Below are 53987 nucleotides of genomic sequence, written 5' to 3'. Positions count from 1 at the left end.
CGCCCACTCCGACCCCGTCGCCCAAGCTGTCGCCCCAGCCCGAGTCCAAGGTGGACGCCAAGGTGGCCGCCGCCGAGCTGGACCGGCTGGTGCCCGGGGGCAACGTCAGCGTCGTCGTGTTCGACCGGCAGGCCGGTTCGACGACCGTCTCGGCGCACGCGGATCGCGCGTACACGTCGGCATCGCTCGTGAAGCTGCTGATCGCCTTGGCCGTGCTCGAGCAGGGTGGTCCCGTGGCGCAGGTGCAGCGGATGCTGTCGCGCAGCGACGACGACCTCGCGAGCCGGTTCTGGTCGGCTTACGGCGGGCCGGCGATCGTGACGGGCTGGGCCAAGAAGCTCGGCCTCACCGGCACGCGCGCGCCCGCGGATCCGGGACGCTGGGGCGACACGCGGATCACGGCGAAGGACGTGGTGCGGATCTACCAGTACGTGGTGGCGCACGCGCCCGGCGCGATCGTCGCCGCGCTGCGGGCCGCGACCGAGCGGGGCTCGGACGGGTTCCGCCAGTACTTCGGCATCCCGGACGCCGCCGGCGACCGGCCGTGGGCGGTGAAGCAGGGCTGGTCCTGCTGCGGGCCGACGCGGATGCTGCACACCTCGGGCCTGGTCGGCGAGGACGGCCGGTACATCGTGGCGGTGCTGAGCGAGCACCCCGCTTCGGTCGACTACGCGACCGCCTCGAAGCGGGTGACGGCGGTGGTCTCGGCGCTGCTCGGCTGAGCGGCCCCGGGCAGCGAGGCCGATGGGCGCGGCTCGACCGCGCCGGATCCGCCAGGAAACCGCCGCCAGGCGGTGGAAACGAAGTGCGGCTGACTGCTGCGCCTACTGGTCCATGTCCGCCACCGCGCCGTGTGCGCCCGAGCGGGGCAGCGGCCACGGCAGCACTCCGCCGGTGGTCTCGACCTGTCGGCCGGCGGGGGCCGGGGCCAACGTGTGGGCTCCGATCCACGACAGCACGTCCGGGATCTGCGACTTGAACGTGTTCATGTTGTGCCCCGCGTCCGGGATGCGCCACGACGAGAACTGCAGCGGGGGCCGCGCCGCCGCTCGGATCTGGTCGATCGCGAAACTCTCGTAGCTCTCCTTCTCGCCCGCGATCGCCAGGATCTCCACCGGCGACGGGTGCAGCCGCACGTTCACGCGGACGTTGTTCGCGTCGTTGATGTCCTGGCGGCCGTGGAACAAGTCCTCGGTCTCCGCGTCGACCTGGGCCTTGTCGTAGCCGCTCACGCTGGCCGCCTGGCCGTACCACTGGGGGTGGCGCGTCACCAGGTTCATCGCGCAGTAGCCGCCGGACGACCAGCCCGCCATCGTCCACGCCCGGCGGTTCGGCGAGACGCCGAGCTTCTGCAGGGCCCAGTCGCGCAGGTCGGCCGTCAGGTACGTGTCGTTCGCCGTTCCGTTGACCTCGTCGACGCATTCCGTGTCGTGGCCGACCTTCGGGACGCCCGTCGGGTCCGGGACGATCACCACCGTCGGAGGCAGCGCCTTGCGAGCGATCGCCGTGTCGAGCTGTTGCGGCATTCCGTAGACCGCGAAGACCTCGGGGCCGGAAGGGTAGTTCGGAATCCATTCGATCGCCGGAAACCGCAGTTCCTTGTACGCCGCGTCGAAGTACTGCGGGGGCAGGTAGACCGTCACGTCGTGGGTCAGCTTGGTGCGCCGGCCCGTCACCTTCATGTGGACGACGGTTCCCTTGCCCTCATGCGCGTGCGCGACCCCCGTGTCGCGCAGCTTCTCGAGGTCCTCGCCGTTCTGCGCCGCCTCCGCGTCGGTGCCCTGGCCGGAGTAGACGCCGGTGCCGAGCAGCGACCCGACCGTCGGGAAGAAGCCGCCGATCATGTTGCCCGCCATGCCGGTCGTGACCACCAGGAGCACGACCGCGAGCAGCACCGTGGCGCTGCGCCACAACCGCTTGCGCTTCCAGCGGTCCCAGAACCACGGGACCGCGATGATCGCGAGCAGCGTCAGCACGACCACCACGATCATGTTGACCGGCGAATCCAGCCGGATGCTGCTCACGTTCATGGTTCGGTCCTTCCGGGCGGGCAGAAATGCGCGCCCGGATCGGTCGGGAGTCGCGTATATATCACGTTTGAGCAGGCATGCACGTTGCGGCCCTGTGACTTGCGCCATAGGGCCGCAACGAACGGCGAACTCAGCGTTTTCTCAGTTATTGCTCGGAAGTCACTGCTCCAAAGCCCGCTTCAGCACGGTGACGGCCTGGGTGATCGCGGCCTCGGCGGCGTGGGTCTCGCGAAGCGCGTTGACCATCACGAAGTCGTGGATGATCCCCTGGTACCGCACGGCCGTGACGGGCACGCCGGCCTGACGCAGCTTGGCCGCGTACGCCTCGCCTTCGTCGCGGAGCACGTCCGCCTCGCCGGTGATGACCAGCGCCGGCGGCAGCCCGGCCAGCTCGTCGAGTGACGCGCGCAGCGGGGACGCGGTGATCTCCGCGCGCTGCGCGGGGTCCGTCGTGTACTGGTCCCAGAACCACTTCATGCCTTCGCGGCCGAGGAAGTAGCCCTCGGCGAACTTCTCGTACGACTCGGTGTCGAAGTTCGCGTCGGTCACCGGGTAGAAGAGCACCTGCTGGCGGAAGGTGACGTCGCCGCGCTGCTTCGCGAGCAGGGTCAGGGCCGCCGTCATGTTCCCGCCGACGGAGTCGCCGGCGATCGCGATGCGCGAAGTGTCCAGACCCTTCGAAGCGCCGTGCTCGGCGACCCACTTCGCCACGGCGTAGCTCTGCTCGATGGCGACCGGGTAGCGCGCCTCCGGCGAGCGGTCGTACTCGGGGAACACGACGGCCGCGCCGGCCCCGGCGGCCAGTTCGCGCACCAGGCGCTGGTGGGTGTGGAAGTCGCCGAACACCCAGCCGGCGCCGTGGATGTAGACGATCACCGGCAGCGGCCCGTCGACGCCGGCCGGGCGCACGATCCGCGTCTCGACCTCACCGGTCGGGCCGCCGGGAACCTTCAGCACCTCGATGTCGGCGTCGGCCATGGCGACGTCGCCATCCTGGACGCCGTCGACGGCCTTGCGCCCCTCTTCCGGCGGCAACTGGAACAGGTACGGCGGCTGGTCGGTGGCCTCGGCGAACGCCTGCGCGGCGGGTTCCAGGGCGAGGTTGTGCGGGTTGGCGGTCATGTCGTCCTCCTCGGGGGCGGTCCTGATGTCACTAACGTAGGCCTCAACTGAGTTGTGCACAACTAATTTGAACCCAATGAGATGCAGGGCACTTAAGTTGCCGCGCAGCACGAAGCCGGGGATCATGGAGAGTTACGAGAGAGGAGGACGCCATGGCATCGCTGCGGCTGGACGACCAGCTCTGCTTCGGGCTGTACTCGGCGTCGCGCGCGGTGACGTCGCTGTACCGGGTGGTCCTGGACGACCTCGACCTGACCTATCCCCAGTACCTGGTCATGCTGGCGCTCTGGGAAAAGGACCATCGCCTGGTGAAGGAGCTCGGCGCCGAGCTGAACCTCGATTCGGGCACGCTTTCGCCGCTGCTCAAGCGGCTGCAGACCGCCGGCCTGGTGGTCCGGAACCGGCAGTCCGACGACGAGCGGTCGGTCCGCGTGAGCCTGAGCGAGACCGGGCAGGCGCTGCGCGAGAAGGCGCGAGGCATCCCCGACGTGATCGGCGCGGCGATGAGCCTGGACGAAGCCGGGGTCGCCCGGATGCGTGCCGAGCTGGACCGCCTGACCGAGTCGGTGAACGCCTACCGGGACGCACTGGCACCGGCGTGATCGACCGGCTACGAAGCTTCGCGTAGCCCTTCCAGCACGTCGAGGACCGCGCTCTTGCCGAGGTCGACGGCCTTGCGCAGCACCTCGGGGTCGCGTTCCAGCACCGCCACGTCCGGTGAGCCGGCCGGTGGGCGGATGCTCAGGATCCGCGGGTCGGACGCCAGGATTTCCTCGTCTTCGACGTCACGCCGGAAGGTGTCGCGCCACGCCGGAATCGTGCCCGGGGCCTGGCGGCGCAGGAAGCGCGGCACCACGACGTCGTACGCCCGCGGCGGCGGCAGCGGCAGTTCGTCCGCGCGGCGGGTGCGCAGCACGAGGACGTCGGTCGCGTCCTGCGCCAGGGCCGTGCGGAAAGGGATCGGCTCGGCGACGCCCGCGTCGACGAACCGGCGGCCGGCCATCGGGATCGGCGGACCGGCCAGCACCGGCATGCAGGACGAGGCCGCGAGCGCGAGCTTGATCGCGTCGACGTCGGCGAGGAAGGGGTGGAGGTCGGTCGACTCCCCCGTGTCGGCGTCGGTGGCCAGCGGGTGGAACGTCACCGGGTTGGCCAGGATCGCCGGGAAGTCCATCGGCTCCAGCACCGAATAGACCTGGTGGACGAGGTATTCGAGGTCGATCACCGCGCGGCCGCGCAGGGTGTGCAGCGGGTTGATGATCCGGCGCATGACGACCGGGTTCCACCAGGTCCGCACGCCCGTCGACGAGCACCCGCTGAGCAGCCAGGCGGCGTTCAGCGCGCCGGCCGACGAGCCGTAGACGGCGTCGAACACGGGGACCGCGCCCAGTTCGTCCAGGGCGAGGGCCATACCGCTCGAATACGTGCCGCGGCTGCTGCCGCCTTCGACGGCGAGGGCGAGACGGCGGCCGTCGGTGCGTTCTCCCGGGACGCTGCCCGTCGCCATCCGTTCGGAGATCAGTTCGAGTACCGGGTGCACTCTCTCCATCCTGGTCTTTTCCGGGGTGAAGTCGACCCGATTTATCCCCCTCAGGGGGTGACGTGATGCGCGCCTCGTTGCACTGCAACTCGTTGCATAGCAGGCTCCCAGAATGGCACTGGAGCACGCGATCCTCGTCTCGCTGTCCGAGCGCGCCGGCTCGGGCTACGAGCTCACGCGCCGGTTCGAGAAGTCGATCGGGCTGTTCTGGAGCGCCACCCACCAGCAGATCTACCGCGTGCTGAAGCGGATGGAAGAGGCCGGCTGGGTCGCTGTCGACGTCGTCGCGCAGTCGGGCCGGCCGGACAAGAAGGTCTACACGGTCAGCGACGGCGGACGCGCCGAGCTCGTCCGCTGGCTCGCCGAGCCCGATCCCGGCGCCGGCCCGGTCGAGCTGGCCGTCAAGATCCGCGGCGCGTCCTTCGGTGACCCGGCGAAGGTCGCCGAAGAGATCGTCCGGCACCGGGTAGCGCACGCCGAACGCCTGGACGTCTACCGCCAGATCGAGAAGCGCGACTTCCCCGCGCCCGCCGCCCTCGAAGGCCGGCACCTGCACCAGTACCTGGTCCTGCGCGGCGGCATCCGCGTCGAAGAGGGCCAGGTCGAGTGGTTCGACGAAGTGCTCGCCGCCCTCCACCACGAGAAGGACTCCTGATGAGCCCGTACCCGAACCTGCTGTCGCCCCTGGACCTCGGCTTCACGACGCTGCGCAACCGCGTGGTGATGGGGTCCATGCACATCGGCCTCGAAGACAAGGCCGCCCACTTCCCCGAGCTGGCCGAGTACTACGCGGAACGCGCCCGCGGCGGCGTCGGGCTGATCGTCACCGGCGGGTTCGCGCCGAACCGCACCGGCTGGCTGCTGCCGCTGGCCTCCAAGCTGACGACGTCCGCCGAGGCGCGGCAGCACCGGCAGCTCACCGCGCCCGTCCACGAGGCCGGCGGCAAGATCGCGCTGCAGGTCCTGCACGCGGGCCGGTACGCCTACCACCCGCTGAGCGTGTCGGCGTCGAGCATCAAGGCGCCGATCAACCCGTTCCGGCCGCGCGCCCTCACCAACCACGGAGTGCGCAAGCAGATCGACGCCTTCGCCGACTGCGCCGCTCTCGCGCGTGAAGCGGGCTACGACGGCGTCGAGATCATGGGGTCCGAGGGCTACCTGATCAACCAGTTCCTGGCCGAGCGCACCAACAAGCGCACGGACGCCTGGGGCGGCACGCCGGAGAAGCGGCGCCGGTTCGCTGTCGAGATCGTCAAGCGCACGAGGGAAAAGGTCGGCGACGACTTCCTCATCATCTACCGGCTTTCGATGCTGGACCTCGTCCCGGGCGGCCAGCGCTGGGAGGACGTCGTCGCGCTCGCGAAGGACGTCGAAGCCGCCGGCGCGACGATCATCAACACCGGCATCGGCTGGCACGAGGCCCGCGTGCCGACGATCGTGACGTCGGTGCCGCGCGCCGCGTTCACCTGGGTCACCGGGAAGCTCAAGCCGCACGTCGGGATCCCGGTCGTCACGTCGAACCGGATCACCATGCCGCAGGTCGCCGAGGAAGCCTTGAGCAGCGGCGACGCCGATCTCGTGTCTATGGCGCGGCCGTTCCTCGCCGACCCCGAGTGGATCCGCAAGGCCGAGACCGGCCGCGAGGACGAGATCAACACGTGCATCGCCTGCAACCAGGCCTGCCTCGACCACGCCTTCAAGCGCAAGCTCGTGTCCTGCATGGTGAACCCGCGCGCCGGCCACGAAACGACGTTGACGCTGGCACCCACCCGCCGCTCGAAGCGCGTCGCCGTCGTCGGCGCCGGGCCCGCCGGGCTGTCGGCCGCGACCGCGCTGGCCGAACGCGGGCACAGCGTCGAACTGTTCGAGGCCGACGACGAAATCGGCGGCCAGTTCGGCATCGCACGGAAGATTCCCGGCAAGGAGGAGTTCGCCGAGACGATCCGCTACTACCAGCGGCGCGTCGAGGTGACCGGCGTGAAGCTGCACCTCGGGACGCGCGTCTCCGCGAAGGACCTGACCGGCTTCGACGAGGTCGTGCTGGCCACCGGCGTCGCGCCGCGCGTGCCGTCGCTGCCCGGGATCGACCACCCCAAGGTGCTCTCCTACGTCGACGTCGTGCGGCACGGGAAGCCGGTCGGCGCGCGGGTCGCGGTGATCGGGGCCGGCGGCATCGGCGTCGACGTCAGCGAATTCCTCACCCACACCGGTTCGCCGGCCCTCGACCGCGACGCGTGGATGGCCGAGTGGGGCGTCACCGACCCCGAGCACGCGCCGGGCGGGCTCGCGCAGCCACGGCCCGAGCCGTCGCCGCGGCAGGTGTACCTGCTGCAGCGCAAGAAGTCCGGCATCGGCGCCGGGCTCGGCAAGACGTCCGGCTGGGTGCACCGCGCCGCGCTCAAGGCGAAACGCGTCGAGCAGATCCCCGGCGTCACCTACGAACGGATCGACGACGAGGGCCTGCACATCACCGTCAATGGCACCCCGCGGCTGCTCGAAGTCGACACGATCGTCGTCTGCGCCGGTCAGGAGCCCGTGCGCGACCTCGCCGACGAACTGCGCGCCGCCGACGTCCCGGTGCACCTCATCGGGGGTGCCGACGTCGCCGCCGAACTCGACGCGAAACGCGCGATCGACCAGGGAACGAGGCTCGCCGCGGCGCTGTAGCCCGATAAGCGTCCAGCACTGGCAGGATGGGCCCCGTGCGAGACGTATGCGTGATCGGGCTCGGGCTGATTGGCGGGTCGCTCTTGCGCGCGGCCGCCGCGAGTGGCCGCACGGCGTTCGGCGCCGCGGTCTCCGAAGTGGACGCCGACGCGGCCAGCAGAGCGGGTTACGACGTCACGACCGACGTCGAAGCCGCCTTGCACCGGGCCGCCGCCGACGACGCGATGGTCGTGCTCGCGGTGCCGCTGCCGGCCGTCGAGGACCTGCTGCGCCTGGTCTCCCAGCACGCGTCGCACTGCCTGCTCACCGACGTGACCAGCGTGAAAGCGCCGGTCCTGGACGCCGTCCGCCGGCGCGTGCCGTACACGCGGTACGTCGGCGGGCACCCGATGGCCGGGACGTCGAACTCGGGCTGGCTGGCCGGGGACGCCGCGCTGTTCCAGGGCGCGGCCTGGGTCGTCGCCGTCGAAGACGACACCGATCTCGACGCGTGGGCGGAGATCGCGGGGTTCGTGCTGGACGTCGGGGCGCACGTCGTGCCGCTGCCCGCCGAGTCGCACGACGAAGCCGTCGCCCGGATCTCGCACCTGCCGCACCTGTTCGCGGCGATCCTCGCCACGATCGGCGCCGAGGGCGGACCGCTGGCCATGTCGCTGGCCGCCGGGTCCTACCGCGACGGGACGCGCGTCGCGGGGTCGAACCCGCAGCTCGTGCGCGCCATGACCGAAGGCAACCGGGACGCGCTGCTGCCGATCGTCGACGAAGCCCTCGGCCGGCTCGGCGCCGCGCGCGGTTCGCTCGCGTCGACCGGCGGGCTGGCGGCCACGATCAACGCGGGGTACGAAGGCGCGCAGGCGCTGACCGCCAGCCTGGACGTCGAACGCGCGGGTGTCCGGATCAGCCTGTCGGCCCCGGACGCGCGCCAAGGACTCGTCGCGCTCGGTGAACGCGGCGGCCGGATCACCGGCCTCGCGGACGGGATCGCGACCGGCGAGGTCCAGTAACTACTGGGCCGGGGGCGTGTCCGGCTTGTCGTCGAACTTGTCGAGGAAGCTCTTCGCCTTCTCGATGCCGCTGTCGATCTGCTCGTCGTGACCGGTGAACTTCGACTTCGCGAAGTCACCCGCCTTGTCGAGGCCGTCCTCGATCTTGTCGCCGTGCTCCCGCAGGGCCTCTTCGGCCTTGCCCTTCAACGCATCGAAGTCGATTCCCATGGGGCAATTGAACAGCACGGACGTCAGGTGCGCCGGTGGTAGGGCAGGAACCGCCGGACGAGCCGCAGCGGCGTGCGTTCCACCAGGTCGGGGCCGCGGACGGCGTCGAACGCCGACTCCAGCTGGTCGACCACCCCGGCCAGCTGGGCGCTGTCCGGCAGCGGCACCGACCGCGGTTCGCGCTGCTCGCGGATCGCCGACGCCAGTTCGTCCAGCGCGGTGGTCAGCAGCTCGACGTCACCCGGGTCGGGCGGCGCCACGCCCCGGCCGATCGTCACGCCGACCTCGGTGACGGCGTCCGCGACGCGTTCCTGCGCGGCGATGACCGGCCACCACGCCACCGCCTGCCTGCCGTTCGCCGACGGCTCGACGACGACCTGCTGGAACGCCGTCCGCAGGTCGGCGAGCGCCCGGTACGCGCCGCGGCGGGCCCGCGACCGCGCGAGCCGCGCGTCCCCGGACGACGCTTCCACCAGCGCGCACGAGACGTACTTCGCGACGGCGTCCAGCCCGTCGGCCAGCCGGCCGCCGACCTGCGGGCGGCGGCTGCCCGGCCACAGCAGGTAGCCGAAGACGAGGACGATCACGCACCCCAGCACGGTGTCCACCAGGCGCGCCACCACGACGTCCCAGCTGCCGGTGTTCGCCAGGTCCATCTGCAGGATGATCAACGGCGTCACGAACGCGCTGAGGATGCCGTAGTTGCGCACCTTCCCGACCGCGACGCCGCCGGCGAAGATCGCGATCAGGGCGACCAGCAGCCAGCCGTGCCCGCCGACGCCGAGCACGATCGCCCCCACCCCGACGCCGACGACCGTGCCGATCCCGCGCAGCACCGCGCGGCCGAAGACCGAGCCGAAGTCGGGCTTGAGCACGATCCCGACGGTCAGGGTGATCCAGTAGGACCGCTCGAACGGCACGAGCAGCCCGACGACCTCGGCGATCGCGACGCACAGCGTCAGCCGCAGCGCCGCGATCCACGTCAGCGGACCGGACGCCAGCGAGCCCGCCCACGTCCGGAGGCGCCGGTACCAGGGCGCCGTCTCCCGGCGCTTCCGGTCGTCGCCCTTCCCGATCCGGATCAGGCCCGCGTACAGCGCGGCGAGCAGCGGGTCGCCTTCGTCGGCCGGCATCGGCGGCGGTTCCGGCAGCGGCTGGCTGGCCAGCACCGACGCCGAAAGCGCGACGAAGTGGTCGATGACCTCCTGGGGCGTGCGGCGGCCGGCGTTGACCATCGCCACCGACGCCTCGACCGCGGGCGTCGTCGCCGACAGCAGGTTGAGCAGGTGGCGGTAGGCGGCGTCGCGGCCGGACAGCCACGAGCGCGCGGTGAGCAGCTGGTCGTAGGCGGTGTTCATGGCCGTGGTCAGCCGGTGGCGGGCGACCCGCGAGACGGCTTCGTCGGTCGCCGAGAGCATCGCGGCCAGCTCGACGTAGACGTGCGCGACGGCGGTGCGTTCGGGGCTGGTCGCCCGGAACGTCCAGCTGGCGAGCGCCACCGAGAGGCTCCACGCCGCGCCGAGGCAGAAGAAGCCGAACAGGATCTCGACGCGCACGCCGGTCGCGTGCTGGCCGGTGCCGAGGACGCCGAACACGAACATCTGCAGGCCGGCGACCGAGGCGTTGCTGCCGGCCGCGCTGATCAGCGCGGAAACCGCCGCGACCAGGATCACCGCGGGCACGGACAGCGCGGGCGTGCCGCCGGTGAGCAGCCCGACGAGGTAGCCCGCGGTCGCCGCCAGCGTCGCGCCGCCGAGCCGCCGGGCGCGGTAGCGGTAGGGGCCGGCCGACTCCGACAGCACGGCCGGCAGTGCACCGGTCGAGATCAGCGCGCCGACGGCGATGTCCCCCGCCGCGTAGGCGACCGCGAGCGGCACGGCCAGCGCGAGGACGGCGCGGGCGACCATGTTCCACGGCACCGGGACCGGCTTGCTGCGCAGGAGCTGGGTCAGCCAGTGCGGCGCGGCGATGTCGGGGCGCGGCGTGCTCACGCCCCCATCTTGACCTACGCTGCCGGGAACGCTTAATTATCAGTCTGTCAACAACGTGGGAGGTTCCGGTGGGCCGCAAGTACTCCTTCGAGGTCAACCGCACGAGCACCGCGCCGCCGGCCGCGTTGTTCGCGCTCGAAGCCGACGGGCCGAGCTGGGCGAAGTGGGGAAAGCCACTCATCGTGCAGGCCCGCTGGAAGCGCCAGGGCGCCGACGACCCGGCCGGCGTCGGCGCCGTCCGCGAGGTCGGGCTCTGGCCGGTGCTGATCCGCGAGGAGACGCTCGAATACGAGCCCCGCCACAAGCACGTCTACACGTTCTTCGGCGCCAACCCGATCAAGGACTACCGCGCCGAGGTGCTGTTCACGCCGGCCGACGGCGGCGGCACGCACCTGCGGTGGACCGGATCGTTCACCGAGCCGGTCAAGGGCACCGGCCCGATCCTGGCGGCCGGACTCGAACGGGTGATCCGGCTGTTCTCCGACAAGCTGGTAAAGGCAGCCGAAACAGGACGCTGACCTGGGTGGCCCCGGCCACACAAGATCAGCCGACGCAACTTCCCCCCGCACTCCGACGTCACCCTTTCGGGTAGTTCTGCACTACGCCGAAGGGGGACGTGGATGAAGCGCGTGGCAGCGGTCGCCGTCGCGGCGGCACTGGCGTTGACAGCGTGTTCGGCGAACGAGCCGGAGCAGCGGGAGGCGGTCACGAGCCAGCCGAACCCGGCGCCCGGCGGCGGGCCCGGGGCGACGCCGTCGGCGCCGTACCCGTTCGGCACGGTCCAGCAGAAGGCGCCGGCCGTCGCGAACGGCCAGGTGCCGGTCGTCCGGCGGATCACCACGGACAAGCCGTACGTCTTCCTCACCATGGACGACGGCGCGGTCAAGGACCCGGACGCGCTGAGGCTGATGCAGCAGAACGGGACCCACCCGGTGCTGTTCCTGAACCAGAAGTACGTGAAGGGGCACGAGGCCTACTTCAAGCAGATCCTCGACGCCACCGGCGCGACGCTCGGCGACCACACGGTCGACCACCCGAACCTCAAGGGCAAGCCGTACGAGTTCCAGCGCAAGGAGATCTGCGACGACGCGGACGACTTCCAGCGCGGGCTCGGCGTGCGGCCGTCGCTGTTCCGCCCGCCGTTCGGCAACTACGACCAGAACACGCTGCGCGCGGCGGCCGCGTGCGGGATGCGCGCCGCGGTGCTGTGGACGGCCGCGGTCAACGACGGGCACGTCCAGTTCCAGGCCGGGGACAAGCTCAAGCCGGGCGACGTCGTGCTGATGCACTTCCGCAAGACGTTCAAAGAGGACTACACGGCGTTCGTCGAGCAGGCGAAGAAGGACGGGCTCACGCCCGTCCCCCTGGCCGACTTCCTCGGTTAAAGCACGACCGTCGGCGTCACGACGGTCCGCCGGCACGACACGTCCCCGAGGTGCACGAGGATCTGCGTCGTGCCGCGCGGCACGTTGTCGAGCACGAACCGGCCGCCTTCGTCGGCGGTCGTGGACGACGTCCCGTGCTCGGCGACCCGCACCTCGACGCCGTACTGGCCGGCGGGCACGAGCCACCCGTCGATGCGGTGCAGCTTGCCGATCTTGGTCAGGTTGATCATCACGGTCAGGTCGCTGACGGTGAAGGTGATCGTCCCGGTGCCGCCGCCGCGCACGCCGGCCAGGGTGTCCAGCCGTTCCCACCGCGCGACCTCGACGTCGAGGTCTTCGAGGGCGAGCGCGAATTGGACCCGCTGCACCAGGTCGTCCGGTGGCGGGTCCAGCTCGTCGAGGAAGCGGCCGATGCCGGCCAGGATCATTTCGTCGGAAAAGGCCTCGCCCGGCGCTCCGAGGTCGTTCATCGGGTTCCCCCTTCACTGGCGAGGAGATCGCGCATCTGGTCGAGGCAGCGCCCTCTGGTCGGTCCGACGCTGCCGCGCGGCATGCGCAGTGTCTCGGCGACGAGCTGGTACTCCGCCCGACCCGCGAGCACGGTCAGCCGGAGCAGGTCCTGACAGCGGTGGGGCAACCGGACGAAGGCGCGCCAGACCCGGCGGTCGCGGTCGGCGCGGACGGCTTCGTCTTCGGGTGCCGGTTGGGTGCTCGGCATGGCCTCGGCGACTTCGTCGCTCAGTGGTACGGGCTGCATGCGGCGGCCGAAGGGGTGCGTGGCCTCGCGCCGGGTGGTCGTGATCAGCCAGGCGGCGAGGGCTTTGGGGTCCCGGAGCTTCCCGAGCTGGCTGAAGAGAGCGAGCCACACGGTCTGGACGACGTCCTCGGCGACCGAGCGGTCGAGGCCGTTGGCGCGGGCGACGTGCCAGACGAGCGGGGTCAGCTCGGCGACGAGGCGGTCCATCGCCCGGCGGTCACCCTCCCGGGCGGCCTGCATGCACGCGGCGTGCAGCTCGGCGCCGGTCAAGCCCTCCCACGGTGGGTCTACCTCTGTGGTTTGCACGTCGGTCACCGTATCTGCCCCTCTTCGGAAAAGTCTTCGAGTCGGCTTCGGCAGTATCGCGGGTCCTTCGGGGGGAAGGAGCGTGCAGGTGGATCTCGGATACATCAAGGTCACTTACTTCGTCGGTCGCGCTTGTCGGTCAATGACGTCTGCGGGAGGTACCGGCCGACGCGAGCGGGTGACCCGCGCCGACCGGTACTCCCCTCCCTCAAGGACCCGCTCCCCAACGGGCCCCGCCGGATGTCCCCTCCCCCGAAGGGCACCCGGCCAACGGTGTCCGGAAGCCCCCTCGGCTCCCGGTCACCGCGCATTTCCGAACCCGGCACCCCCTGCCGCATCCGGCGAATTCGTGCTTGGCTGCCCCACAGGACGCAGTGGCCGGGCGGCCAGATACACGAACCGCGAACTTTTTTTGAAGATCGACGCAGGGCAGCTAAGCGATCACCGAACGTGCTTCGGCAAGCGTTTGCGCCCACCGCGCGTAGCCCGCCGGCCCGGGGTGGAAACGATCGGACGCGAACGCGGCCGGGTCGAGCAGCCGCGGGTCCATCGGGAGGTGCGTGACGCCGGGGAGCTTCCCGAGGGTCGCGGCCGCCGCGTCGAGAGCGGTCGAGCGGGCGGCGAGGACGTCTCGCAGCGGCCGTGGCAACGCCGGGAAGCGCGACATCGGCGGCACGCCGGCCAGCAGGACGTCCACCGGGCCGAGGCGCCGTCGCAGCTCGACGACCAGTTCCAGCAGGTCACGGCGGTAGCCCGCGGCCGTCCGGAGCTCGATGGTGTCGTTGACGCCGAGGGCGACCACGACCAGGTCGGCCGGGCGGACCAGCGGGACGAGCTCGGCGCGGACGATGCGGGCGTTGGCCCCGGTCCGGCCGACCGCCTGCCAGCGGACGGCCCGGCCGTCACGGGCGAGCTCGCGGGCGAGGCAGCCGGTGAGCGCTTCCTCGTGGTCCTTCGCGCCGACGCCGTCCACTGTGGACTCGCCGAGGACCGCCAGGCGGAAGGGCTCGCCTTCGCCGTCGACCAGCCCCTCGGCCGGACCGGCCGCGCCGGGGAGCCGCGGGGTCTTCCGCTTGACGTAGAGGGCTTGAGCGAGGAGGACCATGCCGGAATTAGAACAGCGGCGCGAAGCGCCTCGGTCGAGGGTGACGGGCGGAGCTAGGCGTACTTCTTCGCGCGGAGCTTGTGCCAGCGCTCGTACATGCCGTTGAGCTCTTCCAGCATGAAGGACAGGAAGTCCCGCATCTCGGCGAGCCGCTTGCCCGCGGGGGAGTCCTCGCCGAGGGCTTCGATGCCGTCGCCCGCCGCGTCGCGCCACATGATGATCATGCGGTCGCGCTTGAGGAACGTGGCGTACCAGAGGTCGTCGAAGAGGCGGTAGTGGTCGCGGCGCTCGCCGGGCTCGCGTTCCTTGGCGACCAGGCCGACCTGCTCGAGGAAGCGCACCGCGCCGGAGACGGCCGCCGGGCTCACCGACAGCTGCGAGGCCAGGTCGGCCGCGGTCAGCCGGGCGTCGTCGGTGGTCATCAGGGCCGCGAAGACCCGCGCGGACATGCGTTGCATCCCGATCTGCGAGAGCACCAGGGCCAGGCTCTCGACGTAGCGGCGGACGGCGTCTTCATCTCGCTTCGCGTCAGGCGTCGTCATCGGCCCATCCTCTCGTACCCGCCCACCAAGATCATTCAATCCAGACATTTTCTTGACTTCACAACTTAGTGAAATCAGTGTAGCTTCCGAAGCATGGAAAACGCCATCGCGATCTCCGGCCTGCACAAGTCGTTCGGCCGGACCAAGGCCTTGGACGGCCTGGATCTGCAGGTACCTACTGGGGAAGTACACGGATTCCTCGGCCCGAACGGCGCCGGGAAGTCGACCACCGTCCGGGTCCTGCTCGGCCTGCTCCACGCGGACTCGGGGGACGTCCGGCTGCTCGGCGGCGACCCCTGGAAGGACGCCGCGAGCCTGCACCGCCGCCTGGCCTACGTGCCCGGCGACGTCAACCTCTGGCCCAACCTCTCCGGCGGCGAGGTGATCGACCTGCTCGGCCGCCTGCGCGGCGGGCTCGACGAGAAACGCCGCGCCGACCTCGTCGAGCGGTTCGACCTCGACCCGAAGAAGAAGGGGCGGACGTACTCGAAGGGCAACCGGCAGAAGGTCGCCATCGTCGCGGCCCTCGCTTCGCGGGTCGACCTGCTGATCCTCGACGAGCCGACGTCCGGCCTCGACCCGCTGATGGAGGCGACGTTCCAGTACGCCATCCAGGAGGAGCGCGAGCAGGGCCGCACCGTGCTGCTCTCCAGCCACATCCTCGCCGAGGTCGAGGCGCTGTGCGACAAGGTGAGCATCATCCGCAACGGCCGCACGGTCGAGTCCGGCACGCTGGCCGAGCTGCGCCACCTCACCCGGACGTCGATCACCGCGGAACTCGCCGGACCGCCGAACGGGCTCGCGAAGCTGGAGAACATCCACGACCTCAAGGTCGACGGCAACCGCGTCCGCTTCGACGTCGAGACGCGCTCGCTCGACGAGGCCCTGCGCCGGCTGACCGAGGTCGGCGTCCGCAGCCTGGTCAGCCAGCCGCCGACGCTGGAAGAGCTGTTCCTGCGGCACTACACGACCGAAGCGAGCGCGAAATGACCGCGACCCTCTCGCGCGCCGAAGCCGGCGTCGCGCCCGCCCACGAGCTGGCCGGCACCTGGCACCTCACCCGGCTCGCGCTGCGCCGCGACCGCGTCGTCCTGCCGATCTGGATCGTGCTGCTGAGCATCGTCCCGGCCAGCACGGTCAAGACGTTCACGCAGTTCTACCCGACGGCCGCCGACCGGCAGGCCCTGCAAGTCGGCGCGAACACCAACCCGTCGTACGCGCTGCTCTACGGGCCGCCGTTCGACCTGACCACCGCGGGCGGGTTCATCTCCTGGCGCATGTGCGGGTTCCTGGCCCTGCTGACCGGGTTGATGGTGGTCTTCACGGTCACCCGGCACACCCGCGCCGAGGAGGACACGGGCCGGGCGGAACTGCTCGCGTCCGCGGTCGTCGGCCGGTACGCGGCGCTGACGTCGGCCGTCCTGGTGGCCGGCGGGGCGAGCGTGCTGATCGGCCTGATCCAGTACGGCAGCATGGTCGGCGCCGGACTGCCCGCCGCCGGCTCGCTGGCCTTCGGCGCGTCGGAAGCGTTGGCGGGCTTGGTGTTCACGGCCGTCGCGGCGGTCGCCGTCCAGCTCGCCGAGTACTCCCGCACGGCCAACGGGATCGGCACCGCCGTGGTCGGCGCCGCCTTCCTGCTGCGCGGGGCCGGGGACTCCACAGTGGACGCTCGCTGGCTGTCGTGGCTGTCGCCGATCGGCTGGGTGCAGCAGGTCCGCGCGTTCGCCGGGGAACGCTGGTGGGTGCTCCTGCTGCCGGTGGCCTTCGCACTGCTCGTCGGCGCGGCCGGGTACTGGCTGCTGCCGCGGCGCGACGTCGGCGTCGGCATCCTGCCGCCGCGGCCGGGCCCGGCGCGGGCGGCGGCGAGCCTGCGGACGCCGTTCGCGCTCGCCGTGCGGCTGCACCGCGGCCCGCTGCTCGGCTGGACGATCGGGATGGCCGTCGTCGGCGCGGTGTTCGGCTCGATCGCCAGCGGCATCGGCGGCCTGGTCGGTTCGAGCCCGCAGGCTCAGGAGATCATGGCGCGCCTCGGCGGCAGTGAGGCGCTCACGCAGGCGTTCCTCGCCGCCATGGCCGGGATGTTCGCGATGGTCGCGTCGCTGTACGGGATCCAGGCGGTGCTGCGCATGCGCGGCGAGGAGACCGCGATCCGGCTCGAGCCGGTGCTGGCCACGAGCGTCGGCAAGCTGCGCTGGGCGGCGGGTCACCTGGTGTTCGCGTTCTTCGGCACGGCGGTGCTGCTGCTGGCGGGCGGGCTGTTCATGGGGCTGGCCAACGGGTTGCGCACCGGCGACGTCGGCGGCTCGGTCGGCGACTCCCTCGCCGGGATGCTCGTCCAGCTGCCGGCGGCGTGGGTCGTGGTCGCGCTGGCGGTCGCAATCTTCGGGCTGTTGCCGGGCTTTTCGGCCGCGGCGTGGGCGGTCGGCTCGCTGGCGCTGCTGCTGAGCCTGTTCGGCCCGGTCGTCAACCTGCCGCAGGCGGTGCTGGACGTGTCCCCGTTCCAGCACCCGCCGAAGATCCCCGGCCAGGAGCTCGTCGCGACCCCGCTCGTCTGGCTCACGGCGGTCGCGGCCGCCGCCCTGGCCGCCGGCCTGGTGGGCTGGCGCCGCCGCGACGTCGGCTAGCCCGGTTTGATCTCGCGGCCGGGACCGGCCACGAGCTGAGCCTGCGGCCCCGCCTTCCCACAGGCGGGGCCGCCCGGTTCGCTGAAGGCGGGCGTGACGACCGTCGTGTGCGGCTTGCCGTCGTCGAAGCGGACGGTGACCCGGATCGGCTCGGCCTGCAGACCCGGGACGTCGGCGAAGCCCCGCAGTTCGCCGGTCGGGACCATCGAGACGCCGCAGGAGGCGTCCGGGCCGGTCCCGGTGCAGGTCTGGGTGCCCGCGGCGGTCCCGGGGAAGAGCTCGACCGGGCGCGTGACGCATTGGTCGCCCCAGCACGCTTCGAGCGTCGCGCGGGTGATGCCCGCGGGGTCCGGAACGGTCAGGCCGATGCCGATCCGGGTGCCGATCGCCGGGCAGGCGACCTCCGTCCCCGAGCCGGCCTGGCCGCAGCCGGCGGTGATGAGCAGCAGTGCCGCGATCCACGTTCGCATGCCGACCAGACGGAGTCACCCGCGCTGAGGTTGCACGCCTCAGTCGCGCCAGCCGCTCGTCAACGGCAGCGCGGGCGACGTCGAGCTCGGCGTGGTGGAGGTCGGCGAAGAGGTCACGGTGACCTCGACGACGCTGGTGGTGGTGCTCGGCGGCGAGGTTTCGACCGAGGTGACGGTGGACGGCGGCACCGACGCGGTCACGGTGACCGGCAGCGCGGAAACGGTGCTGGCCGGCGGAGAGGTGACGTCGGCGGGCTTGGGAACGGGCCGGCCGGCGACGAGCAGCGCGGCCACCAGCAACCCGGCGGCGAATCCCGCCAGCCCGGTGACCGCGGCAGAGCCCCAAGTAGGTCGGCCACTCATCCGGGCACCCCCTCGCCACGCGCAGCGCAGGTACGAGGACTAACTCGCGTTGATCTTAGCTCTTGTTACAGACGGTGCACCTTGAGTCTTCTTGACTCAACTTTATTGAGCGTGGCACGTTGGGGTCATGGGGGCTTTGGGAAACCGCGACTTCCGCAGGCTTTGGCTGGCCGATCTCGTGAGCCAGCTCGGGAGCCGGATCGACGTGCTGGCGGTGCCGCTGCTCGCGGTCACCGCGCTCGGCGCGTCCGTCTTCGAGGTCTCGCTGCTGCGAACGGCGGAAAGCCTTCCTTACCTGGTGCTGGGCCTGCAGGTCGGCGCGTGGTGCGACCGCGTGCGCCACCGCCCGGTGCTGATCGCCGCCGACGTCGGGCGCGCGGTGCTGATCGGATCGATCCCGGTCGCCGCGCTGTTCGGCGTGCTCGGGCTGGCGCACCTGCTGGCCGTCGTCCTCGGGGTCGGGCTGCTCGGCGTGTTCTTCGACATCGCCCACCAGACCTACGTCCCGCGGCTGGTGACGCGCGAGCAGCTGCCGGAAGCGAACGCCCGGCTCCAGACGAACCTGTCGATGGCGGCCGTCGCCGGCCCGGGCCTGGCCGGGCTGATCATCCAGGCACTGGGCAACGCGGCCGCCCTGGCCGTCGACGCCGTCAGCTACCTGTGGTCGGCGCTGTGGCTGCGCCGGATCGAGACGCCCGACGTGCGCCCCGAACCCCGGCCAAGGCGGCTGCTCCGCGAGATCGGCGACGGACTGAGGGTGGTCCGCGGCGACCGGATCCTGCTGGCCATCAGCGTGCACGGCGCTGTGTCGAGCTTCTTCCAGTCGGTGCACCTGGCCATCATCATCGTGTTCCTCGCCCGTGACGTCGGCCTTTCGCCGTGGGCGATCGGATTGCTCGCCTCGGTGACGCTGACCGGCGCCCTCACGGCCGGGCTCACCGCGCGGCGGATCGGCGAGTGGATCGGCGGCGCGCGAGCGCTCTGGGGCGCGGCGCTGCTGTACGGCCTGGCCTACCAGCTCTTCCCGTTCACCGGGCCCGGCTGGGCACTCGCTTGCTACGTCGTCGCCAACTTCTTCACCAGCTTCGGCGTCATCGTGCTGAACGTGTTCGGCATGAGTTTCCAGCAGTCCGCCGCGCCGCCGGAACTGCTGGGCCGGGTCAACTCGATCACGCACACGCTGGTGTTCGGCGCCATCCCGCTCGGCAGCCTCGCGGGCGGTGCGCTGGCCAGTGCGTTCGGGATGCGGGCGACGCTGCACATCGCGGCGGCGGGAGTGCTCGCCTCGGCCGCGATCCTGGTGTGTTCGCCGCTGCGGAAGCTGCGGGACCTAGTTCCCGGCTGACGCGCGAAGGCCGTCGACGACCACGCGGACCAGGTGTTCGCTGCCCGGTGCGTACCGCTCGACCGCGAGGCACCCCACGATGAGCGCGCGCAGGTCGTCGGCGTCGATGTCCTTCCGGATGGCGCCCGCGGCCTGGGCCCTTCGCAGGAGTTCCCCGTAGGCGGCGCGGAAGCCGTCGCCCGCGCCGGCCTTGAACGCGTGCCCGCTGGTTTCGGCCAGTGCGTCGCAGATGGCGCGGTTGAGCGAGGCCTGCTTGATGACGCGGACGAAGTAGTCGAGGAAGGCTTCGCCGGGGTTGTCGGCCGTGGCGAGGGCGCGGGCCTCTTCGGCGAACTGCTCGATGCGTTCGAGGACGACGGCCTGGAAGAGCGCCTCCTTGCTGGGGAAATGCCGGTAGACGGTGCCGGCGCCGACCCCGGCGAGCCGCGCGATGTCGTCGAGCGGCACGGCCAGCCCGTCGGCGGCGAACGCCTCTTCGGCGGCAGCCAGGACCTTCGCCCGGTTGCGCCGAGCGTCCGCGCGCATCTTCTCCATGGTCTTCTCCTCATTGACAACCGGAACGCACGCTCCGTATCGTCCTAAGCGGGTGCACCGTTCCGATTCAACGTCCAGTCTTCCAGGAGAATTCCGATGCCACACACCGTGTCCCCAGCGCGTTCCGCCTTCGACCGCTTCCTGGCCGCCTCCGTCGAGAACCGCTGGGACGACCTCGCCGACTGCTACGCCGAAAACGTGACGCTCGAAATGCCGTTCACCCTCCCGGGAGTGCCCCGCGTGACGAAGGGCCGCGAGGAACTGCGCCGCCGGTTCCGGCGGGCGGGCGAGGCCCGCCGGATCACGAAGGCGGACAACGTGGTCGTGCACGAGACGACCGACCCGGAGGTGCTCGTCGCGGAGTTCGACCTCCACCAGGACATGGGTGGCGAGAGCTTCGTGGCCACCTACGTGATGGTGCTGACGATCCAGGACGGCCTCATCACGCACACCCGCGACTACACCGACACCGCCGCGCTGCTGGACCGGCTCAAGGCGTTGTCGCCTGCTGGGACGTAGGCGGGACGAACAACCGCTCGAACGTGCTCACCGACCAGTCCCACACACCGGGGACCAGCAGCACGCCGAGCACCACGAACACCGGGAAGATGAGCCGCTTCTCGACCTTCTTGCCGGTCTTGAAGCGCAGGGCCTTCGGCGGCCCCAGCTCGTACCAGGTCTCCCCCGCGATCGGGATCGGGAAGAGGAACGGGCAGCCGGACTCGGTCAAGGCGTCACCCAGGCAGTGGGTCAGGCACCCCGCCGCCACCGCGATGCCCAGCCAGCCCGTGATGGACTCCAGTTCGCCGGCCCGGTCGGGCGGCGCCGTGAAGAACCACCAGGCCACCGCGGCGCCGCTCACCGGCAGGAGCCAGTCGCCCAGGGCGCCTTCCGCCAGCATCAGCCCGAAGACCACCACGCCGACGACCGCCCACGGACCACCCGCCTCGGTCCCCCACGACGTCAACGCACCGAGACCGGCCGCGAACAACACGGTGTGGGAGAGGTGACGGTGCTGGCCCGTCACCTTCTCGTCGCGCGGGCCCTTCGTCAGCGCGTAGAACGCCGCGGACACCCTGCGCAGCAGCCACGACAAAGCACCCGTCAGCCAACCGAGCAGACGGGACGCGCTCGCTCCGGGGTGATCGAGGTCGGGCAGCAGGGCGAACCCCGCCGTCGTGGCGGCGAAAACCACCGCCTGGTGCACCGAACCCGCTCCGACCGCGGGCGCCAGGGCCAAGCCCGCGCACCAGCCGGTCAGGGCATGCGTCCGCCCCATCATCGTGCCGCCCCCAAGGTCCCCGCACCAAGATCAGTCGGCGGAACCGTAGCGGGCGGTCAGGCTTGGGGGTCTTCCGACACGCTCAGGTGTTCGGCCACGCCGGTGAGCTCGATCACGCGGCTCACCGCGGGGCTCGGGACGACCTCGAGTTCGACGTCCTGCTCGCCGGCCTGGCGTTGTGCGCGGAGCACCACGTTCAGCGCGGAGGAATCGAAGAAGGTCACCCCGGTCAAATCGGCCACGACCCGCTGCGCTCGCTTGTCCGCGATCAGCCCGGCCAGGGCTTCCTGCAGCTGCGGACTGGTCAGCAGATCGAGCTCGCCGGTGACCACCACCCGGGGCTCCGTCGCGTCGGTGTCCAGCGTGATGCCGAACCCGGGCGGGGTGGCGTTCTGGTCGGCTGCGGGCATGCAGTTTCTCCTCGTCAGGCGCTGCTCCTGCGCCGGGTACGCGCCTGTTGTCTCAAGCGGCAACCGTGTCACCGTGCCTTTCCAGAAGCTCGCGACGGCACGGTCAAGGCAACTCCGGGGCCAACCCTAACCCAGGAAGCGGCCGAGCCCGCCACGGCCGCCGCCCTTTCGCGCTGACTGCTCACGTGCGATCGAATCCTGCCTGGTCAGTGGGTACTCATGGCCTTCCGCGCCGCCCTGCGCTGCCGGAGGAACAGCTGCCGCCGTTCGATCTCCCCGAGCCCACCCCAGATCCCGTACGGCTCCTGGACGGTCATCGCGTGCTGGCGGCACTGGGCCAGCACCGGGCAGGCCTGGCAGATCGCCTTCGCCCGGGCCTCCCGCCGCTCCCGCGCCGAACCTCGCTCGTTGTCGGTGTGAAAGAACAGGCTGCTGTCCGCACCCCGGCACGAACCGTGCAGCTGCCACTCCCATTCTTCAGCAACCACGTTGGGCAGCCGGCTGACGTCAGCCATGTCGTCCCTGCCTTTCCCAGGATGAGCATCTCGCCCGCTACATGCCCGCCGGTGGAGCGGATCAAACGCGGGTTTGGTTTGCTCACCCCACGGGCATCTCGCGACCGGGCGTGAAGAGGACACCGCCGAACCCCTGGAGCGCGAGCCGGAGAAAGGAACAAACGTGGAGGACAACGCCCCGCTCGTCCCGGAAGGCGCGCAGGTCATCGAGGTGCGGACGGCCGCGATCCCGCACGTCGTGCCGACGCTGCGCACCATCGTGGCGGACATCGCCATGCGCCAGGACTTCGACCTCGACGCCGTCGAGGACCTCCGGATGGCGGTGGACGAGGCGTGCTCGCTGCTGCTCCCCGCCAGCTCGGACGGCCGCCTCACGTGCGTCTTCTCGTGGAGCGGGCCGCGCATCGAGGTCTCCGTGTCGGTGCTTTCGGACACGCCTGACCACGAAGACGACTCCGGCCTGTCGTGGCAGCTGCTGACCGCGCTCGCGACGTCGGCCGAGCGCACCGTGACGCCCGAGGACGGCCGCTACCTGTCCCGGGTCGACCTCGTCCGGGAGAGCCAGGCGGCGGACTCGTGAGCGATCCCGCCGGGAACAGCGGGAGCGACCTCGACGTCGGCGCGCTGTTCACCCAGCTCGCCGCGTCGCCGGCGGGCTCCGCGGAACGGGAGCGCATCCGGGACACCCTGGTGCGCAACCACCTGGAGCTCGCGCGCAACCTCGCCCGGAAGTTCCGCAACCGCGACGAGGCGATGGAGGACCTGGTCCAGATCGCCACGGTCGGGCTCATCCACGCCGTCGACCGGTTCGACCCCGAGCAGGGCACGGACTTCCTGGCTTTCGCCGTCCCCACCATCTCCGGGGAGCTGCGGCACCACTTCCGGGACAACAGCTGGTCGGTGCGGGTGCCGCGGCGGCTGAAAGAGCTGAACGCGAACATCTCCGCCGCGCGCGAAGAGCTCACGGTGCAGCTTTCGCGCGCGCCGAAGCCGAGTGAGATCGCGTCCCGGCTCGGCGTCCCGATCGAGGACGTCTACGAGGGTCTTCGCGCCGGCCAAGGCCGCTACGGGGCGTCGCTGGACCACCTGCTGGAGAACGCCGCGCACACGCGGTTCGGGGCACCGGACGCCGAGCTGGGCCAGGCCGAGCTGCGCGAAGCGCTGCGCCCGATGCTGGACAGCCTGCCGGAACGGGAGCGCAAGATCGTCGCGCTGCGGTTCGGTTCCGGGATGAGCCAGTCGGACATCGCGCGCCGCGTCGGGGTCTCCCAGATGCAGGTGTCGCGGTTGCTGGCCGCGACCTTGAAGAAGCTGCGTTCGGGCCTGGACGAATCCGAGCTCGCCGACGGCACCTGATTAGCCCCTGACGGGCCTGGGTACCTCGCGGACGGTACCGGAACTCACTGGGAGGAGGACCGATGACGACGAACCTGTCGCAGCGCACGGCGGTGCCGGTCGCGCCGCTGACGGTGCTGCTCCCGGACGACGTCACGGCCCCGGCCCGCGCGCGGTACGAGGTGCGCTCGATGCTGCTCGGCGCCGGCCTGGAGGAGGCCCAGCTGGACGACGTCCTGCTGGCCACGTCCGAACTGGTCACGAACGCCTTCGAGCACGGTGAGTGCCCGCAGCGGCTCGAGCTGTCCTACTTCGAAGGCCAGCTGACGCTGCGGGTGCACGACTCCGGCAGCCGGCCGCCGCAGCTGCGGGCACCGTCCCCCGCCCAGGCGCGCAGCCGCGGGCTGGTGCTGGTCGAGGCCCTGTCGGAGGACTGGGGTTTCGAACCCTGCCCCGGCGGCAAGTTCGTCTGGGCCGTCTTCCGCATCCCCGGCGCCTGATCAGGGTTCGAGGAGCTCCCGCGCGGCGCCGGTCTCGCCGATCCGCTGCCGGAAGGGCTTCCGCTCCAGCGCTTCGACGATCGCCTCCAGCACCCCGCGCAGCGGGTACGGCAGTTCCGCCTCCAGCGCCTCCGCCGCCTCGGTCGTCGCCGTCCATTCCGCCTCGATCAGCGGCAGCAGTTCGCGCGTCTTCGCGGTGAGCGACACGATGCGCTGCCGGGCGTCCGCGCCCGGTTCGAGGCTGACGAGCCCGGCGCGGTTCATCTGCGCGATGGTCTGGCTGGCCGCCGAGTGCGTCACGCGCATCTCCGCGGCCAGGTCGCGGATGGCCAGCGGGCCGCGCGCCAGCAGCGCCCGCACGACCGGCGAGTACCGCGGGCGGTAGTCGCCGAGGCCGATGTCGGCGAGGAACTTCGCGACGTCGCCCTCGAGGATCTCGAGGACGTGCCGCATCCGGGTCCCGAGTCCGTCCGGACCCGACGTCATGGCCATGACGGCCGATCATAGGCGCGGCGGTGTGCTTGGATCGCGATATGGAGAACCGCAAGATCACCCGGCTGGGCCGCGAGGTGTCCGTCGTCGGGCTCGGCTGCTGGCAGCTCGGCGCCGACTGGGGCGAGGTCGACGAGCAGGACGCCCTGGCGGTGCTGCACGCGGCGGCCGACGCCGGCGTCACCTTCTTCGACACGGCCGACGTCTACGGCGACGGGCGCAGCGAGCGCCTGGTCGGCCGGTTCCTCGCCGAACGCGGCGACGTCTTCGTGGCGACCAAGATGGGCCGCCGCGTCGAGCAGGTGCCGGAGAACTACGTCCGCGCGAACTTCCGCGAGTGGAACGACCGGTCGCGCCGCAACCTGGGCGTGGACACCCTCGACCTGGTGCAGCTGCACTGCCCGCCGACGCCGGTGTATTCGTCCGACGCGGTGTACGACGCCCTGGACGAGATGGTGTCCGAGGGGCGCATCAAGGCGTACGGCGTGAGTGTCGAGACGTGCGAAGAGGCGCTGACGGCGTTGGCCCGGCCGAACGTCGCTTCCGTCCAGATCATCCTGAACTGCCTGCGCCTCAAGCCCTTGGAGCGCGTGCTGCCCGCGGCGGCGGAGGCGGGCGCGGGGATCATCGCGCGGGTGCCGCTGGCGTCCGGCCTGCTCTCCGGGCGCTACACGGCTTCGACGACGTTCGCCGAGAACGACCACCGGAACTTCAACCGCCACGGCGAAGCGTTCGACGTCGGCGAGACGTTCTCGGGCGTGCCATACGACGCCGGGCTGGAGGCCGTCGAGCGGCTGCGCGGGCTCGTCCCGGAGGGGCAGACGCTGGCGCAGTTCGCCCTGCGGTGGATCATCGACCAGCCGGGCGTGAGCACCGTGATCCCGGGCGCGCGCAACGCTTCGCAGGCTTCCGCGAACACCGCGGCGGCCACGCTCCCGCCGTTGTCGCCCGAGGCGCTGGCGGGCGTTCGCGAAACGTACGACGAGCTGATCCGGCCGCTGGTGCACGATCGCTGGTAGTCCCGGCATGATGGGCCGATGATGACGCCCGAAGAGCTCCTGACGACCACCAGGACCGTCCGCAAGCGGCTGGACTTCGACCGGCCCGTGCCGCTCGAACTGGTGAAACACTGCGTGCAGGTGGCCCTGCAGGCGCCGAGTGGTTCGAACACCCAGCGCTGGCAGTGGCTGGTCGTCACGGACGCGGACCAGCGGGCCGCGCTCGGGCGGATCTACGGCCGGGCGTGCCACGAGTACCTGGAGTCGCCGAACGCGGCGGGCAAGCAGTTCGCGGACGACCCGTCGCGGGCTCCGGTGCAGAAGCGGGTCGGCGACAGCGTCGCGTACCTGGCCGACCGGATGGGCGACGTCCCGGTGCTGGTGGTGCCGTGCCTGGAGACGGCGTCCGCGGAGCTGCCGCCCGGCAACCAGGCGGGGATGTGGGCGTCCCTGCTGCCGGCGGTGTGGAGCTACATGCTGGCGGCGCGGTCGGTGACCTTGGGGACGGCGTGGACGACGCTGCACCTGAAGTACGAGCAGGAGGCGGCGGAGGTGCTGGAGCTGCCGAAGAACGTGCACCAGGCGGCGCTGATCCCGACGGCGTTCTACACGGGCGACACGTTCAAGCCGGCGGCGCGGCAGCCCCTCGAGGACGTGCTGCACCTCGACCGCTGGTGAGCTGGAACGGAGTCCGGGAGCGGCTGGCCGAACTGGCCGCCGCCGACCCGGGCTTCGAGCGCTTCGGCACCGAACGGCACCGGTACGAGCTTTCGGCACCGGTGCCGGAAGCGGACCTCGAGGAGTTCGAGGGGAGCCACGGAGTGACGCTGCCCGGGGACTACCGCGATTTCCTGCTGACCGCGGGCGAGGGCGGTGCCGGGCCGTACTACGGCTTGTACCTGCTCGGCGCGGCCGAGTGCCCGGACGAGGACGACTGGCGGCCCGGCTTCCTCTCGACGCCGTTCCCGCACACCACGGCGTGGAACCGCGCCGAGCACCACCCGGTCGGCAACGAGGTCCCCGACGACCTCTACTTCGACCAGCGCTGGATCACCGGTTCGGTCAAGCTGTGCCACTTCGGCTGCGGCGCGTACTTCCGGCTGGTCGTCACCGGGCCGGAACGCGGTCGCGTCTGGTTCGACGACCGCGCCTCGGACGGAGGTGTCTCCCCCGCGGACGCGACCTTCGGCGAGTGGTACCGGAGCTGGCTCGACCGGTCGTGAAGGCCTCCTTGCCGGGGCATAGGGGACGTCGGCAAGGAGGCCGTCACGGCCTTGCGGCCGTCGAGGGTCAGCGCACCGTCAGGGTGAGCCGCTGGATGCCCCACGCGTCGGCCTGGGTGCCGGGTAGCCAGACGTCGACGATGTCGTCCTTGATCCAGCTGCCGATGTCGGCCGCGTAGCACTCGCCGTAGCCCGGGACCGAGAACCTGGTGCCCCACGGGATGATCCGGGCGTCGACCGCGCAGAAGCCCGGGCCGGCGTTGTACCCCGAAGCGGTCTGGGCGACGTCGTTGTAGGACGTGACGCGGTAGTTCAGCGTCGTGCCGGCCGGGATGCGGTAGGTCGCCAGGTGGTTGCCGCTGTCGAGGCGGTACGCGGGGGAAAGCTGGCCGAGCGAGCCGGGCGAGTTGTCCTCCGCCGTCATCGCGTAGAGCTGGTAGTTCGCGTCCTGGCAGGGGCTCGCGTCGGTGACGGTGAGCGTCGGCTGGCCCCAGTCGCTGATCCACTGCAGGGCCTGGCCGTTGCGGAACGCGCGGTAGGCCTTCGCGCCGGCGACCCGGGCGAAGGTGAAGGTGACCTTGCCGTCGGCACCCAGCCCGCCGGCGACCGAGCCGGGCGCGGGCAGCCGGGTGCTCACGTCCACGGCGCCGACGAGCGTGCCGGGACCGTGGCCGCCGGTGACCGGGCGGTCGGGGATGGTGCCCGGGTAGAAGTGCTGGCACGCGGGCAAAGCGGCCGCGGACGCGGCGGGGGCGACGAGCACGCTTCCGGCGGCGAAGGCCGCCAGCGCGAGGATCCTGGCGAAGCGCATGACGGAGGGACCTCCATGGCGGGGACCGGGGTGGAGGTGACGCGGGTGGGGAGGTGCGGGTTCGCCGCGCAAAAGACGTTAAGTGGCCTGGACCACCCAGTCAATAGGTCTAGACCTTTAAGTTCGCCGATACCCCGAACGGCCCAAGTCAGAGGTAACTGACGAGCAGGTCGGCGATCTGGGCGGGGTGGCTCAGCGGGGCGCAGTGCGGGCCGTCGACCTCGTCGGGCTCGATGCCCAGCCGTTCGCGCGCGACGCGACGCTGGAAGTCCGGCGTGAAGAACCGGTCGTCGCGGCACAGCACCACCCGGGTCGGGACGTCCGGGTGCGCCGGCAGCGGCCACGGCTCGTCCCACTCCTTGCTCACCTGTTCGCGCCCGTGCGCCATGCCCTCCGAAGCGAGCTCAGCCGGAACCCCGTTGAAGTACGTCTCGATGTCGCTCAAGCCCGAAGGCGCGGCGAAGCCGGTGTTTCCCCACCACTGCCCCGGCGGCTCGCCCGGCGCCGGGATCATCCCGGCCAGGTACACCAGCACCCGTGCCCGCACCTTCGAGGCGACCAGCGGCGCCGTGAACCCGCCGTACGAGTGGCCGACGACGGCGACGTCCGAAGCGTCGCCCAGTGCGGCCAGCACCGTGTCGGTGAACTCGGCCAGCCCGGCCGTCTTGTCGGTGATCGGCAGATCGGGCGCGATCGCGTCGTGGCCGCGCGCGGCCAGCTCCGGTACCAGCCGGTGGAAGTCCCACCCACTGCCGCCACCCCCGTGGATCAGCGCGAACGTCGTCATGCCGGCAAGCTCAGCAGCGCCGCAGCATGTCCGTCAAGGCCGTCTTCTCCCCTTCGGTGACGGTCAGCCCGTAGTAGTGCTTCACCACGATCCAGTCGGTCGCGTAGGTGCACCAGAACGCGACCAGCGGCGGCTTCCACTGGTCCGGAGCCTTGTCGCTCTTCTGCTGGTTGAGGTTGTCGGTCACGGCGAACAGCTGCGGCCGGGTCAGGTCGTTGGCGAACTGCTCGCGCTTCTCGGTCGTCCACGTCTTGGCGCCGCTGGCCCAGGCCTGCCCGAGCGGGACCATGTGGTCGATGTCGAGGTCGGTCGCCTTGGTCCACGTCTCGTCGTCGTAGACGCTCTTCCACGTCCCGGACGTCGCCTTGCAGTCCTTGTCGGTCTTCACGTCCGTGCCGGCGCGCTTCAGCACGACTTCGCGGGTGTCACAGCCTGACCCCTGGCTGTCCCAGTGCGGGAACTTCTCCCGCGAGTAGCCGTCCATGGACGTCCGCGCGGCGACCTTCAGCTCGCCCAGCTGCTTCTGCACGTCGGCGGCGGTGGCCGGAACCGGTGCCGGCGAGGACGACGGCGGCGGAGTCGCACCGGAGCTTCTGGTCGTCGCCCAGTACCCGAAGAAGGCGATCGCCAGGATCGCGACTACCAGCAGAGATCGTTGGGTCACGCTGAGCCGAAAGCCGCGGGCCGCCACGATTTTCTCCTCTCGAATTCACCTGAGCGCGGCGTAGTCTCACCCCTGCCGGCCTGCGAAAACCGCGCCGACACGACGACCCGGCGCGAATGTGACCTCGCCCACCCACGGCGGAGGTGTCACACCGAGCCGATCATCTGCGACTACCGGAGCAGGACCCATCCGGAGGGAGCAGCCGATGCCCGGCCGGCTCAAGAAGTTCGACGAGTTCTTCCAGCGCAAAGCCGCCGAGGGCGGCAACGTCGTCGCCATGGCCCGCATGGGGTCGGCGATGCGCGAGCGCGGGGACCTCGCCGAAGCCGAGACGTGGTTCCGCCAGGCCGCCATGGGCGGCGACCGCGTCTCGATGACTTCGCTCGCCCACCTCCTGGCCGAACGCGGTGCGCACGACGAGGCCGAGCGCTGGTACCACGAAGCCGCCCTGGCCGGCGAGCCGCACGGGATGCTGAACCTCGCCCGCTCCTACGAGCGGCGCGGCAAGCGCGAAGAAGCCCAGCACTGGTACGGCGAGGCGGCCCGCACCGGCGACCTCCCGTCGATCGCCGCGCTCGGGCACCTGCTCCGCGAACAGGACCGGACCGAAGAGGCCGAGTCGTGGCTGCGGCAGGCCGCCGACGCCGGGATCACCGGCGCGATGATCGACCTGGGCATCGTGCTCCGCGACCGCGGTCAGGCCGCCGAAGCCGCCCGCTGGTGGCGCTCGGCCGTGCAGGCCGGCGACCTGGCGGCGACCTGCCAGCTGGGCAGGCAGGCCGAACGGCTCGGCCGGCCCGCCGACGCCGAGTCGTGGTACCGCCGCGGCGCGACCGGCGGGCACGCCGAGGCGATCGTCCGGCTCGGGCTGCTGCTGCACCGCCGCGGCGACCTCGAAGAGGCCGAGAACTGGTACCTCGACGCCGCCGAGCGCGGCGACCCGGCGGCGATGACCAACCTCGGCGTGCTCGCCCGCAACCGCGGCGACGAGGGCGAAGCCGCCGCCTGGTACCGCAAGGCCGCCGAGCACGGCAGCGTCCCCGCGCTCACCAACCTCGGGCACCTGGCCGAGCACCGGGACGACCTCGCGGAGGCCGAGCGGTGGTTCCGCCGCGCCGCCGAGACGGGCGACGTCCAGGGCATGCTCAGCCTGGCCCGGATGCTGCGGTCACGCGGGTCCGGCCAGGAGGCCGAACAGTGGCTCGCCCGGGCAGAGCACGTGCAGGACGACCGCGAGCACCACGTCTGAGGGACCGATCAGACCCGGTTGGCGTAGCCGGGACCCCTTCGATCTCTTGTGTGATCCATCTCACACCTCTAGCCTGGGGTTGGCTCCCACCACCGAGCAGCAGCCTCCGAGGAAGTGCCGCGATGCCGTGGTCACCGAATCACCCGGACTCCGTCGACGCCCTCTTCGAGCGCCGCAAGGCGCCCGTGCTCGCCCTGGCCGATGACGCCAGGACCGTGGCCGAGGCGTGCCACGACATGGCCCGCCGCTTCCACCTCGGCGGCAAGCTCGTGGTGTTCGGCAACGGCGGCCCGAGCACCGACGCCCAGCACGTCGCGGTGGAGTTCGTCCACCCGGTGATCGTCGGCAAGCGCGCGCTGCCGGCGCTCTCGCTGACCGCCGACGTCGCGACGGTCACCGGCGTCGCCAACCGCGTGGGCCTCGAAGACGTCTTCGCCCACCAGCTGCGGATCATCGGCGAACCGGCCGACATCGCGCTGGGCATCTCCACCGACGGCGAGTGCGTGAACGTCCGGCGTGCCCTCGAAACGGCTCGTGACGCCGGCATGCTCACCGTCGCGCTGACCGGCGGGGACGGCGGCGCGATCGCCGCGACCACCAGGCTGGACCACGTCTTCGTCGCCCGCTCGGCCGACCCGCGGATCGTCAAGGAGGTCCACGTGACCACCTACCACGTGCTGTGGGAGCTGGTGCACGTCTTCCTCGAACAACCCGGCTTGCTGAGCCCGGAGATGGCGTCGTGAGCGCCCGTGACGCCGACAGAGACGTCGGCCCCGTCTGCCAAGACGGGGTGTGCATCACCTGCTCCGACACCGCGGTCGAAGTGACCGTAGTCGAACTCCTGGACCTCGGGTTCGCAGTCGTGGACACCGGCTCGGGCCGGGAAGAGGTGAGCATCGCGCTGGTCTCGGCCGGCGTGGGCGACCGAATCCTGGTGCACGCCGGGGAAGCCATCGCTCGTCTGGAGAATCCCTAGCCAAGGGAGTTGACGCGCCATGACGCGGGACCACACCCCCGTGGGCGCGGACGGTCTCGAAGCGCTGTACCCGTTCCTCTACGCGGGTTCCAGCGACCTCGACGCCGTCCTCCGTCAGGTTGAACAGTCCACTGTGGACAAAGTGCGGGAGATCGTCGCCCTCCGCGGCGACGTGCTCGCGGCCGACCGCGACCGCCTGTTCGCGTGCGCCCAGGACCTCGCCCGCGCGTTCCGCGGCGGCGGCCGGCTGCTCGCGTTCGGCAACGGCGGGAGCTCGACCGACGCGCAGGACCTCGCCAGCCTGTTCCTCAGCCCGGCGGGCGACGCGAGGCCGTTGCCCGCCTTCGGGCTGACGAACGACATCGCCGTGGTGACCGCGCTGTCGAACGACATCGGGTTCGACGTCGTGTTCGCCCGGCAGATCGGGGCGTTCGGGCGTCCCGGCGACATCGCGGTGGGCCTGTCCACCAGCGGGAACTCCGCGAACCTGGTGCGCGCCTTCGACGAAGCCGCCCGGCGCGGCATGGTGACCGTCGGCGTCGCCGGCTACGACGGCGGGAAGATGGCCGAGCTGGACAGCATCGACCACCTCTTCGTCGTCCCGTCCCCTTCCGTGCACCGCATCCAGGAAGCCCAGACGACCCTTTACCACGCGCTGTGGGAGCTGACCCTCGGCGCGCTCGACGACCTCGCCAAGGGTGATCAGCCGTGACGCATGCCGCAGAGCAAACCGAAGAGCAGCCCATCCACATCCTCTGGATCAACGCCGGCCTGTCGTGCGACGGCGACTCCGTCGCGCTGACCGCCGCCACGCAGCCGAGCATCGAGGAAATCGTCCTCGGCGCCTTGCCCGGCCTGCCCAAGATCGCGGTCCACTGGCCGTTGATCGACTTCGAATGCGGCCCCGACAAGGGGGCCGACACGTTCATCGAGTGGTTCTACAAGGCGGATCGCGGTGAGCTGGAACCGTTCGTGCTGGTCGTCGAGGGCTCGATCCCGAACGAGGCGATCAAGGAAGAGGGCTACTGGTGCGGCTTCGGGAACAACCCCGAGACCGGCCAGCCGATGACGACCAGCGAGTGGCTGGACCGCCTGACGCCCAAGGCCCTGGCGGTCATGGCCGTCGGCACCTGCGCCACCTACGGCGGCATCCACGCGATGGAGGGCAACCCGACCGGCGCCATGGGCGTGCCCGACTACCTGGGCTGGGACTGGAAGTCCGGCGCCGGCATCCCGATCGTCTGCGTGCCCGGCTGCCCGACCCACCCGGACAACCTGTCCGAGACCATCACCTACCTGCTCTACCAGGCCGCCGGGCAGGCGCCGATGATCCCGCTCGACGACCACCTGCGGCCGCAGTGGCTCTTCGGCGCGACCGTGCACGAGGGCTGCGACCGCGGCGGCTACTACGAGCAGGGCCAGTTCGCCACCGAGTACGGCTCCCCGAAGTGCCTGGTGAAGCTGGGCTGCTGGGGTCCGGTCGTGAAGTGCAACGTGCCGAAGCGCGGCTGGATCAACGGCGTCGGCGGCTGCCCGAACGTCGGCGGGATCTGCATCGGCTGCACCATGCCGGGTTTCCCGGACAAGTTCATGCCGTTCATGGACGAGCCGCCGGGCGCGCAGGTGTCGTCGCTGGCCAGCGGCGCGTACGGGTCGGTGATCCGGCGGCTGCGGAAGATCACCGAACGCAAGCTCGACAAGGAGCCGAAGTGGCGGCACACCGGCAAGAAGCTCAACACCGGCTACAAGTCGTCTTGGCGCTGAGGGGGATCGGGAAATGACGGAGACGCAGACCGACAAGGGCATCAGCACCAAGGGCAAGTCCGACCTCGTCGAAATGGCGTGGGACCCGATCACCCGGATCGTCGGCAGCCTCGGCATCTACACGAAGATCGACTGGGCGGCCAAGCGCGTCGTCGAGTGCCACAGCACGTCGTCGGTCTTCCGCGGCTACAGCATCTTCATGAAGGGCAAGGACCCGCGCGACGCGCACTTCATCACCAGCCGGATCTGCGGGATCTGCGGCGACAACCACGCGACGTGCTCGGTGTACGCCCAGAACATGGCCTACGGCGTCCGCCCGCCACACCTCGGCGAATGGATCCTCAACCTCGGCGAGGCCGCCGAGTACATGTTCGACCACAACATCTTCCAGGAGAACCTGGTCGGGGTCGACTACTGCGAGAAGATGGTCCGCGAGACCAATCCCGGTGTGCTGGACCTGGCCAACCGCACCGAAGCGCCGCACGCGGGTGACCACGGGTACCAGACCATCGGCGACATCATGCGCTCGCTGAACCCACTGGAAGGCGAGTTCTACCGGGAAGCGCTGCAGGTTTCCCGCAGCACGCGCGAGATGTTCTGCCTGATGGAGGGCCGGCACGTCCATCCGTCCACTTTGTACCCCGGCGGCGTCGGCACGGTGGCCACCGTGCAGCTGTTCACCGACTACCTGACCCGGCTCATGCGCTACGTCGAGTTCATGAAGCGCTGCCTGCCGATGCACGACGACCTGTTCGACTTCTTCTACGAAGCCCTGCCCGGCTACGAAGAAGTCGGCCGGCGGCGCGTCCTGCTCGGCTGCTGGGGCAGCCTCAACGACCCCGAGTACTGCGACTTCAGCTACGAGAACATGGAGTCCTGGGGCCGGAAGATGTTCGTGACCCCGGGCATCGTCGTCGACGGCAAGCTCGTCACCACCAGCCTGCTCGACATCAACCTCGGCATCCGGATCCTGCTCGGCAGCTCGTTCTACGAGGACTGGGCCGACCAGCCGATGTTCGTCACGCAGGACCCGCTGGGCAACCGGGTCGACCAGCGCCACCCGTGGAACCAGCACACCATCCCGCGCCCGGCGAAGCGCGACTTCGACGGCAAGTACTCGTGGACGATGTCGCCGCGCTGGTTCGACGGCCAGGACCACCTGGCCCTCGACACCGGCGGCGGCCCGATCGCGCGGCTGTGGGTGACGGCGCTGGCCGGGCTCGTCGACACGCCGTACGTCAAGTCGACCGGGCACAGCGTGACGATCACCCTGCCGCGCACCGCGACCAAACCCGAAGCCGCCTTCGAGTGGAAGATCCCGCAGTGGAGCAACGCGCTCGAGCGCAACCGCGCCCGGACGTACTTCCAGGCGTACTCGGCCGCGATGGCCCTGCACTTCGCCGACCAGGCGCTGGGGGAGGTCCGCTCGGGCAACACCAAGACGTGGACGCCGTTCAAGGTCCCCGACGAAGGCGTGAGCTGCGGGTTCACCGAAGCGGTCCGCGGCGTGCTCTCGCACCACATGGTGATCAAGGGCGGCAAGATCGCGAACTACCACCCGTACCCGCCGACGCCGTGGAACGGCAGCGTGCGCGACAGCTTCGGCACGCCGGGGCCGTACGAGGACGCCGTGCAGAACACGCCGATCTTCGAGGAGAACACGCAGGAGAACTTCAAGGGCATCGACATCATGCGCGCGGTCCGCAGCTTCGACCCGTGCCTGCCCTGCGGCGTCCACATGTACACCGGCAAGGGCAAGGTGGTCGAACGGCTGCACACCCCGCACGCGTTCGGCGGGGAGCTCGGCTGATGTCCGACGTCGACCGGGTCGGCGAGCGCATCGAGCAGCTGCTCGGCGAGTTCGACGGCGCCGACGCCGAGCTCGCCGAGGACCTCGTCCACACGCTGCTCGAGTTCTACGGCGCCGGCCTGGCCCGGATCGTGGAGCTCGCCGGCCGGCCCTTGCTCGACCGCCTCGCCGAAGACGACCACGTCCGCGGCCTGCTCGTGCTGCACGACCTGCACCCGCGGTCCACGCACGAGCGGGTCACCGAGGCGCTCGACAAGGTCCGGCCGTACCTCGGTTCGCACGCCGGCGACGTCGAGTTCGTCGGGATCGACGACGGTGTCCTGCGGCTGCGGCTGCAGGGCACCTGCGACGGCTGCCCGTCGTCGACGGTCACCGCGAAGTACGCCATCGAGCGCGTGGTCCGGGAAGCGGCACCGGAGATCTCCGACGTCGTCGTCGAGGGAGTCGTGCCGGAGGAAACCGGGCCGGGCGGGCGAGCGCTGCTGCCGCTGGTCCCGTGTCCCGTGGAGGTCCCGTGACGGGCGGCCTGCGCAGGTTCCGCACTCCCGTCCAGCGCACCGTGCCGGGCGAGAAGTGCGAGATGTGCGCGGAACCGATCGGCGCGGAGCACGGGCACGTCATCGACCTCGAATCCCGGACGATCCTGTGCACCTGCCGGGGCTGCTACCTGCTCTTCACCCACCGCGGGTCGGGCGGGAAGCGGCACCGCGCGGTGCCGGACCGGTTCCGGCACGCGCCGCGGTTCGGGCCCGGGCCGGCGCTGTGGGAGTCGGCCGGCATCCCGGTGAAGACGGCGTTCCTGTTCCGCAACTCGGTGCAGGACCGCCCGGTCGCGTTCTACCCGAGCCCGGCGGGGGCGACCGAGTCGCTGCTGGAGCTCGGCACGTGGGACGAGCTGCTGGCGGGCACGCGCGCGTTCGCCGACATCGCCGACGACGTCGAAGCCCTGCTGCTGAACCAGCTCGACCTGGGTTTCGAGTGCTTCCTGGTGCCGATCGACGTCTGCTACGAGCTGGTCGGACTCGTCCGGACGACGTGGCGTGGCTTCGACGGCGGCACCGAGGCGCACGAGGCGATCGACGGGTTCTTCGCGCGCCTGCGGGAACGCAGCGAGGTCGTGACCGATGGCTGAGCTGACCTTCGACTGCATCGACGTCCGGCCGCTGAAGTACGCCGCGTCGCCGACGCTCGCGTTCAAGCTGCGGATCTCCGAGGTGACCGGGCAGCCCATCCACGCGATGGTGCTGCGCGTCCAGATCCGCATCGAGCCGCAGCGGCGCCGGTACGCCGACGACGAGTCGGACCTGCTCACCCACCTCTTCGGCGAGCGGTCCCGGTGGGGCGAGACGCTCAAGCCGTTCCAGTTCACGACGGTTTCGGTGGCCGTGCCGGGCTTCACCGGCGCCACCGAGATCGACGCCGAGGTGCCGTGCACCTACGACCTCGAAGTCGCGGCCGGCAAGTACTTCCACGCGCTCTCCGAGGGTGTCGTGCCGATGGTGCTGCTGTTCAGCGGGACCGTGTTCGGCAAGGGCGGGCCGGGGTTCTGGGTCGAGCAGGTGCCGTGGCACACGCAGGCCGAGTGCCGGATGCCGGTGGCCGTCTGGGACGAGCTGATGTCCCGCTACTTCCCCCACGTCGCGTGGATCAAGCTGCCGCGGGAGACGGTGGACGCGCTGCTCAAGTACAAGGCACAGCACGCGATCCCGACCTGGGAAGCCGCGATCGAGCAGCTGCTGGCCGGTGGACCGTGAACGTCCTCGACCAGGCCCGCGCGGTCGGTGACGCCGTGCTCTACGAGGGCTACCTCCTCTACCCGTACCGGGCGTCGGCGGGGAAGAACCGCGTGCGCTGGCAGTGGGGCGTGCTGGTGCCGCCGTCGCACGCGTCGGCGGAGATCGGCGAGCACGCATCGGCCCGCGTCGAGTGCCTCCTCGAACCCCTGGAACGCACGATCCTGCACGTCAAGGTGCGATTCCTGCAGACGCGGACGCGGCTCACGTGGGACGAAGCCGTCGAGCACGAGACCGACTTCGAGCTGCCGCTTTCGGAACTCCCGGTCGAAACCCAGTTCCATGTGCCCGGCGAAGAACGGACACACCCGCTGTCCGGCGTCCTCACCGCGCGCGTCGACCCGCTCGACGGGCCGTTCGGCGGCGCCCGGCTGCGCGTCGAGGTGCACAACACGACGTCGTGGCACTCCGACGGCGTCCGCGAGCACGCTCTCCGGCATTCGCTGCTGGCCGCGCACCTCGTGCTCAGCGTCGACACCGGGCACTTCCTGTCCATGCTGGACCCGCCGGAGTGGGCGAAACCCGCGGTCGACGCCTGCCGGCAGGAGCGGCTGTGGCCGGTGCTGATCGGCGACACTTCCCGCAGCACGGTCATGCTCGCGTCGCCGATCATCCTCTACGACAACCCGTCGATCGCCGAGGAAAGCCCTGGGGACCTCTTCGACGGCACCGAGATCGACGAAATCCTGACTCTCCGCACGATGACGCTGACCGACGAGGAGAAGCGCGAGGCCCGGGCCACCGACCCGCGCGCGGCGGCGATCGTCGACCGCGTCGACGCGATGCCGCCCGAGCTGCTGGAGCGGCTGCACGGCGCGGTCCGGTCCCTGCGGCCGGTCGAGCCTTCGGTGACCGTCGCCGGGGTGCGCGTCGCCGCGGGTTCGCAGGTGCGGCTGCGGCCGAACCTCCGCGGCGCGGACGCCCAGGACATGTTCCTCACCGGCAAGACCGCGACCGTGCGCGTCATCCTGTCCGATGTGGACGGTGCGACGCACGTCGCGGTGACGCTCGACGACGATCCCGGCGCCGACCTGCAGCACGCCCACGGCCGGTACCGGTACTTCTCCCCCGACGAAATCGAACCCCTGGAGGTCGCGGAATGAGGCCACGAGTCCTGGTCGCCGGCATCGGCAACATCTTCCTGAGCGACGACGGTTTCGGCGTGGAGGTCATCAAGGAGCTCGAGGGCACCGACCTGCCGCCCTGGGTGCAGATCGCCGACTACGGCATCGCCGGCATGCACCTCGCCTACGACCTGCTGGGCGGCTACGACACGACGATCCTGCTCGACGCGACCCCGCACGGCCGGCCACCCGGCACGCTCTCGCTCATCGAGGCGGACACCGAAGACCTGGCGACGGCGTCGATCGACGCACACGGCATGCAGCCGGAGGCGGTGTTCCGGCTGTTGCGGCTGCTCGGCGGGGACGCCGGCCGCGTGCTGATCGTCGGGTGCGAGCCGGCCTGCCTCGACGAAGGGATCGGGCTGTCGCCGGTCGTGGCAGCCGCGGTCGCGGCCGCGGTCCGCGCCGTCACCGAACTCGCCTGGGGCACCAGCCCCGAGCTGCCGGTCAAGGAGAAGACGGAGGTCTGAGCCATGTGCCTCGGGATCCCGGGCGAGATCATCGAAATCAGCGAGGAGCGCCCGGACCTCGCGAAAGTCTCGGTCAGCGGCGTCAAGCGGCTCATCAACATCGGCCTGCTCGACGACGACCCGCCGAAGCCCGGCGAGTGGATCCTCATCCACGTCGGCTTCGCACTGTCCAAAATAGACGAGCGGGAGGCCGCGGCCGCCCTCGAGTTCCTCGAAAGCATCGGCAAGGCGTACGAGGACGAAATGGCCGCCTTGCTCGAATCCCGGATCGAATAGGAGTGGTCATGCGTTTCGTCGACGAATTCCGCGACGCGGAGAAGGCACGGGCGCTGTCCGCCAAGATCACGTCGCTGTGCGAGCCGGGCCGCCACTACAAGTTCATGGAGGTCTGCGGCGGGCACACGCACACCATCTACAAGCACGGCCTCGAGGACTACCTGCCCGAAAGCATCACGCTGGTGCACGGGCCGGGCTGCCCGGTGTGCGTGATCCCGATGGGCCGCATCGACGACGCCATCCACATCGCCCGGCAGCCCGGCGTGCTCATGACGTCGTTCGGCGACATGATGCGCGTGCCCGGGTCCGGCGGGAACTTCTTCGACTCCAACGCCGAGGGCACGAACATCCGGATGGTCTACTCGCCGCTCGACTCGCTGAAGATCGCGCGGCAGAACCCGGACCTGCGGGTCGTGTTCATGGCCATCGGGTTCGAGACGACCACGCCGTCCACCGCGATGACGCTGCTGCGCGCGGCTTCCGAAGGCATCGAGAACTTCTCGGTGTTCGGCAACCACGTCACGATCATCCCGGCCATCAAGGCCATCCTCGACTCCCCCGACCTGCGGCTCGACGGCTTCATCGGGCCGGGGCACGTGTCCACGGTGATCGGCTGCCGGCCGTACGAGTTCATCGCGCGCGACTACGGCAAGCCCGTCGTCGTCGCCGGGTTCGAGCCCCTGGACATTCTGCAGTCGATTTACCTGCTGATGGTCCAGCTCTCCTCGGGACGGTCGGAGGTCGAGAACCAGTACTCCCGGGTCGTGCCCTGGAACGGCAACATCGTGGCGTTGAAGGCCATCAACGAGGTGATGGAGCTGCGGCCGTACTTCGAGTGGCGCGGCCTCGGGTTCATCACGCACTCGGCGATGGCGATCCGCGAGAAGTACGCGAAGTTCGACGCCGAACGGATCTTCGAGATTCCCGGCCTGCGCGTCGCCGACCCGAAGGCGTGCCAGTGCGGCGAGGTGCTCAAAGGTGTGCTGAAGCCGTGGGAGTGCAAGGTGTTCGGCACGGCGTGCACCCCGGAGACGCCGATCGGGACGTGCATGGTCTCGCCCGAAGGCGCCTGCGCGGCGTACTACAACTTCGGCCGGTTCAGCCGCCAGCGCGTCCGGGAGGCGAGCCGCGCATGACGACCACCGAGCGCGAGCAGCAGGTCCTCGACCGCATCGAGCGGGCGCGGCGCCGGCGGGCGAAGGTGCGTGAGGAGCGCATCACGCTGTCGCACGGCGCGGGCGGCAAGTCGACGCACACGCTGATCGAGGCCGTGTTCCTCGACGCGTTCCGCAACCCGCTGCTCGAGCCCCTCGAAGACTCGGCGTCGCTGACCATCGGCGACGCCCGGCTGGCCCTGACGACGGACTCGTACGTCGTCTCGCCGCTGTTCTTCCCCGGCGGGAACATCGGCGACCTGGCGGTCAACGGCACGGTCAACGACCTCGCCGTGTCCGGCGCGCGGCCGCTGTACCTGACCGCGGGCTTCATCCTCGAAGAAGGCTTTCCGGTCGAAGACCTGCTGAAGATCGTCGACTCGATGAAGACGGCCGCCCTCGCGGCCGACGTCCAGATCGTCACGGGCGACACGAAGGTCGTCCAGCGCGGCAAGGCCGATGGCGTGTACGTCAACACGGCCGGGGTCGGGGTGCTCATCCGCACGGGCCTCGGCGTGGCCACCGTGAAGCCCGGAGACGCCGTCCTCGTCTCCGGGCCGATCGGTGACCACGGCGTCACGATCATGCTGGCCCGCGGCGAGCTCGACATCGACGCCGACCTCGAGTCCGACACCGCGCCGGTGCACGACCTCGTCGCCGGGCTGCTGGCCGCGGTGCCCGGCGTGCGCGCGATGCGCGACGCGACCCGCGGCGGAGTCGCGACGATCCTCAACGAGATCGCGAAGGCCGCGGAGGTCGCCGTGGTCGTCGACGAGAAGGCCGTCCCGGTGCGCGAGGAGGTTCGCGGCGCGTCGGAGCTGCTGGGCATCGACCCGCTGTACGTCGCCTGCGAAGGCCGGATCGTGGTCGTCGTGGACGGCTCGCAGGTCGACGCCGCGCTGGCCGCGTTGCGCGGGCACCCGCTCGGCGCGGATGCCGCCGTGATCGGCCGGATCGCCGACGACCCGCCGGGGATCGTGCTGCTGAACACGGCGTTCGGTGGCACCCGGATCGTGGACCTGCTGGTCGGGGACCCGCTGCCGAGGATCTGCTGAATGCACGAAATGGCGGTCACGCAGTCGGTCGTCGACGCGATCGTCGCCAAGCTGGGCGACGCGACGGTGACGAGCGTGCGGCTGGAAATCGGGCGGCTGTCCGGCGTCGTGCCGGACAGCGTCCGGTTCTGCTTCGACGTCCTCTGCACGGGGACGTCCCTCGAAGGCGCCCGGCTGGACATCGCCGAGCCGTCCGGGCGGGCGCGCTGCCGCGACTGCGGCGACGAGTTTACCCTCGACGACTTCATCCTGCTCTGTCCCTGCGGCAGCGCCAACGCCGAGGTGCTGGCCGGGCGCGAACTGCGCATCACTTCGGTGGAGGTCGGACATGTGTGACACCTGCGGCTGCTCGGACGGCGACGTCCGGATCACCGACGAAGCCCACACGGTGGTGCTGGAGCAGGACATCCTGGCGAAGAACGACGAACTCGCGTCGCACAACCGCGAGCACCTGCGCGCCTCGGGGGTGTTCGCGATCAACCTGATGAGCTCGCCCGGAGCCGGGAAGACGACGCTGCTCGAGCGGACCATCCGCGCGTCGGACACGCCGTGCGCGGTGATCGAGGGCGACCAGGAGACGCTGCTCGACGCCGAGCGCATCAAGGCCACCGGCGCGCCGGTCGTGCAGATCAACACCGGCGCCGGCTGCCACCTGGACGCGTCGATGCTGCACCGCGCGCTGCATTCGCTGGCGCCCGCGCATGGCTCGACGCTGTTCATCGAGAATGTCGGCAACCTGGTCTGCCCGGCGTTGTTCGACCTCGGCGAGGCGGCGCGCGTCGTGATCCTCTCGGTGACCGAGGGCCCCGGGAAGCCGGTGAAGTACCCGCACATGTTCGCCGCGTCGGACCTGGTGCTGCTGAACAAGGTCGACCTGCTGCCGTACGTCGACTTCGACGTCTCCGAGTTCGAGCGGGACTTCCGCCGCGTAAACCCGACGGCGGCGTTGGTGCAGGTCAGCGCGACGCGCGGCGACGGGCTCAGCGAGTGGTACGACTGGCTACGGCGACCTGCCCGAAGCTGATTCCGCCGTCGTTGGTGGGCACGTTCCGGTGGGTCAGAACACGGAAGCCTTGTTGCTCCAGCGCTTCGACCGTCCGGTCGAGCAGCAGGACGTTCTGGAACACCCCGCCTGAGAGCGCGACGGTGGTGCTGTGGTCGCGGAAGCGGTCGCAGGTCCGCACGATCGCGTCGGCGATTCCGTTGTGGAACCGGGCGGCTCTCTGCGCTTTGGTGCCGCTGTCGTCCAGGAGAGCGGCGATGAGGTCCTCGCCGTGGACGACGTCGTCGATGCGGGCCCGGTAGGCGGACTTCTCGACCGGGTCGGCCAGCTGCTCCAGCTCGATCGCGGCCTGGCCTTCGTAGGTGATGGTGTCCCGGACGCCGAGCAGCGCGGCGGCGGCGTCGAAGAGGCGGCCGGCGCTGGACGTCAGGGGTGAGTTGAGGCCGCTGCGCTTGAGCTTGACGATGTCCTCGTGCGCCGGCCACCCGAGTTCGTCCACATAGGACGCAGCCATCCGCCAGGGCTGCTTGATGGCCATAACGCCGCCGGGCATGGCGATGGTTCGCAGGTGGGTGAGACGTTCGTAGCTCGTGAGGTCGGCGAGGAGGAACTCGCCGCCCCAGAGGGTGCCGTCGGGGCCGAAGCCGGTGCCGTCGAAGGCAACGCCGAGGACCGGACCTGGGTGGTTGTTGTCGGCCAGGCACGCGGCGATGTGCGCGTGGTGGTGCTGCACGCCCAGCAGCTCGACGTCCTGCTCGAGCGCGTATTTCGTGGAGAGGTACTCGGGGTGCAGGTCGTGCGCGACGAGCACCGGGTCGACGTCGAACAGGTGCTTGAAGTGCTCGATGCCCTCGGTGAAGGCCCGGAGCGTCTCGTAGTTCTCGAGGTCGCCGATGTGGTGCGAGACGAAGGCGTGGCGGCCCTTGGCGAGGCAGAAGGTGTTCTTGAGTTCGGCGCCGCAGCCGAGGAGGTGCTTCGTCGTCTTCGTGATGCTGACGGGCTCGGGCGTGTAGCCCCGCGATCGCCGTTGGAGCTGGGGTTTCGTCCCGACGATGCGCACCACGGAGTCGTCGGTCCGGACGTGGATCGGCCGGTCGTGGGTGAGGAAGGCGTCGGCGATGTCCTTCAGCCGTCCGAGGTCTTCGTCGCGGTAGACGATCGGCTCGTCGGAGACGTTCGCGCTGGTCAGGACGATCGGGCCGGTCCGCTCCAGCAGCAGGTGGTGCAGCGGGGTGTAGGGCAGCATGAGCCCGATCCGCCGGTTCCCCGGCGCGACGGCGGCCGCGAGGTCCGCTTTCTTCGGGAGCAGCACGATGGGCCGTCGCCGGCTGGTGAGCGCTTCTTCGGCCGCTGCATCGACGTCAGCGAGTTGTTTCGCTTGCTCCAGGTCGGCGACCATGACGGCGAAGGGCTTGTCCTCCCGGTGTTTCCTGGTTCGCAGGTTCTTCGCGGCTTCCTCATGCCGCGCCCCGACGGCGAGGTGATAGCCCCCGAGCCCCTTCACGGCGACGATCGCGCCTTCGTTCAGCGCTTCGGCGGCTGCTTCCACGGGGTCTCCGCCACCGGGCTCGAAGCGCAGGGTGGGCCCGCAGGCGAGGCAGCAGACGGGCTGGGCGTGGAACCGCCGATCGCCGGGATCTTCGTACTCCTGCTTGCACTCGGCGCACATCGCGAACCCGGCCATCGTGGTGAGCGGCCGGTCGTAGGGCACGCCCCGGACGATGGTGAACCGCGGGCCGCAGTTGGTGCAGTTGACGAAGGGGTACCGGAACCGCCGGTCGTCCGGGTCGCGCAGCTCTCGCAGACAGTCGTCGCAGGTGGCGGAGTCAGCGGAAATCAACGTGTCGGCGGCGCCATCACGAGGACTTTCGACGATCCGGAACCAGGACTCCCCTCGCGCGGGGATCTCGCGCGTGCGGACTTCGTCGACAACCGCGAGCGGCGGGGCTTGTGTCTTCAGTGCCTCGAGGAAGGCGTCGAGCTGGGCGCGCGACCCCTCGACCTCGATGAACACACCGTGCCCGTCGTTCCCGACGAAGCCCCCGAGCCCTCGCGCGAGCCGATGGACGAAAGGCCGGAACCCGACGCCTTGGACCACCCCGGTGACGCTGATCGCCACACGCACCCGGTCAGTCTGCGCCTCCGTCGACCCACGCGGCCAGTGCCGGCAGGTCCGGCGGCTGACGCAACGCGTCCAGGACCACGTTCACCCCTGCCCGCAACGGTGTGCCGCTGCGGACGACCGCCGCGATCGTGCGGGTCACCGGAGTTGCCAGCTCGCGCGTCGACACCCGGTAGCGGCGGTCCACCGCCAGCTCCGGCAGCAACGCGATCGACAACCCGGCCTCCACGTGCTGCAACGTCATCAGGTAATTGCTGAAGCGGCACACCACCCGCGGCTCGAAACCCGACTCGCGGCACAGACGCAGCGTCAGGTTCGCCATGTACGACCGCGGGGTGTCCAGCGCCCACGGCGAGTCCGCGTACGCCGACAGGACCGCCGGTCCGCGGGGCGCTTCCGGCGGGGTCACCAGCACGATCGGGTCCGTCGCCAGCGGGACGATGTCGAGGTCCGGGCCCAGCGGCAGCTGGACGAAGTCGGTCGTCGTGATGATCACGTCCGCGTCGCCGCCGCGCAGGGCCGGGATGCTCTCGTGCGGCTCCAGCTCCAGCAGCTCGACCTCGAGGTGCGGGTACGCGCCCGCGAGCCGGGTCACCGCCGGGACCGCCATCGTGTGGATCGCGCTCTGGAACGCGCCCAGCCGGACCTGGCCGACCGGCTCCTCGCCGAGGGTGCGCAGCTCCGCCTCGACCGTGTCCATGTGGTCGAGGATCGCCCGCGCGCGCCGCGCCAGCATCAGCCCGGCCGGGGTCAGGCGGACTCTCCGGCCCGTGCGTTCCAGCAGCTGGGTGCGGGTTTCCGCTTCGAGCACGGCGAGCTGCTGCGACACGCTCGACGCGCTGAGGTTCGCGTCCTGCGCCACCGCGCGGACCGTGCCCAGCGTGTCGAGCCGGCTCAGCAGCCGCAGGCGCCACGGGTTCAGCATCGCCCCATTCTTGTACGGAAAATCCGAACAGGACAGCCGGAATTGTGAGCTGGACGTGTCGCTCGGACCGGACTTACCGTCGAAGGCATGGCTGCTCCGACTTCCGAGACCACCTCCGCAGACGCCTTCTGGGCCGACGCCGACAAGCACCTGGTGCGCTACGGCGGCGCGTTCACCCACGAGATCATCGACCGCGCCGAAGGCAGCTTCGTCTTCACCGAAGACGGCCGCCGCATCCTCGACTTCACCTCCGGCCAGATGAGCGCGATCCTGGGGCACTCGCACCCGGAGATCGTCGACACCGTCCGGCGGCAGGCCGCGAAGCTGGACCACCTGTTCAGCGGCATGCTGAGCCGCCCGGTCGTCGACCTCGCGCGTCGCCTCGCCGAGACGCTGCCGGCGCCGCTGGAGAAAGCACTCCTCCTGACCACCGGCGCCGAATCCAACGAGGCCGCGCTCCGCATGGCGAAACTCGTCACCGGCAAGCACGAGATCGTCTCGTTCGCGCGATCGTGGCACGGCATGACGCAGGCCGCGGCGAGCGCGACCTACAGCGCCGGCCGCAAGGGGTACGGGCCCGCGGCGCCCGGCAACTTCGCCATCCCGGCGCCGAACGCGTACCGGCCCGACTTCACCGACGCCGACGGTCACCTCGACTGGCGGCGTCAGCTCGACTTCGGGTTCGAGATGATCGACGCGCAGTCGGTCGGCAGCCTCGCCGCGTGCATCGTCGAGCCGATCCTCAGCTCGGGCGGCATCATCGAACCACCGGTGGGCTACTTCGCCGCGCTGGCCGAGAAGTGCCGGGAACGCGGCATGCTGCTGATCCTCGACGAGGCCCAGACCGGGCTCTGCCGCACCGGCACCTGGTACGCGTTCGAGCGCGACGGCGTCGTCCCGGACATCCTGACGCTGTCGAAGACGCTCGGCGCGGGGCTGCCCCTCGCGGCGGTGCTGACCAGCGCGGAAATCGAGCAGGAGGCGCACGACCGTGGGTTCCTGTTCTTCACCACGCACGTCGCGGACCCGCTGCCGGCGGCCGTCGGCAACACCGTCCTGGACGTCCTGACCCGCGACCGCCTCGACGAGCGCGCACTTCAGCTCGGCGGCCTGCTCAGGCACGGCCTGCAGCAGATCGCCCACCGGCACGAGGTCGTCGGCGACATCCGCGGCCGTGGCCTGCTGGCCGGGCTGGAACTGGTCGTCGACCGCGAAACCAAGCGCAGCTCGGACGAGCTCGGCGCGCGCGTCACGCGGCGGTGCCTCGAGCTCGGGCTGCACATGAACATCGTGCAGCTGCCCGGAATGGGCGGGGTGTTCCGGATCGCGCCGCCGCTGACGGCGTCCGAAGAGGAGATTTCGCTGGGCCTGTCGATCCTGGACGAAGCCATCGGAGACGCCGTCAAGACGCTCTGAAAACGGAAGGGCCTCCTTGCCGGCCCGGGGAGCCGGCAAGGAGGCCTTCCTTCACGACGACGTCAGAAACCCGCCGTCACCTTGGTGAAGTCCCAGTCGTTCTGGGCGATGCCGCTGCAGGTCGACTGCACGCCACCGCCCGCACACCCACGATCCCGGTTGACCGACCAGAACGCCAGCCTGCCGAGCTTGTTCGACTTGGCCCAGTTCGTGATCTGGGTCCAGGCCGACAGATCGGTCAGCTCCTGCTGGTCGGACAGGCCGTTCATGCCCGAGATGCCCACGTGGCTGTATGCCGTGGCGTCGTTCCAGCCGAACGTCGACTTCAGCTTGTCGCGCAAGCCGTTCGCCGCGCTCACCGTGCTGCTGTACATGTTCGCGCCGCCACCGAAGTCGAACGGCATGATCGTGTACACGTCCACGTTGGCGCCCAGGGCCTTCGACTGGTCGATGAGCCGGTTGCCGTAGTAGTTCGGGCCGGTCGTCGACGTGCCGAACGTGAGGATCGTCTGCACGCCCGGGTTGTTCTGCTTGACGATCTTGAGCGCGCCCAGGATCCGGTCCTGGACGGCCTCGTTCTCGAACTCGTCGGAGTTCTCGATGTCGATGTCGATCGCCTTCAGCCCGTACGCGTTGATCACCTGCTGGTAGGCGCCGGCCAACGCGGCCGGTGTCGAGCAGTTCGGGCCCAGCTTGTTCCCGCTCCAGCCGCCGAACGACGGCACGACCTGGCCACCCGCCGCCTTGATCTGCGCGATCGCGGTGGCGTCCGCGCTGCCCTGGAGCGGACGGCTGCTGTCCCACGCCGGGTTGCAGCCACCGGAGGCGTTGACGAACGCCATGGTGAACCACTTGACGCCGGTCGCGTTCATCACCGTCTGCGGGTTCGGCGGGTTGCCCCAGCCCAGGTACAGGTACGGCGCGCCCTTGCCGCCGGTGCCCGGCGGCGGGGTGGTCGTGGGCGGAGGCGTCGTCGTAGGCGGCGGTGTCGTAGTGGGGGGTGTCCCCCCGGCCGCACACGACCCACCGTTGAGCTTGCAGTTCGACGGCGCGACGTACGAACCCGAGTACGCCACGTTGAAGCCGAAGCTCGCGCTACCGCCGTTGCCGACGTTGCCGTTCCACGTGTTCTTCACCGTGACGTGCTGGCCGGACGCCGTGTAGCTGCCGTCCCAGAGCGAAGAGATCTTCGCCCCGCTCGGCAGGTCGAACTCGACGGTCCAGCTCGCCAGGGTGGACCCGGATCCGTTGGCGATCGTGTACTTGCCCTCGTACCCGGTGCCCCAGTCGGAGCCCTTCGCGAAGGTCGCGGACACGCCGCCCGCCGCGTTCGCCGGCGCGATCACGAACATCGCGCCGATCGTGGCGGCCGCGGCCGCCAGCCCGAGCGCGGGCAACCACCGGCGCGTCACGACAGGCCGTTCTTCATCGCGGTGATGAGCTCGCCGCCGGTGGTGTCGCCGGTCAGCTCCCAGAAGAAGGCGCCGCCGAGACCCTGCTGCTTGGCGTAGGACATCTTCCCGCCGATGGTGGCGGGGGTGTCGTAGCTCCACCAGTTGCTGCCGCACTTCGCGTACGCGGTGCCGGCGAACGTGCCGGTCGACGGGCACGTGTTCTTGAGGACCTTGTAGTCCTCGATGCCCTGCTCGTACGTGCCCGGCGCGGGACCGGTCGCCGTGCCACCCGGGGTCGCCTGCGTGACGCCGGTCCAGCCGCGGCCGTAGAACCCGATGCCCAGCAACAGCTTGCTCGACGGGACGCCCTTGCCCTTCAGCTTCTGGATCGCGGCGTCGGAGTAGAAGCCCGGCGTCGGGATACCGCTGAAGTTGGTCAACGGCGAGTGCGGAGCCGTCGGGCCCTGCGCCGCCCAGGCGCCGAAGTAGTCGTAGGTCATGACGTTGTACCAGTCGACGTACTGCGCGGCGCCACCGTAGTCGGCGACGTCGAGCTTGCCGCCGTTGCTGCCGTCGGCGGTGATCGCCGAGGTGATCAGGAACGACGAGCCGAACTTCGACCGCAGCGCGCCCATCAGGTTCTTGTAGGCCGCGGCACCGCTGGTGTCACAGGAAAGGCCGCACGAGTTGGGGTACTCCCAGTCGATGTCGATGCCGTCCCAGATGTCCGCCCAGCGCGGGTCCTTGAGCAGGTTGTAGCAGGACTGCGCGAACGCGGCGGCGTTCTGCGACGCCTGCCCGAAGCCGCCGGAGTAGGTCCAGCCGCCGAACGACCAGATCACCTTGAGCCCGGGGTGCAGCTTCTTCAGCTTCCGCAGCTGGTTGAAGTTGCCGGCCACCGGCTGGTCCCAGGTGTCGGCGACACCGTCGACGCTGCCCGCGGCGTCGTAGGTCTTCTGGTAGTCGGCGTACGGGTCGTCGTTCGCCGTGCACTGGCCGTTCTTGACGTTGCCGAACGCGTAGTTGATGTGCGTCAGCTTGCTCGCCGAACCCGACGTCTCGATGTTCTTGACGTGGTAGTTGCGGCCGTAGACGCCCCACTGCACGAAGTAGCCGACGTTCTTCAGGCCGCCGGTCTGCGGCGGCGTGGTGGTCGTCGGGGGCGTAGTCGGCGTCGTCGGGGTGGTGGTCGGCTGCGTCGGGGTCGTCGGCGTGGTGGTCGGGGTGCCGCCGCCGGCGTCGCAGGAACCGCCGTTCAGCCGGCAGTTGGCGGGCGCCGAGTAGGTGCCGGAGTAGCTGACGTTGAAGCCGAAGCTCGCGGTCGAGCCGTTGCCGACGTTGCCGTTCCAGCTGTTCTTGACGGTGACGTGCTGACCGGCTGCCGTGTAGCTGCCGTCCCAGAGGGAGGCGATCTTCGCGCCGGACGGGAGGTCGAACTCGACCGTCCAGGCGGCCAGCGTCGAGCCGGAGCCGTTGGTGATCGTGTACTTGCCTTCGTAGCCGGTGCCCCAGTCGGAGCCCTTGCTGAAGCCGGCGCCCACGCCGCCGGCGGCGCTCGCCGGCACGGTGACGAGACCGACCGCGATCGCGCCGACCGCGGTGAACAGACCGAGGAGGTGCCATCTCTTTCTGGACATCGCTCTCCCTTGAGCCAGGTGCAGGGGACGGCGCGGCCACCAGGCGGGGACCAGGGTGGTGATTTTGCGCCGTTTGCGAAGACGTTACGTGGTCCAGACCAATTAGGGAAGGACAACCACGGAGAGTGCCGAACAGCAGGTGACCAGCTGAGACGTTGGCGTGTTCACTGGTCCAGTCCAGTTACGCAAAGCAGCCGAGCCCGGAGTGTTCCGGGCTCGGCTGCGGGCGGTTCGGGTCAGCGTTGCGGAGGCGGTCCCCAGCCCGGCTGCTGGGGCGGGTACCCCGGAGGCATCGGCTGCCCGGGCACCGGCGGCGCCTGGTTCCACGCGGGCGGCTGGTTCCCCGCCTGCTGGTTCCACGACGGTGCCTGCTGGTTCCACGCGGCCTGCTGCGGCTGGAACCCGGCCTGCTGCGGCGGGCTCCCGACCGGCGTCCCCGCCCCGGGCTTCTTCCGCCGGTTCCGGATCCCGGTCACCAGGCTCTTGGTCCCGAAGACGACGATGAGCACCCCGCCCCCCATCGCGGCCCAAGTCGCGGCCTTGTCGGAGCTCCGCTGCTCGTCGACCGACTTGCGGCCGGTCTCCGAACCCGTCGTGGAGGTGCTGACGCACTCGTCGCCGGCCTGCATGAGCCGCCCCCCGCAGCGGACGGTCGAGTCGCCGAGCTTGCTGAACCCACCGGCGATCGCGACGATCCCGAACAGCACGACCAGGCTCGAGATGATGATGCGCTTCATTCCCGCGTTTCTCCTTGTCCTCAGCGGTTTTCGTTCAGCCACTCGGTGGCGCTGCCGATCGGAGGTCGGTCGCGCTCTCCTTGATCTCCCACCCGAGGTCGAGCACGAGGTCCTCGGCCACCGACACGAGCGCGGCCCACGCCGCGCGGGGTCCGTCCGGCGAGTCGGACACGTTGATCCCGGCCGGCCGCCCCCACTCGTGGACGCACCCGGCGCCCCCGTTGAGCGAGTCCGACGCCACGTAGAACTGGCGCGCGATCTGAGGCAGCGTCTCGACGGCGAGGAAGTTGAGGTCGCCGAGGTCGAGCAGCTTCGGTTTCGGCATGGCGAAGGAGCTGGGATGGCTGGTCACCGTTTCCATCGCGTCGGTGATCAGCCGCTCGAGGTGCGCCTCGGCGTCGCGGATCTTGTCCGTCAGCGTCTTGAGCGCCGCCGCGGCCGTCCCGATCACCTCGTCCGGCGTACTGCCGGCGAACTCGACCTCGGTCTTGTTCGGCGTGCTGCCCGCGTTGAGCAGCGTTCCCAGCGCGGGGAGCGCCGTGGCGACACCGGCCAGGACCGGTTGGATCGGGGTGGGGAACAACGCGGCGATGGTGAGGACGTCTTCCCGCGCCTTGCGCCAGATCTCCTGCTCGGCACAGAGCGTCGCCCCGTTCATGTCGTCCCCGCCGATCTTCTTCTGCAGGAAGGCGACGGCCTCGAGCGCGGGGTTGCCGACACCGCTGACCGTGTTGCCCTCGCTGGTCATGGAGACGGTCCAGGCGGCTTCGCGGAGCTGCTCGACGTACGACTCGAAGCTCTCGGGGTCCGGGAGGTTCCGCCACGTCCGGAACATGTCCCGGACGGTGTTCTCGAAGTGGCGGTAGACGAGCGTGCCCGCGTCGGCGCCGGACCCGTACTCGAAGCCGTCGACGAAGGGAACACCGAACCCGAGGACCTGGCCACCCGACGTACGCTCCGGCTTGCCCGGCGGCGTGATCTGAACGCCGTCGCTGCCCATCTCCCGCTCGTAGTTGCCCTGGAAGTTGAGCTGCCAGCCGTGGGCGTACATGAAGAACTCGATCGCTCTGTCGATGATCTTCTCGACGAGCTCGTCCACCTCGTCCGCGTACGCCATCCGCCATCCCTCCGTGGCCGGTACAGGTCACGGTGATCACGCGCGAAGGGGCCAAACGGCTTAGTGGGGACACAAAGAAAGAAGCCCCCTCGCGAGAGGAGGCTTCTTGTACTGCTGTCTCAACCAGACGTGCGCCCGAAGGGATTCGAACCCCTGACCTTCTGATCCGTAGTCAGATGCTCTATCCAGCTGAGCTACGGGCGCGTGTTCAGTTGTTCTCTAACCTAGCACCCGGCGAACCGGGTGCCAGCGGAGGCTCCGGGATTTGAACCCGGGAGGGGGGGTTACCCCCAACCGCATTAGCAGTGCGGCGCCATAGACCAGACTAGGCGAAGCCTCCTGGGCCCAACGACCACTGCTCAGATAGGTTACACACCCCCCGATCACCCTCCGACAGCACCCCCCTCACGCTCGCTGCAGCAGTCTGAGCAGGCGCGGAGAGCGTCCGCCGAGGCCTTCCGCCTCGAACGTCGCGATGCCGACGCGGGGCAGTTCGCGCACTCCCGGGTAGACCAGATAACGCGGCACCCAGCGCGGCTGGAACTTCGCGTTGAACTTGTACAGCGTCTCGATCTGGATCCAGCGCGAAAAGAAATGAAGCACCTTCGCCGCCGTCTTGGCCACCGGGCCGGCGCCGATGCGCTGGCCCTGTTCCATCAACGCCCGGAACGCCGCGAAGTTCAGGGACACCTGCTCGACGCCGTGCCGCCCCGCCGTCAGCAGGAGCTCCGAAATCATCAGCTCGTTGACGCCGTTGTCGGCCCCGCGGTCGCGGCGCATGACGTCCAGGGAAAGGCCCGTCGAGCCCCACGGCACGAACTGGAGCACGCCGCGCACCCGTCCGCCCTGCTCGGCCGTCACCAGCACCGAACCCGGGTCGCCCATGCGACCCAGCGCCATCGAGAAGCCGCGCTCGGTGTCCGTGCCGCGCCAGTTCGCCGCCAGCGTCTCCAGTTCGGCCAGTTCACCGGGACGCAGGTCTTCCGCCCGGCGCACCAGCACCTTGTAGCCCGCGCGCTTCGTGCGGGCCGCGGCCTGGCGGACGCCGCGCATGACGCGTCCGTCCAAGGTGAACCCGTCGACGTCGACGACCGCTTCGTCGCCGATCTCCAGGACCTCCAGGCCGAAGCGGGCCCAGACCGTCGCGCCGAGTTCCGAGACGCCCATCGCCGCCGGCACCCAGCCGTTGCGGCGGCAGACTTCCAGGTACTCCTCGATCGCGCCCGGCCACGCCTCGTGGTCGCCGAGCGGGTCGGCCGAGCACAGCGCCACCCCGGCGATCACGCGGTAGGTCACTGCGGCCTTGCCGGTCCGCGAGAACACCGCGAACTTGTCCCGCCGAAGCGCGAAGTAGCCGAGCGAGTCCCGCCCGCCGTGCTCGTCCAGCAGCTTGCGCAGGCGCGCGACCTCTTCGTCGGACAGCCGGGGCGCCGGCTCGGCCGAGCGCAGCAGGAAGTACGCCGAAACGAGGACCGCGGCGAGCCCGAACAGCAGGCCGACGGCCGCGGTCATGTCCTCCAGCCACATCTGGTGGAACACGGCGGGCCCGCTCGCGCCGACCAGCGCGAGCGCGGACTCCGCCAGCCGGTCCGGGAAGCTCATCGGCTCCAGGACCGCCCGCGACGCCACCGACAGCAGGATGACGTTGATCACGAACCCGGCCAGCGCCAGCTGCAGGAACACGCGCACCGCGCGCCAGCGGCCGACCACCGGGTCCGGCTTCGCGACGAAGTAGCGCCGGCTCGCGATCAGGCCCACCAGCAGCACGACCGAAACCAGCCCGGCGCCGAAGACGTGCCGGAGCCCGATGTGCGACACCGTGAGCAGCACCGTCGCGCCGATCGCCAGCTGCCAGGCCCGGCGCTTGCGGCGCCGCAGGCCCGCGGCCAGCAGCACGAGCAGCACGCCCGTGACCAGCGCGACGGTCGCCGCCGCGACCGTCGCCTCCTGCGGCAGCTCCAGCCATTCCGACAGGTGCCCGCGCAGGTTCCGGCGCCCGGCGGGCACGAGGACCGACACGAGTGTCATCAGTCCCGCCAGCCGGGTCACCCAGGTGATCACCCCCACCGTGGTGGCTCCCGCCACCCGCCAGGTGGTCTGCGCGCGTGTCCCCGTCACCACCTGTACAACCCGTGGTGAACGATCATGCTTCCCCCATCTACCCGCCGGCGAGCTCCACGAACGGCGTCAACGCCGCCGGGTTCGCCAGCGCGTCACGGCTGACGGCCCGGTCGGGAGCCACTCCGGCGAGGATCTTCTTCACCGGTACCTCACACTTCTTACCGTTCAAGGTACGAGGAATCTCCTGAACCACGACGAACCGATCGGGTACATGCCGCGGTGACAGCGCGCTACGGAGCTCCTTCTTCAGCCGGGGCTCGACGTCTTCGAGCGCGGCACCGTCGGCGAGCACCAGGAAACAGATCAGCTGCCCGTCCTCGTTCCCGACCGCGGAAGTGTCCACGACCAGGGAATCCGCGACCTCGTCGTAGCCCTCGACGACCCGGTAGAACTCCGCCGTGCCCATCCGGACGCCGCCGCGGTTGAGCGTCGAGTCGCTGCGGCCGTAGATCACCGCCGAGCCGCGGCCGGTGACGCGGATCCAGTCGCCGTGGCGCCACAACCCCGGGTACATCTCGAAGTAGGCCTCACGCAGCCGCGAGCCGTCCGGGTCGTTCCAGAAGAACACCGGCATCGACGGCATCGGCTTCGTGATGACCAGCTCGCCGACCTCCTCGACGACGGCGTTGCCCGCCTCGTCGAACGCGTTGACCGCGGCACCGAGCGCCGGGCAGGACAGCTCACCCAGCCACACCGGCACGTCGGGCGCCGACGCCACGAACGCCGCGCACAGGTCGGTGCCGCCGGAGACCGAGCAGATCTGCACCTTCCTCCCGACCTCGTTCACGATCCAGCGGAAGCCCTCGACGCTCAGCGGCGCCCCGGTGGAGCC

The 53987-nt window shown here is 70.4% G+C and carries 60 protein-coding genes, 2 tRNA genes and 1 pseudogene (1 of these 63 running past the window's edge); 34 read left to right on the top strand and 29 right to left on the bottom strand.

Translation table 11 applies throughout. From position 1 onward, the window contains the following. Nucleotides 1–722: the 3' portion of a hypothetical protein gene (locus tag AB0M83_RS24740; RefSeq protein ID WP_364520701.1), read on the top strand. Its footprint begins 160 nt before the window's first position; 722 of the gene's 882 nt are visible here — the last part of the coding sequence; its start codon lies off the left edge, out of view; it ends in the stop codon at nt 720–722. 102 nt (nt 723–824) lie between these two features. Here AB0M83_RS24740 and AB0M83_RS24735 read toward each other — a convergent pair whose 3' ends face one another. Both AB0M83_RS24735 and AB0M83_RS24730 read right to left on the bottom strand, forming a co-directional pair. Continuing rightward, entirely contained in the window at nt 825–2030 is a 1206-nt protein-coding gene (locus tag AB0M83_RS24735; RefSeq protein WP_364520700.1) for an alpha/beta hydrolase-fold protein, read from the bottom strand. A 159-nt stretch (nt 2031–2189) separates the two neighbouring features. Beyond that, complete coding sequence (locus AB0M83_RS24730) at nt 2190–3152, bottom strand: alpha/beta hydrolase (RefSeq protein ID WP_364520699.1); 963 nt, start codon at nt 3150–3152, stop codon at nt 2190–2192. A gap of 152 nt (nt 3153–3304) precedes the next feature. Here AB0M83_RS24730 and AB0M83_RS24725 point away from each other — a divergent pair, with 152 nt between their 5' ends. Further along, complete coding sequence (locus tag AB0M83_RS24725; protein WP_364520698.1) at nt 3305–3754, top strand: MarR family transcriptional regulator; 450 nt, start codon at nt 3305–3307, stop codon at nt 3752–3754. Between the two features lie 8 nt (nt 3755–3762). On the opposite strand, the gene AB0M83_RS24720 is transcribed toward AB0M83_RS24725, so the two are convergent. Further along, a complete protein-coding gene (locus tag AB0M83_RS24720) occupies nt 3763–4701 on the bottom strand; it encodes a patatin family protein (RefSeq protein WP_364520697.1) in 939 nt (312 codons plus the stop codon). A 103-nt stretch (nt 4702–4804) separates the two neighbouring features. Between AB0M83_RS24720 and AB0M83_RS24715 the strand changes: the two genes are divergently transcribed. Genes AB0M83_RS24715 through AB0M83_RS24705 form a run of 3 tightly spaced genes read left to right on the top strand, consistent with a single transcriptional unit; the run spans nt 4805 to nt 8363 of the window. After that, nucleotides 4805–5347: a PadR family transcriptional regulator gene (locus tag AB0M83_RS24715; RefSeq protein WP_364520696.1), complete on the top strand. Its 543-nt coding sequence runs from the start codon at nt 4805–4807 to the stop codon at nt 5345–5347. Then, on the top strand, nt 5347–7359 hold the full coding sequence (locus AB0M83_RS24710) for an NADPH-dependent 2,4-dienoyl-CoA reductase (protein WP_364520695.1): 2013 nt from the start codon (nt 5347–5349) through the stop codon (nt 7357–7359). The genes AB0M83_RS24715 and AB0M83_RS24710 overlap by 1 nt, the downstream gene beginning before the upstream one ends. Before the next feature lie 50 nt (nt 7360–7409). Continuing rightward, the gene (locus tag AB0M83_RS24705; RefSeq protein ID WP_364520728.1) at nt 7410–8363 is read left to right on the top strand and encodes a prephenate dehydrogenase; all 954 of its coding nucleotides are present in this window, start codon (nt 7410–7412) and stop codon (nt 8361–8363) included. On the opposite strand, the gene AB0M83_RS24700 is transcribed toward AB0M83_RS24705, so the two are convergent. Both AB0M83_RS24700 and AB0M83_RS24695 read right to left on the bottom strand, forming a co-directional pair. Continuing rightward, a complete protein-coding gene (locus AB0M83_RS24700) occupies nt 8364–8573 on the bottom strand; it encodes an antitoxin (RefSeq protein ID WP_364520694.1) in 210 nt (69 codons plus the stop codon). Between the two features lie 23 nt (nt 8574–8596). Next, entirely contained in the window at nt 8597–10564 is a 1968-nt protein-coding gene (locus AB0M83_RS24695) for an FUSC family protein (protein WP_364520693.1), read from the bottom strand. Between the two features lie 68 nt (nt 10565–10632). On the opposite strand from AB0M83_RS24695, the gene AB0M83_RS24690 reads away from it, so the two are divergent. Both AB0M83_RS24690 and AB0M83_RS24685 read left to right on the top strand, forming a co-directional pair. Further along, nucleotides 10633–11082 carry an SRPBCC family protein gene (locus tag AB0M83_RS24690; RefSeq protein WP_364520692.1) on the top strand — a complete coding sequence of 150 codons (450 nt, stop codon included), beginning with the start codon at nt 10633–10635 and terminating at the stop codon, nt 11080–11082. 102 nt (nt 11083–11184) lie between these two features. Next, complete coding sequence (locus tag AB0M83_RS24685) at nt 11185–11949, top strand: polysaccharide deacetylase family protein (protein WP_364520691.1); 765 nt, start codon at nt 11185–11187, stop codon at nt 11947–11949. Here the strand turns inward: AB0M83_RS24685 and AB0M83_RS24680 are convergent. From AB0M83_RS24680 to AB0M83_RS24665, 4 genes are all read right to left on the bottom strand, one after another. Continuing rightward, nucleotides 11946–12419: a carboxypeptidase regulatory-like domain-containing protein gene (locus AB0M83_RS24680; RefSeq protein ID WP_284744546.1), complete on the bottom strand. Its 474-nt coding sequence runs from the start codon at nt 12417–12419 to the stop codon at nt 11946–11948. The genes AB0M83_RS24685 and AB0M83_RS24680 overlap by 4 nt on opposite strands. Next, the gene (locus tag AB0M83_RS24675; protein WP_284744545.1) at nt 12416–13021 is read right to left on the bottom strand and encodes a sigma-70 family RNA polymerase sigma factor; all 606 of its coding nucleotides are present in this window, start codon (nt 13019–13021) and stop codon (nt 12416–12418) included. Before AB0M83_RS24675 ends, AB0M83_RS24680 begins: the two co-directional genes overlap by 4 nt. A 424-nt stretch (nt 13022–13445) precedes the next feature. Beyond that, a complete protein-coding gene (locus tag AB0M83_RS24670; RefSeq protein WP_364520690.1) occupies nt 13446–14117 on the bottom strand; it encodes an SGNH/GDSL hydrolase family protein in 672 nt (223 codons plus the stop codon). Between the two features lie 53 nt (nt 14118–14170). Next, nucleotides 14171–14659 carry a MarR family transcriptional regulator gene (locus AB0M83_RS24665; RefSeq protein ID WP_364520689.1) on the bottom strand — a complete coding sequence of 163 codons (489 nt, stop codon included), beginning with the start codon at nt 14657–14659 and terminating at the stop codon, nt 14171–14173. A 93-nt stretch (nt 14660–14752) separates the two neighbouring features. On the opposite strand from AB0M83_RS24665, the gene AB0M83_RS24660 reads away from it, so the two are divergent. Together AB0M83_RS24660 and AB0M83_RS24655 are read left to right on the top strand one after the other, a co-directional pair. After that, nucleotides 14753–15649: an ABC transporter ATP-binding protein gene (locus tag AB0M83_RS24660; protein WP_364520688.1), complete on the top strand. Its 897-nt coding sequence runs from the start codon at nt 14753–14755 to the stop codon at nt 15647–15649. After that, on the top strand, nt 15646–17283 hold the full coding sequence (locus tag AB0M83_RS24655) for an ABC transporter permease (protein WP_364520687.1): 1638 nt from the start codon (nt 15646–15648) through the stop codon (nt 17281–17283). Before AB0M83_RS24660 ends, AB0M83_RS24655 begins: the two co-directional genes overlap by 4 nt. On the opposite strand, the gene AB0M83_RS24650 is transcribed toward AB0M83_RS24655, so the two are convergent. Together AB0M83_RS24650 and AB0M83_RS24645 are read right to left on the bottom strand one after the other, a co-directional pair. After that, nucleotides 17280–17753 carry a hypothetical protein gene (locus AB0M83_RS24650; RefSeq protein WP_364520686.1) on the bottom strand — a complete coding sequence of 158 codons (474 nt, stop codon included), beginning with the start codon at nt 17751–17753 and terminating at the stop codon, nt 17280–17282. The two genes, AB0M83_RS24655 and AB0M83_RS24650, sit on opposite strands and share 4 nt — an antisense overlap. A 39-nt stretch (nt 17754–17792) precedes the next feature. After that, entirely contained in the window at nt 17793–18116 is a 324-nt protein-coding gene (locus tag AB0M83_RS24645) for a hypothetical protein (protein ID WP_364520685.1), read from the bottom strand. A gap of 127 nt (nt 18117–18243) precedes the next feature. Here AB0M83_RS24645 and AB0M83_RS24640 point away from each other — a divergent pair, with 127 nt between their 5' ends. Continuing rightward, nucleotides 18244–19461, top strand: a complete 1218-nt coding sequence (locus AB0M83_RS24640; protein ID WP_364520684.1) for an MFS transporter — start codon at nt 18244–18246, stop codon at nt 19459–19461. Here the strand turns inward: AB0M83_RS24640 and AB0M83_RS24635 are convergent. Continuing rightward, nucleotides 19447–19995 (bottom strand): TetR/AcrR family transcriptional regulator, encoded by a 549-nt coding sequence (locus tag AB0M83_RS24635; protein WP_364520683.1) that lies wholly within the window; start codon nt 19993–19995, stop codon nt 19447–19449. The genes AB0M83_RS24640 and AB0M83_RS24635 overlap by 15 nt on opposite strands. 96 nt (nt 19996–20091) lie before the next feature. Here AB0M83_RS24635 and AB0M83_RS24630 point away from each other — a divergent pair, with 96 nt between their 5' ends. After that, nucleotides 20092–20514, top strand: a complete 423-nt coding sequence (locus AB0M83_RS24630) for a nuclear transport factor 2 family protein (protein WP_364520682.1) — start codon at nt 20092–20094, stop codon at nt 20512–20514. On the opposite strand, the gene AB0M83_RS24625 is transcribed toward AB0M83_RS24630, so the two are convergent. From AB0M83_RS24625 to AB0M83_RS24615, 3 genes are all read right to left on the bottom strand, one after another. Next, nucleotides 20486–21274: a metal-dependent hydrolase gene (locus AB0M83_RS24625; RefSeq protein WP_364520727.1), complete on the bottom strand. Its 789-nt coding sequence runs from the start codon at nt 21272–21274 to the stop codon at nt 20486–20488. The two genes, AB0M83_RS24630 and AB0M83_RS24625, sit on opposite strands and share 29 nt — an antisense overlap. A 59-nt stretch (nt 21275–21333) precedes the next feature. Further along, entirely contained in the window at nt 21334–21687 is a 354-nt protein-coding gene (locus AB0M83_RS24620) for an STAS domain-containing protein (RefSeq protein WP_086862300.1), read from the bottom strand. Between the two features lie 206 nt (nt 21688–21893). Beyond that, nucleotides 21894–22202 carry a WhiB family transcriptional regulator gene (locus AB0M83_RS24615; protein ID WP_364520681.1) on the bottom strand — a complete coding sequence of 103 codons (309 nt, stop codon included), beginning with the start codon at nt 22200–22202 and terminating at the stop codon, nt 21894–21896. Between the two features lie 163 nt (nt 22203–22365). On the opposite strand from AB0M83_RS24615, the gene AB0M83_RS24610 reads away from it, so the two are divergent. The 3 genes from AB0M83_RS24610 (at nt 22366) to AB0M83_RS24600 (ending at nt 24037) form a co-directional block, all read left to right on the top strand. After that, a complete protein-coding gene (locus tag AB0M83_RS24610; protein ID WP_364520680.1) occupies nt 22366–22782 on the top strand; it encodes an anti-sigma factor in 417 nt (138 codons plus the stop codon). Further along, complete coding sequence (locus AB0M83_RS24605; protein ID WP_364520679.1) at nt 22779–23558, top strand: SigB/SigF/SigG family RNA polymerase sigma factor; 780 nt, start codon at nt 22779–22781, stop codon at nt 23556–23558. Before AB0M83_RS24610 ends, AB0M83_RS24605 begins: the two co-directional genes overlap by 4 nt. A gap of 62 nt (nt 23559–23620) precedes the next feature. Beyond that, on the top strand, nt 23621–24037 hold the full coding sequence (locus AB0M83_RS24600) for an ATP-binding protein (RefSeq protein WP_364520678.1): 417 nt from the start codon (nt 23621–23623) through the stop codon (nt 24035–24037). Here the strand turns inward: AB0M83_RS24600 and AB0M83_RS24595 are convergent, their stop codons facing one another. Then, nucleotides 24038–24529, bottom strand: a complete 492-nt coding sequence (locus AB0M83_RS24595) for a helix-turn-helix domain-containing protein (RefSeq protein ID WP_364520677.1) — start codon at nt 24527–24529, stop codon at nt 24038–24040. A gap of 41 nt (nt 24530–24570) precedes the next feature. On the opposite strand from AB0M83_RS24595, the gene AB0M83_RS24590 reads away from it, so the two are divergent. The 3 genes from AB0M83_RS24590 to AB0M83_RS24580 are packed head-to-tail and all read left to right on the top strand — an operon-like array spanning nt 24571 to nt 26750. Then, nucleotides 24571–25548: an aldo/keto reductase gene (locus AB0M83_RS24590; RefSeq protein ID WP_364520676.1), complete on the top strand. Its 978-nt coding sequence runs from the start codon at nt 24571–24573 to the stop codon at nt 25546–25548. Nucleotides 25549–25566: 18 nt separating this feature from the next. Continuing rightward, on the top strand, nt 25567–26205 hold the full coding sequence (locus AB0M83_RS24585) for a nitroreductase family protein (protein WP_364520675.1): 639 nt from the start codon (nt 25567–25569) through the stop codon (nt 26203–26205). After that, the gene (locus tag AB0M83_RS24580; RefSeq protein WP_364520674.1) at nt 26202–26750 is read left to right on the top strand and encodes an SMI1/KNR4 family protein; all 549 of its coding nucleotides are present in this window, start codon (nt 26202–26204) and stop codon (nt 26748–26750) included. The genes AB0M83_RS24585 and AB0M83_RS24580 overlap by 4 nt, the downstream gene beginning before the upstream one ends. Before the next feature lie 67 nt (nt 26751–26817). Here AB0M83_RS24580 and AB0M83_RS24575 read toward each other — a convergent pair whose 3' ends face one another. The 3 genes from AB0M83_RS24575 to AB0M83_RS24565 all read right to left on the bottom strand — a co-directional run bounded on the left by AB0M83_RS24575 (nt 26818) and on the right by AB0M83_RS24565 (nt 29039). Beyond that, the gene (locus AB0M83_RS24575) at nt 26818–27561 is read right to left on the bottom strand and encodes a 3D domain-containing protein (RefSeq protein WP_364520673.1); all 744 of its coding nucleotides are present in this window, start codon (nt 27559–27561) and stop codon (nt 26818–26820) included. A 148-nt stretch (nt 27562–27709) separates the two neighbouring features. Then, nucleotides 27710–28348 carry an alpha/beta hydrolase gene (locus tag AB0M83_RS24570; RefSeq protein ID WP_364520672.1) on the bottom strand — a complete coding sequence of 213 codons (639 nt, stop codon included), beginning with the start codon at nt 28346–28348 and terminating at the stop codon, nt 27710–27712. A 10-nt stretch (nt 28349–28358) separates the two neighbouring features. Further along, nucleotides 28359–29039, bottom strand: a complete 681-nt coding sequence (locus AB0M83_RS24565; RefSeq protein WP_364520671.1) for an HNH endonuclease family protein — start codon at nt 29037–29039, stop codon at nt 28359–28361. Nucleotides 29040–29217: 178 nt separating this feature from the next. Here AB0M83_RS24565 and AB0M83_RS24560 point away from each other — a divergent pair, with 178 nt between their 5' ends. The 16 genes from AB0M83_RS24560 (at nt 29218) to hypB (ending at nt 41707) form a co-directional block, all read left to right on the top strand. Further along, the gene (locus tag AB0M83_RS24560) at nt 29218–30261 is read left to right on the top strand and encodes a tetratricopeptide repeat protein (RefSeq protein ID WP_364520670.1); all 1044 of its coding nucleotides are present in this window, start codon (nt 29218–29220) and stop codon (nt 30259–30261) included. Between the two features lie 122 nt (nt 30262–30383). Beyond that, the gene (locus tag AB0M83_RS24555; RefSeq protein WP_364520669.1) at nt 30384–31004 is read left to right on the top strand and encodes an SIS domain-containing protein; all 621 of its coding nucleotides are present in this window, start codon (nt 30384–30386) and stop codon (nt 31002–31004) included. A 47-nt stretch (nt 31005–31051) separates the two neighbouring features. Continuing rightward, nucleotides 31052–31237 carry a HypC/HybG/HupF family hydrogenase formation chaperone gene (locus AB0M83_RS24550; RefSeq protein WP_364520726.1) on the top strand — a complete coding sequence of 62 codons (186 nt, stop codon included), beginning with the start codon at nt 31052–31054 and terminating at the stop codon, nt 31235–31237. A gap of 19 nt (nt 31238–31256) precedes the next feature. Continuing rightward, nucleotides 31257–31949, top strand: coding sequence for an SIS domain-containing protein (locus AB0M83_RS24545; protein WP_364520668.1), 693 nt, complete (start codon nt 31257–31259; stop codon nt 31947–31949). Beyond that, nucleotides 31946–33001 (top strand): hydrogenase expression protein HypE, encoded by a 1056-nt coding sequence (locus AB0M83_RS24540; protein ID WP_364520667.1) that lies wholly within the window; start codon nt 31946–31948, stop codon nt 32999–33001. The genes AB0M83_RS24545 and AB0M83_RS24540 overlap by 4 nt, the downstream gene beginning before the upstream one ends. A gap of 13 nt (nt 33002–33014) precedes the next feature. After that, nucleotides 33015–34811, top strand: coding sequence for a nickel-dependent hydrogenase large subunit (locus tag AB0M83_RS24535; protein ID WP_364520666.1), 1797 nt, complete (start codon nt 33015–33017; stop codon nt 34809–34811). Continuing rightward, entirely contained in the window at nt 34811–35329 is a 519-nt protein-coding gene (locus tag AB0M83_RS24530) for a NifU family protein (RefSeq protein WP_364520665.1), read from the top strand. The genes AB0M83_RS24535 and AB0M83_RS24530 overlap by 1 nt, the downstream gene beginning before the upstream one ends. Then, the gene (locus tag AB0M83_RS24525; protein WP_364520664.1) at nt 35326–35943 is read left to right on the top strand and encodes a DUF5947 family protein; all 618 of its coding nucleotides are present in this window, start codon (nt 35326–35328) and stop codon (nt 35941–35943) included. The genes AB0M83_RS24530 and AB0M83_RS24525 overlap by 4 nt, the downstream gene beginning before the upstream one ends. Then, nucleotides 35936–36565 (top strand): DUF6084 family protein, encoded by a 630-nt coding sequence (locus tag AB0M83_RS24520; protein WP_364520663.1) that lies wholly within the window; start codon nt 35936–35938, stop codon nt 36563–36565. Before AB0M83_RS24525 ends, AB0M83_RS24520 begins: the two co-directional genes overlap by 8 nt. Beyond that, entirely contained in the window at nt 36562–37707 is a 1146-nt protein-coding gene (locus AB0M83_RS24515; protein ID WP_364520662.1) for a hypothetical protein, read from the top strand. The genes AB0M83_RS24520 and AB0M83_RS24515 overlap by 4 nt, the downstream gene beginning before the upstream one ends. Further along, the gene (locus AB0M83_RS24510) at nt 37704–38198 is read left to right on the top strand and encodes a hydrogenase maturation protease (RefSeq protein WP_364520661.1); all 495 of its coding nucleotides are present in this window, start codon (nt 37704–37706) and stop codon (nt 38196–38198) included. Before AB0M83_RS24515 ends, AB0M83_RS24510 begins: the two co-directional genes overlap by 4 nt. A gap of 3 nt (nt 38199–38201) precedes the next feature. Further along, the gene (locus AB0M83_RS24505; protein WP_364520660.1) at nt 38202–38474 is read left to right on the top strand and encodes a HypC/HybG/HupF family hydrogenase formation chaperone; all 273 of its coding nucleotides are present in this window, start codon (nt 38202–38204) and stop codon (nt 38472–38474) included. Nucleotides 38475–38482: 8 nt separating this feature from the next. Next, entirely contained in the window at nt 38483–39610 is a 1128-nt protein-coding gene (hypD, locus tag AB0M83_RS24500; protein ID WP_364520659.1) for a hydrogenase formation protein HypD, read from the top strand. Continuing rightward, complete coding sequence (gene hypE / locus AB0M83_RS24495) at nt 39607–40683, top strand: hydrogenase expression/formation protein HypE (RefSeq protein WP_364520658.1); 1077 nt, start codon at nt 39607–39609, stop codon at nt 40681–40683. Before hypD ends, hypE begins: the two co-directional genes overlap by 4 nt. After that, entirely contained in the window at nt 40684–41019 is a 336-nt protein-coding gene (locus AB0M83_RS24490; protein ID WP_364520657.1) for a hydrogenase maturation nickel metallochaperone HypA, read from the top strand. Beyond that, nucleotides 41012–41707 (top strand): hydrogenase nickel incorporation protein HypB, encoded by a 696-nt coding sequence (hypB, locus tag AB0M83_RS24485; protein ID WP_364520655.1) that lies wholly within the window; start codon nt 41012–41014, stop codon nt 41705–41707. Before AB0M83_RS24490 ends, hypB begins: the two co-directional genes overlap by 8 nt. On the opposite strand, the gene hypF is transcribed toward hypB, so the two are convergent. Further along, the gene (hypF, locus tag AB0M83_RS24480; RefSeq protein WP_364520654.1) at nt 41664–43811 is read right to left on the bottom strand and encodes a carbamoyltransferase HypF; all 2148 of its coding nucleotides are present in this window, start codon (nt 43809–43811) and stop codon (nt 41664–41666) included. The two genes, hypB and hypF, sit on opposite strands and share 44 nt — an antisense overlap. 4 nt (nt 43812–43815) lie before the next feature. Further along, nucleotides 43816–44733: a LysR family transcriptional regulator gene (locus AB0M83_RS24475; RefSeq protein ID WP_364520653.1), complete on the bottom strand. Its 918-nt coding sequence runs from the start codon at nt 44731–44733 to the stop codon at nt 43816–43818. Nucleotides 44734–44820: 87 nt separating this feature from the next. Here AB0M83_RS24475 and AB0M83_RS24470 point away from each other — a divergent pair, with 87 nt between their 5' ends. Continuing rightward, nucleotides 44821–46149, top strand: coding sequence for an aspartate aminotransferase family protein (locus AB0M83_RS24470; protein WP_364520652.1), 1329 nt, complete (start codon nt 44821–44823; stop codon nt 46147–46149). A gap of 62 nt (nt 46150–46211) precedes the next feature. Here the strand turns inward: AB0M83_RS24470 and AB0M83_RS24465 are convergent, their stop codons facing one another. The 8 genes and pseudogenes from AB0M83_RS24465 to AB0M83_RS24430 form a co-directional block, all read right to left on the bottom strand. Beyond that, nucleotides 46212–47561 (bottom strand): cellulose binding domain-containing protein, encoded by a 1350-nt coding sequence (locus AB0M83_RS24465; RefSeq protein WP_364520651.1) that lies wholly within the window; start codon nt 47559–47561, stop codon nt 46212–46214. Next, a complete protein-coding gene (locus AB0M83_RS24460) occupies nt 47558–49180 on the bottom strand; it encodes a glycosyl hydrolase family 18 protein (protein WP_364520650.1) in 1623 nt (540 codons plus the stop codon). Before AB0M83_RS24460 ends, AB0M83_RS24465 begins: the two co-directional genes overlap by 4 nt. A 236-nt stretch (nt 49181–49416) precedes the next feature. After that, a complete protein-coding gene (locus AB0M83_RS24455; protein WP_364520649.1) occupies nt 49417–49917 on the bottom strand; it encodes a hypothetical protein in 501 nt (166 codons plus the stop codon). Nucleotides 49918–49951: 34 nt separating this feature from the next. Further along, nucleotides 49952–51034: a hypothetical protein gene (locus AB0M83_RS24450; RefSeq protein ID WP_364520648.1), complete on the bottom strand. Its 1083-nt coding sequence runs from the start codon at nt 51032–51034 to the stop codon at nt 49952–49954. 130 nt (nt 51035–51164) lie between these two features. Further along, nucleotides 51165–51238: transfer RNA gene (locus AB0M83_RS24445), tRNA-Arg, on the bottom strand. Between the two features lie 46 nt (nt 51239–51284). Continuing rightward, a tRNA-Ser gene (locus AB0M83_RS24440) sits at nt 51285–51374 on the bottom strand. Between the two features lie 65 nt (nt 51375–51439). Further along, nucleotides 51440–53155: a phosphatidylglycerol lysyltransferase domain-containing protein gene (locus AB0M83_RS24435; RefSeq protein WP_364520647.1), complete on the bottom strand. Its 1716-nt coding sequence runs from the start codon at nt 53153–53155 to the stop codon at nt 51440–51442. Nucleotides 53156–53192: 37 nt separating this feature from the next. Beyond that, nucleotides 53193–53987 (bottom strand): annotated as a pseudogene (locus AB0M83_RS24430) (acetoacetate--CoA ligase); the annotation flags it as partial.

It is taken from the genome of Amycolatopsis sp. NPDC051106 (genome assembly GCF_040682775.1).
Taxonomy (GTDB): Bacteria; Actinomycetota; Actinomycetes; order Mycobacteriales; family Pseudonocardiaceae; genus Amycolatopsis.
The sequence above is the reverse complement of the archived record's forward strand: the minus strand, read 5'-3'. Positions and strand labels throughout refer to the sequence as shown.

Excerpts from the sequence above, each read along its gene's own strand:
- AB0M83_RS24735 (WP_364520700.1), bottom strand. The coding sequence starts at position 2,030 with ATGAACGTGAGCAGCATCCGGCTGGATTCGCCGGTCAACATGATCGTG.
- AB0M83_RS24730 (WP_364520699.1), bottom strand. The coding sequence starts at position 3,152 with ATGACCGCCAACCCGCACAACCTCGCCCTGGAACCCGCCGCGCAGGCG.
- AB0M83_RS24725 (WP_364520698.1), top strand. The coding sequence starts at position 3,305 with ATGGCATCGCTGCGGCTGGACGACCAGCTCTGCTTCGGGCTGTACTCG.
- AB0M83_RS24720 (WP_364520697.1), bottom strand. The coding sequence starts at position 4,701 with ATGGAGAGAGTGCACCCGGTACTCGAACTGATCTCCGAACGGATGGCG.
- AB0M83_RS24715 (WP_364520696.1), top strand. The coding sequence starts at position 4,805 with ATGGCACTGGAGCACGCGATCCTCGTCTCGCTGTCCGAGCGCGCCGGC.
- AB0M83_RS24710 (WP_364520695.1), top strand. The coding sequence starts at position 5,347 with ATGAGCCCGTACCCGAACCTGCTGTCGCCCCTGGACCTCGGCTTCACG.
- AB0M83_RS24700 (WP_364520694.1), bottom strand. The coding sequence starts at position 8,573 with ATGGGAATCGACTTCGATGCGTTGAAGGGCAAGGCCGAAGAGGCCCTG.
- AB0M83_RS24685 (WP_364520691.1), top strand. The coding sequence starts at position 11,185 with ATGAAGCGCGTGGCAGCGGTCGCCGTCGCGGCGGCACTGGCGTTGACA.
- AB0M83_RS24680 (WP_284744546.1), bottom strand. The coding sequence starts at position 12,419 with ATGAACGACCTCGGAGCGCCGGGCGAGGCCTTTTCCGACGAAATGATC.
- AB0M83_RS24670 (WP_364520690.1), bottom strand. The coding sequence starts at position 14,117 with ATGGTCCTCCTCGCTCAAGCCCTCTACGTCAAGCGGAAGACCCCGCGG.
- AB0M83_RS24665 (WP_364520689.1), bottom strand. The coding sequence starts at position 14,659 with ATGACGACGCCTGACGCGAAGCGAGATGAAGACGCCGTCCGCCGCTAC.
- AB0M83_RS24660 (WP_364520688.1), top strand. The coding sequence starts at position 14,753 with ATGGAAAACGCCATCGCGATCTCCGGCCTGCACAAGTCGTTCGGCCGG.
- AB0M83_RS24655 (WP_364520687.1), top strand. The coding sequence starts at position 15,646 with ATGACCGCGACCCTCTCGCGCGCCGAAGCCGGCGTCGCGCCCGCCCAC.
- AB0M83_RS24650 (WP_364520686.1), bottom strand. The coding sequence starts at position 17,753 with ATGCGAACGTGGATCGCGGCACTGCTGCTCATCACCGCCGGCTGCGGC.
- AB0M83_RS24645 (WP_364520685.1), bottom strand. The coding sequence starts at position 18,116 with ATGAGTGGCCGACCTACTTGGGGCTCTGCCGCGGTCACCGGGCTGGCG.
- AB0M83_RS24640 (WP_364520684.1), top strand. The coding sequence starts at position 18,244 with ATGGGGGCTTTGGGAAACCGCGACTTCCGCAGGCTTTGGCTGGCCGAT.
- AB0M83_RS24635 (WP_364520683.1), bottom strand. The coding sequence starts at position 19,995 with ATGGAGAAGATGCGCGCGGACGCTCGGCGCAACCGGGCGAAGGTCCTG.
- AB0M83_RS24630 (WP_364520682.1), top strand. The coding sequence starts at position 20,092 with ATGCCACACACCGTGTCCCCAGCGCGTTCCGCCTTCGACCGCTTCCTG.
- AB0M83_RS24625 (WP_364520727.1), bottom strand. The coding sequence starts at position 21,274 with ATGGGGCGGACGCATGCCCTGACCGGCTGGTGCGCGGGCTTGGCCCTG.
- AB0M83_RS24620 (WP_086862300.1), bottom strand. The coding sequence starts at position 21,687 with ATGCCCGCAGCCGACCAGAACGCCACCCCGCCCGGGTTCGGCATCACG.
- AB0M83_RS24615 (WP_364520681.1), bottom strand. The coding sequence starts at position 22,202 with ATGGCTGACGTCAGCCGGCTGCCCAACGTGGTTGCTGAAGAATGGGAG.
- AB0M83_RS24600 (WP_364520678.1), top strand. The coding sequence starts at position 23,621 with ATGACGACGAACCTGTCGCAGCGCACGGCGGTGCCGGTCGCGCCGCTG.
- AB0M83_RS24595 (WP_364520677.1), bottom strand. The coding sequence starts at position 24,529 with ATGGCCATGACGTCGGGTCCGGACGGACTCGGGACCCGGATGCGGCAC.
- AB0M83_RS24590 (WP_364520676.1), top strand. The coding sequence starts at position 24,571 with ATGGAGAACCGCAAGATCACCCGGCTGGGCCGCGAGGTGTCCGTCGTC.
- AB0M83_RS24585 (WP_364520675.1), top strand. The coding sequence starts at position 25,567 with ATGATGACGCCCGAAGAGCTCCTGACGACCACCAGGACCGTCCGCAAG.
- AB0M83_RS24575 (WP_364520673.1), bottom strand. The coding sequence starts at position 27,561 with ATGCGCTTCGCCAGGATCCTCGCGCTGGCGGCCTTCGCCGCCGGAAGC.
- AB0M83_RS24570 (WP_364520672.1), bottom strand. The coding sequence starts at position 28,348 with ATGACGACGTTCGCGCTGATCCACGGGGGTGGCGGCAGTGGGTGGGAC.
- AB0M83_RS24560 (WP_364520670.1), top strand. The coding sequence starts at position 29,218 with ATGCCCGGCCGGCTCAAGAAGTTCGACGAGTTCTTCCAGCGCAAAGCC.
- AB0M83_RS24555 (WP_364520669.1), top strand. The coding sequence starts at position 30,384 with ATGCCGTGGTCACCGAATCACCCGGACTCCGTCGACGCCCTCTTCGAG.
- AB0M83_RS24545 (WP_364520668.1), top strand. The coding sequence starts at position 31,257 with ATGACGCGGGACCACACCCCCGTGGGCGCGGACGGTCTCGAAGCGCTG.
- AB0M83_RS24535 (WP_364520666.1), top strand. The coding sequence starts at position 33,015 with ATGACGGAGACGCAGACCGACAAGGGCATCAGCACCAAGGGCAAGTCC.
- AB0M83_RS24530 (WP_364520665.1), top strand. The coding sequence starts at position 34,811 with ATGTCCGACGTCGACCGGGTCGGCGAGCGCATCGAGCAGCTGCTCGGC.
- AB0M83_RS24520 (WP_364520663.1), top strand. The coding sequence starts at position 35,936 with ATGGCTGAGCTGACCTTCGACTGCATCGACGTCCGGCCGCTGAAGTAC.
- AB0M83_RS24510 (WP_364520661.1), top strand. The coding sequence starts at position 37,704 with ATGAGGCCACGAGTCCTGGTCGCCGGCATCGGCAACATCTTCCTGAGC.
- AB0M83_RS24505 (WP_364520660.1), top strand. The coding sequence starts at position 38,202 with ATGTGCCTCGGGATCCCGGGCGAGATCATCGAAATCAGCGAGGAGCGC.
- hypD (WP_364520659.1), top strand. The coding sequence starts at position 38,483 with ATGCGTTTCGTCGACGAATTCCGCGACGCGGAGAAGGCACGGGCGCTG.
- hypE (WP_364520658.1), top strand. The coding sequence starts at position 39,607 with ATGACGACCACCGAGCGCGAGCAGCAGGTCCTCGACCGCATCGAGCGG.
- AB0M83_RS24490 (WP_364520657.1), top strand. The coding sequence starts at position 40,684 with ATGCACGAAATGGCGGTCACGCAGTCGGTCGTCGACGCGATCGTCGCC.
- hypB (WP_364520655.1), top strand. The coding sequence starts at position 41,012 with ATGTGTGACACCTGCGGCTGCTCGGACGGCGACGTCCGGATCACCGAC.
- AB0M83_RS24475 (WP_364520653.1), bottom strand. The coding sequence starts at position 44,733 with ATGCTGAACCCGTGGCGCCTGCGGCTGCTGAGCCGGCTCGACACGCTG.
- AB0M83_RS24470 (WP_364520652.1), top strand. The coding sequence starts at position 44,821 with ATGGCTGCTCCGACTTCCGAGACCACCTCCGCAGACGCCTTCTGGGCC.
- AB0M83_RS24460 (WP_364520650.1), bottom strand. The coding sequence starts at position 49,180 with ATGTCCAGAAAGAGATGGCACCTCCTCGGTCTGTTCACCGCGGTCGGC.
- AB0M83_RS24455 (WP_364520649.1), bottom strand. The coding sequence starts at position 49,917 with ATGAAGCGCATCATCATCTCGAGCCTGGTCGTGCTGTTCGGGATCGTC.
- AB0M83_RS24450 (WP_364520648.1), bottom strand. The coding sequence starts at position 51,034 with ATGGCGTACGCGGACGAGGTGGACGAGCTCGTCGAGAAGATCATCGAC.